Annotated in this window: 37 protein-coding genes, 2 tRNA genes, 1 pseudogene and 1 riboswitch; of the genes and pseudogenes, 23 read left to right on the forward strand and 17 right to left on the reverse strand. The window is 70.6% G+C overall.

Annotated features, from left to right (window positions below; genetic code table 11):
• Nucleotides 1-356: 356 nt before the first annotated feature.
• The 3 genes from AB0P24_RS41025 to AB0P24_RS41035 all read left to right on the forward strand — a co-directional run bounded on the left by AB0P24_RS41025 (nucleotide 357) and on the right by AB0P24_RS41035 (nucleotide 2267).
• The gene (locus AB0P24_RS41025) at nucleotides 357-818 is read left to right on the forward strand and encodes a molybdenum cofactor biosynthesis protein MoaE (protein ID WP_365803337.1); all 462 of its coding nucleotides are present in this window, start codon (nucleotides 357-359) and stop codon (nucleotides 816-818) included.
• A gap of 98 nt (nucleotides 819-916) precedes the next feature.
• Nucleotides 917-1099 (forward strand): hypothetical protein, encoded by a 183-nt coding sequence (locus tag AB0P24_RS41030; RefSeq protein ID WP_365803401.1) that lies wholly within the window; start codon nucleotides 917-919, stop codon nucleotides 1097-1099.
• Between the two features lie 70 nt (nucleotides 1100-1169).
• The gene (locus tag AB0P24_RS41035; RefSeq protein WP_365803339.1) at nucleotides 1170-2267 is read left to right on the forward strand and encodes a PDZ domain-containing protein; all 1098 of its coding nucleotides are present in this window, start codon (nucleotides 1170-1172) and stop codon (nucleotides 2265-2267) included.
• Between the two features lie 104 nt (nucleotides 2268-2371).
• On the opposite strand, the gene AB0P24_RS41040 is transcribed toward AB0P24_RS41035, so the two are convergent.
• The gene (locus AB0P24_RS41040; protein WP_365803341.1) at nucleotides 2372-2914 is read right to left on the reverse strand and encodes a PPA1309 family protein; all 543 of its coding nucleotides are present in this window, start codon (nucleotides 2912-2914) and stop codon (nucleotides 2372-2374) included.
• Nucleotides 2915-3101: 187 nt separating this feature from the next.
• Here AB0P24_RS41040 and AB0P24_RS41045 point away from each other — a divergent pair, with 187 nt between their 5' ends.
• From AB0P24_RS41045 to AB0P24_RS41060, 4 genes are all read left to right on the forward strand, one after another.
• A complete protein-coding gene (locus AB0P24_RS41045) occupies nucleotides 3102-6077 on the forward strand; it encodes a UPF0182 family protein (protein ID WP_365803391.1) in 2976 nt (991 codons plus the stop codon).
• Nucleotides 6078-6229: 152 nt separating this feature from the next.
• Nucleotides 6230-6303, forward strand: a tRNA-Met gene (locus AB0P24_RS41050).
• A 223-nt stretch (nucleotides 6304-6526) separates the two neighbouring features.
• A complete protein-coding gene (locus AB0P24_RS41055; protein ID WP_365803343.1) occupies nucleotides 6527-8380 on the forward strand; it encodes a tetratricopeptide repeat protein in 1854 nt (617 codons plus the stop codon).
• An 83-nt stretch (nucleotides 8381-8463) separates the two neighbouring features.
• Nucleotides 8464-8537, forward strand: a tRNA-Met gene (locus AB0P24_RS41060).
• A 189-nt stretch (nucleotides 8538-8726) separates the two neighbouring features.
• Here AB0P24_RS41060 and AB0P24_RS41065 read toward each other — a convergent pair.
• The 3 genes from AB0P24_RS41065 to hisN form a co-directional block, all read right to left on the reverse strand.
• The gene (locus AB0P24_RS41065; RefSeq protein WP_365803345.1) at nucleotides 8727-9146 is read right to left on the reverse strand and encodes a Fur family transcriptional regulator; all 420 of its coding nucleotides are present in this window, start codon (nucleotides 9144-9146) and stop codon (nucleotides 8727-8729) included.
• Between the two features lie 280 nt (nucleotides 9147-9426).
• Entirely contained in the window at nucleotides 9427-9819 is a 393-nt protein-coding gene (locus AB0P24_RS41070) for a CBS domain-containing protein (protein WP_189267621.1), read from the reverse strand.
• Nucleotides 9820-10011: 192 nt separating this feature from the next.
• Nucleotides 10012-10812, reverse strand: coding sequence for a histidinol-phosphatase (gene hisN, locus AB0P24_RS41075; protein ID WP_365803347.1), 801 nt, complete (start codon nucleotides 10810-10812; stop codon nucleotides 10012-10014).
• A gap of 231 nt (nucleotides 10813-11043) precedes the next feature.
• Between hisN and AB0P24_RS41080 the strand changes: the two genes are divergently transcribed.
• Nucleotides 11044-11652: a TetR/AcrR family transcriptional regulator gene (locus tag AB0P24_RS41080; RefSeq protein WP_365803349.1), complete on the forward strand. Its 609-nt coding sequence runs from the start codon at nucleotides 11044-11046 to the stop codon at nucleotides 11650-11652.
• Nucleotides 11653-11759: 107 nt separating this feature from the next.
• Here AB0P24_RS41080 and AB0P24_RS41085 read toward each other — a convergent pair whose 3' ends face one another.
• The 4 genes from AB0P24_RS41085 to AB0P24_RS41100 form a co-directional block, all read right to left on the reverse strand.
• The gene (locus AB0P24_RS41085) at nucleotides 11760-12083 is read right to left on the reverse strand and encodes a multidrug efflux SMR transporter (protein WP_181806464.1); all 324 of its coding nucleotides are present in this window, start codon (nucleotides 12081-12083) and stop codon (nucleotides 11760-11762) included.
• A gap of 76 nt (nucleotides 12084-12159) precedes the next feature.
• The gene (rsgA, locus tag AB0P24_RS41090; RefSeq protein ID WP_365803351.1) at nucleotides 12160-13170 is read right to left on the reverse strand and encodes a ribosome small subunit-dependent GTPase A; all 1011 of its coding nucleotides are present in this window, start codon (nucleotides 13168-13170) and stop codon (nucleotides 12160-12162) included.
• Between the two features lie 12 nt (nucleotides 13171-13182).
• The gene (aroA, locus tag AB0P24_RS41095) at nucleotides 13183-14535 is read right to left on the reverse strand and encodes a 3-phosphoshikimate 1-carboxyvinyltransferase (RefSeq protein ID WP_365803353.1); all 1353 of its coding nucleotides are present in this window, start codon (nucleotides 14533-14535) and stop codon (nucleotides 13183-13185) included.
• A gap of 280 nt (nucleotides 14536-14815) precedes the next feature.
• Entirely contained in the window at nucleotides 14816-15538 is a 723-nt protein-coding gene (locus AB0P24_RS41100; RefSeq protein WP_365803355.1) for a M50 family metallopeptidase, read from the reverse strand.
• 105 nt (nucleotides 15539-15643) lie between these two features.
• Between AB0P24_RS41100 and AB0P24_RS41105 the strand changes: the two genes are divergently transcribed.
• The 10 genes from AB0P24_RS41105 to AB0P24_RS41150 all read left to right on the forward strand — a co-directional run bounded on the left by AB0P24_RS41105 (nucleotide 15644) and on the right by AB0P24_RS41150 (nucleotide 25912).
• Nucleotides 15644-16459, forward strand: coding sequence for an SOS response-associated peptidase (locus AB0P24_RS41105; RefSeq protein ID WP_365803357.1), 816 nt, complete (start codon nucleotides 15644-15646; stop codon nucleotides 16457-16459).
• Nucleotides 16460-16474: 15 nt separating this feature from the next.
• Nucleotides 16475-17101, forward strand: a complete 627-nt coding sequence (locus AB0P24_RS41110) for an alpha/beta family hydrolase (protein WP_365803393.1) — start codon at nucleotides 16475-16477, stop codon at nucleotides 17099-17101.
• Between the two features lie 256 nt (nucleotides 17102-17357).
• Nucleotides 17358-18041: an RNA polymerase sigma factor SigR gene (sigR, locus tag AB0P24_RS41115; protein ID WP_365803395.1), complete on the forward strand. Its 684-nt coding sequence runs from the start codon at nucleotides 17358-17360 to the stop codon at nucleotides 18039-18041.
• The gene (gene rsrA, locus AB0P24_RS41120; protein ID WP_365803359.1) at nucleotides 18038-18355 is read left to right on the forward strand and encodes a mycothiol system anti-sigma-R factor; all 318 of its coding nucleotides are present in this window, start codon (nucleotides 18038-18040) and stop codon (nucleotides 18353-18355) included. The genes sigR and rsrA overlap by 4 nt, the downstream gene beginning before the upstream one ends.
• A gap of 151 nt (nucleotides 18356-18506) precedes the next feature.
• Nucleotides 18507-19826 (forward strand): HD-GYP domain-containing protein, encoded by a 1320-nt coding sequence (locus tag AB0P24_RS41125; protein WP_365803361.1) that lies wholly within the window; start codon nucleotides 18507-18509, stop codon nucleotides 19824-19826.
• 230 nt (nucleotides 19827-20056) lie between these two features.
• Nucleotides 20057-21253, forward strand: coding sequence for an HD domain-containing protein (locus AB0P24_RS41130; protein ID WP_365803397.1), 1197 nt, complete (start codon nucleotides 20057-20059; stop codon nucleotides 21251-21253).
• Nucleotides 21254-21367: 114 nt separating this feature from the next.
• Nucleotides 21368-22348 carry a hypothetical protein gene (locus AB0P24_RS41135; RefSeq protein WP_365803399.1) on the forward strand — a complete coding sequence of 327 codons (981 nt, stop codon included), beginning with the start codon at nucleotides 21368-21370 and terminating at the stop codon, nucleotides 22346-22348.
• 154 nt (nucleotides 22349-22502) lie between these two features.
• Nucleotides 22503-23153, forward strand: coding sequence for a peptide deformylase (gene def / locus AB0P24_RS41140; RefSeq protein ID WP_365712045.1), 651 nt, complete (start codon nucleotides 22503-22505; stop codon nucleotides 23151-23153).
• A gap of 297 nt (nucleotides 23154-23450) precedes the next feature.
• The gene (gene cyc1, locus AB0P24_RS41145) at nucleotides 23451-24536 is read left to right on the forward strand and encodes an epi-isozizaene synthase (RefSeq protein ID WP_365803363.1); all 1086 of its coding nucleotides are present in this window, start codon (nucleotides 23451-23453) and stop codon (nucleotides 24534-24536) included.
• On the forward strand, nucleotides 24533-25912 hold the full coding sequence (locus AB0P24_RS41150) for a cytochrome P450 (protein WP_365803365.1): 1380 nt from the start codon (nucleotides 24533-24535) through the stop codon (nucleotides 25910-25912). Before cyc1 ends, AB0P24_RS41150 begins: the two co-directional genes overlap by 4 nt.
• A gap of 39 nt (nucleotides 25913-25951) precedes the next feature.
• Here the strand turns inward: AB0P24_RS41150 and AB0P24_RS41155 are convergent, their stop codons facing one another.
• Nucleotides 25952-26917: a helix-turn-helix domain-containing protein gene (locus tag AB0P24_RS41155; RefSeq protein ID WP_365803367.1), complete on the reverse strand. Its 966-nt coding sequence runs from the start codon at nucleotides 26915-26917 to the stop codon at nucleotides 25952-25954.
• A 93-nt stretch (nucleotides 26918-27010) separates the two neighbouring features.
• Here AB0P24_RS41155 and AB0P24_RS41160 point away from each other — a divergent pair, with 93 nt between their 5' ends.
• Entirely contained in the window at nucleotides 27011-27253 is a 243-nt protein-coding gene (locus tag AB0P24_RS41160; RefSeq protein ID WP_181805583.1) for a hypothetical protein, read from the forward strand.
• Here AB0P24_RS41160 and AB0P24_RS41165 read toward each other — a convergent pair.
• From AB0P24_RS41165 to AB0P24_RS41190, 6 genes are all read right to left on the reverse strand, one after another.
• The gene (locus AB0P24_RS41165) at nucleotides 27166-28179 is read right to left on the reverse strand and encodes a ribonucleotide-diphosphate reductase subunit beta (RefSeq protein ID WP_365803369.1); all 1014 of its coding nucleotides are present in this window, start codon (nucleotides 28177-28179) and stop codon (nucleotides 27166-27168) included. The two genes, AB0P24_RS41160 and AB0P24_RS41165, sit on opposite strands and share 88 nt — an antisense overlap.
• The gene (locus AB0P24_RS41170) at nucleotides 28179-30533 is read right to left on the reverse strand and encodes a ribonucleoside-diphosphate reductase subunit alpha (RefSeq protein WP_365803371.1); all 2355 of its coding nucleotides are present in this window, start codon (nucleotides 30531-30533) and stop codon (nucleotides 28179-28181) included. Before AB0P24_RS41170 ends, AB0P24_RS41165 begins: the two co-directional genes overlap by 1 nt.
• A gap of 146 nt (nucleotides 30534-30679) precedes the next feature.
• Nucleotides 30680-30758: riboswitch (cobalamin riboswitch) on the reverse strand.
• Nucleotides 30759-30835: 77 nt separating this feature from the next.
• The gene (locus AB0P24_RS41175) at nucleotides 30836-31342 is read right to left on the reverse strand and encodes a GNAT family N-acetyltransferase (protein WP_365803373.1); all 507 of its coding nucleotides are present in this window, start codon (nucleotides 31340-31342) and stop codon (nucleotides 30836-30838) included.
• Nucleotides 31343-31760: 418 nt separating this feature from the next.
• Nucleotides 31761-33389: a monocarboxylate uptake permease MctP gene (gene mctP, locus AB0P24_RS41180; protein ID WP_365803375.1), complete on the reverse strand. Its 1629-nt coding sequence runs from the start codon at nucleotides 33387-33389 to the stop codon at nucleotides 31761-31763.
• Entirely contained in the window at nucleotides 33386-33661 is a 276-nt protein-coding gene (locus AB0P24_RS41185) for a DUF3311 domain-containing protein (RefSeq protein ID WP_365803377.1), read from the reverse strand. The genes mctP and AB0P24_RS41185 overlap by 4 nt, the downstream gene beginning before the upstream one ends.
• 316 nt (nucleotides 33662-33977) lie before the next feature.
• Entirely contained in the window at nucleotides 33978-34742 is a 765-nt protein-coding gene (locus tag AB0P24_RS41190; protein ID WP_365803379.1) for a GntR family transcriptional regulator, read from the reverse strand.
• A 359-nt stretch (nucleotides 34743-35101) separates the two neighbouring features.
• On the opposite strand from AB0P24_RS41190, the gene AB0P24_RS41195 reads away from it, so the two are divergent.
• From AB0P24_RS41195 to AB0P24_RS41210, 4 genes are all read left to right on the forward strand, one after another.
• Nucleotides 35102-36391, forward strand: coding sequence for an extracellular solute-binding protein (locus AB0P24_RS41195; protein ID WP_365803381.1), 1290 nt, complete (start codon nucleotides 35102-35104; stop codon nucleotides 36389-36391).
• A 204-nt stretch (nucleotides 36392-36595) separates the two neighbouring features.
• Nucleotides 36596-37570: a sugar ABC transporter permease gene (locus AB0P24_RS41200; protein WP_365803383.1), complete on the forward strand. Its 975-nt coding sequence runs from the start codon at nucleotides 36596-36598 to the stop codon at nucleotides 37568-37570.
• Nucleotides 37567-38409 (forward strand): carbohydrate ABC transporter permease, encoded by an 843-nt coding sequence (locus AB0P24_RS41205; protein WP_365803385.1) that lies wholly within the window; start codon nucleotides 37567-37569, stop codon nucleotides 38407-38409. Before AB0P24_RS41200 ends, AB0P24_RS41205 begins: the two co-directional genes overlap by 4 nt.
• Nucleotides 38410-38418: 9 nt before the next feature.
• Entirely contained in the window at nucleotides 38419-39927 is a 1509-nt protein-coding gene (locus AB0P24_RS41210; RefSeq protein WP_365803387.1) for a glycoside hydrolase family 3 N-terminal domain-containing protein, read from the forward strand.
• 42 nt (nucleotides 39928-39969) lie between these two features.
• On the opposite strand, the gene AB0P24_RS41215 is transcribed toward AB0P24_RS41210, so the two are convergent.
• Nucleotides 39970-40506, reverse strand: a complete 537-nt coding sequence (locus AB0P24_RS41215; RefSeq protein ID WP_365803389.1) for a GNAT family N-acetyltransferase — start codon at nucleotides 40504-40506, stop codon at nucleotides 39970-39972.
• Between the two features lie 131 nt (nucleotides 40507-40637).
• Nucleotides 40638-40797: pseudogene (locus AB0P24_RS41220) on the reverse strand (glucosamine-6-phosphate deaminase); the annotation flags it as partial.

A 40797-nucleotide genomic window follows, 5' to 3' on the forward strand; every position in this document is an offset into this window, starting at 1 on the left:
GCCCCCGGACCCCCGCTTCGGCCTGAACGGCCTCGTCCTCAAACGCCGGACGGGCTGGTAGCGGAGGGCGCGGACCGGCTTTCGTCCTCAAGCGGTGGGCGGGCCGGTGCGTGGGGGTGCGGGCTGGCTTTCGTCCTCAGACGCCGGACGGGCTGGTGGGTGGGGGTGCCGACCGGCTTTCGTCCTCAGACGCCGGGTGGGCTGGTGGTGGGGGTGCGGGGCGGGGTTTGTCCTCATGTGTCGGGTGGGCTGAGTTGTGGGTTCGGCGTTGCTGTAGGGGGCTTCGGACCCGCACGCGTGTGTGTCTGGTGTTGGTCGTATTTCGTGTGGTCGTGGGGGTGCGGCACGATGGGGGTATGGCTGCTGTGAGTGATCACCCTGGGGAGCGGGGCGCTGCCGATCCCGTGAAGCTGATCGGGATTCGGGAGAGTGCGCTCTCCGTGGACGAGGTCTTCGCGGCCGTGGGGGACGACGCGGCCGGTGGGATCGCGCTGTTCGTGGGGACGGTGCGGAATCACGACGGGGGCGCCGATGTGGACGCGCTCGGGTATTCGTGTCATCCCAGCGCGGAGCGCGAGATGCGGCGGATCGCCGAGAAGGTCGTCGCCGAGTACCCGGTGCGGGCGCTGGCCGCCGTGCATCGGGTGGGGGACCTGCGGGTGGGTGATCTCGCCGTGGTCGTCGGCGTGTCGTGTCCGCATCGAGGTGACGCCTTTGAAGCCTGTCGGAAGCTGATCGACGACCTCAAGCACGAGGTGCCCATCTGGAAGCACCAGAAGTTCTCGGACGGGACGGAGGAATGGGTCGGAGCCTGCTGAATGGGCCCTGTCCCACCTCCGCTTGCGTAACCGTACCCCTCGCGTGAGCGTTGTCAGTGCGGGGGACTAATCTGCTGATCAGTCAGTCGCGGACGCTCATGGGGTTGGAGGTCGGCATGGCGGCGCTCGTCTGGTTGGTGATTCCGCTTGTGGCGGCGGTCGGTGCCGGTCTCTGGGGCAGCTGGGCCAACCGGACCAGGAGAGCGCGCAGTGACGGGCCGGAACTCGACGGGTACGCGCGCTTCCGCGAGGCCATGGAGAAGTCCCGCTCCGGCGGCTGAGGGCGGCCGAGGCGCGTGTGACGGGTGGCCCTGACGGTGCGCTGACAGACCCGTCCCGTACTGTCTTCGCATGCCACGCCGCACCGCGACGATGCTCGCCTCCACCCTGATGCTGATCGCGCTCCTGTGCGCCGGAGTGCTCATCAACGTGCCGTACTCGGAGATGTCTCCCGGCCCGACCGTGAACACGCTCGGGGACCACGACGGCGAGCCGGTGCTGCAGATCTCCGGGCACAAGACCTACGCGGCCGCCGGGCATCTGAACATGACCACGGTGAGGGTCACCAGCGCCGACTACAAGATGAACCTCCTCGAGGCCGTCTACGGGTGGCTCTCCCACGACAGCAAGGTCGTCCCGCACGACACGCTGTACCCGGACGGCAAGACGGAGCAGCAGTCCACCCAGGAGAACGCCGAGGAGTTCAGCCAGTCCCAGGAGAGCGCGAAGGTCGCCGCTCTGAAGGAGCTGGGCGTCCCGGTGAAGTCCTGGGTGATCGTCTCCACGGTCCTCAAGGGCTCGCCGTCCGAGGGCAAGCTGCACGCCGGTGACGTGGTCAAGGCCGTCGACGGCACGGCGGTCAAGCAGCCGGCCGACGTCGCCACGCTGGTGACCAAGCACAAGCCCGGCCAGGACGTCGTCTTCACCGTCGTGCCGGCCAAGGAGCAGGCCGCCGCCGAGAAGGCGAACAAGACGGCCACCAGGACCGAGAAGGTCACCGTCACCACGACCACCTCCGACGACAGCGGCGCGAAGCGCGCCATCGTCGGGATCTCCGCCGGGACCGACCACACGTTCCCGTTCTCCATCGACATCAAGCTCGCCGACGTCGGCGGACCGAGCGCGGGACTGATGTTCTCGCTCGGGATCTACGACAAGCTCACCCCGGGCAACCTCACCGGCGGCAAGTTCGTCGCCGGTACCGGCACGATCGACGACGACGGCAAGGTCGGCCCGATCGGCGGCATCTCGATGAAGACCATCGGCGCGCGCAGCAAGGGCGCCCAGTACTTCCTGACCCCGGCCGACAACTGCGCCGAGGCCGCCAAGGACACCCCGAGCGGGCTCACCCTGGTCAAGGTCAAGACCATCGACGACGCCCTTACCGCCCTCAAGGACATCCGCGGCGGGGACACCGGTGCCCTGCCGAAGTGCACCACGGGGGACTGAGACGGCGCGTACGCGGCAGGGGCGCCCCTTCCTGAGACGAGGGGGCGCCCCGGTGCCGTCCGCCGGTGCCGTCAGGGGTCTCCCGGTGCGGTCCGGCGGTGAGCTCAGTCCTCGAACGTCGCCTTCAGCGCGTCCGCCAGGCCCGGCACCAGGTCGGGACCGGTGAGGACCTCCGTCGGCGAGTCCTTCTCGCGCAGGCGCACCGCCGCGTCACGGCTGCCGTCGCGCAGCACGCCGACCGTCATCCGGACCTCCTGACGGTCGGGGTGGCTCGCCACCCACTTGGTCAGCTTGGCCTCGCTCAGCCCCTCGGGGACCTGGGACTCGGCGGACGGCGGCAGCATCAGCCGCTCCACGGTGAGCGCGCAGCCGACCACCGCGTCCGGCCAGGCGATGGTGCCCAGGAACTCGTCCAGCGCCTTGTCCGTTGGCACTTCGTCCTGCTCGATGGGTGTGAGACCGGTGGTCGCGGACTCGTCCTCCAGACCGAGCTGGGCGGCGAGAGCCGGTTCCTGGGTGCGCAGCCGTGCGGTGTCGACGAGGGCGAAGAGGCGAGCGGGCTGGTCCCAGCCGAGGCCGGAGGCGTACTCGTCGATTTCGAGCACGGCCCGGGTGAGCGGGTTCGCTGCCATGGGAGTGTTGGACATGGTCACAATCCTGCCTCGTTCCTGGCCGGAATCGGGAACCGAGTAAGCCGTGAGTAAGTTGCATAGGTGTGGCCCCGCGATCACAGGGGGACACGTCCGGCCCGCGAACAAGAGGGCCTGACGCAACAACGGCGGATCAACAGCGAATCAAACAGCGAACTTCGAGGTGCGCACCTTGGCTTTCCAGATGCCGGACCGCGGCGGAGGCCCGACGGGGCCACGGATCAGAGCGACGGGACGCCCGTCCCGGCGGGTTCGGACCCTGCTCCTGACACTGGGCGTCCTTGCCGTGCTCGGCATGGCGTTCACCATGTTCGCGGGCTTCTGGACGGACTGGCTCTGGTACCGGTCGGTGCACTACTCCTCGGTGTTCACCACCACCCTGTGGACCAAGATCGGGCTGTTCTCCGTCTTCGGTCTGCTGATGGCCGCCGCGGTGGGGTTCAACATCTGGCTGGCCCACCGGCTGCGGCCCCCGCTGAGCGCCATGTCCATGGAGCAGCAGAGCCTCGACCGCTACCGGATGGGCATCGCGCCGTACAAGAAGTGGCTCCTGCTCGCGGTCACCGCGCTGGTCGGGCTGATCGCCGGCGCGTCCGCGGCGGGCCAGTGGCGCACCTGGCTGATGTGGGTCAACGGCGTGCCCTTCCACCAGAAGGACCCGCAGTTCCACCTCGACGTCTCCTTCTACGCCTTCGACCTGCCCTGGTACCGCTTCCTGCTGGGCTTCGGCTTCGCCACCGCGATCCTGTCCCTGATCTCCGCCGCGCTCACCCACTACCTGTACGGCGGGTTGCGCGTCACCAGCCCCGGCGCGCGCGCCACCGGTGCCGCGACCGGACACCTCTCGGTGCTGCTCGGCATCTTCGTCGCCCTCAAGGCGGTCGCCTACTGGCTCGACCGCTACGGACTGGCCGTCAAGTCCAGCGACTTCAAGGCCACCGACAACTGGACCGGCCTCAGGTACGTCGACGCGAACGCGTATCTGCCGGCCAAGACGATCCTGTTCTGCATCGCGGTGATCTGCGCGCTGCTGTTCTTCGCCACCCTGTGGCGGCGCACCTGGCAGCTGCCCGTCATCGGCTTCGGCCTGATGGTCCTGTCCGCGATCCTCATCGGCGGCCTCTATCCGGCGATTGTCCAGAAGTTCCAGGTCCAGCCCAACGAGCAGGCCAAGGAAGCCCCGTACGTCCAGAAGAACCTCAAGGCGACCCGCGAGGCGTACGGCATCGACGACACCCAGGTCACCGAGTACACGGGCAAGAGCACCACCACGGACAAGACCAAACTCCGGAACGACGTCGGCACCACGGCGAGCATCCGGATCATGGACCCGAACATCGTGTCGCCGACGTTCCAGCAGCTCCAGCAGATGCGGAACTACTACGCGTTCCCGACCAATCTGGACGTGGACCGCTACACCAAGGACGGCAAGGTCCAGGACACCGTCATCGGGCTGCGCGAGCTGAACCTGGCCGGCATCCCGAAGAACAACTGGATCAACGACCACTTCCGGTACACCCACGGCTACGGCGTGGTCGCCGCCAAGGGCACCGAGGCCGACGACCAGGGCCAGCCGGTCTTCACCGAGTCCGACCTGCCGTCCACGGGCGCCCTGGGCACGTACCAGCAGCGCGTCTACTACGGTGAGAAGACGACCACGTACTCGATCGTCGGCGGTCCCCAGAAGGAGATCGACTACTCCGACGACAACGGCGAGAAGACCACCAGCTACGCGGGCAAGAGCGGGGTCAGCCTCTCCAGCGCGATCAACCGGGCCGCGTACGCGGTGGCGTTCAACGAGCCGCAGATCCTGTACTCCGGCGCGATCGGCGAGGGCTCGCGGATCCTGTACAACCGCACGCCCAAGGAGCGCGTCGAGGCGGTCGCCCCCTGGCTGACCATCGACGGCGACGCCTACCCGGCCGTGGTGAAGGGCCGTATCCAGTGGATCGTCGACGCGTACACGACGTCGAACGGATATCCCTACGCCTCCCGTACCACCCTCGGTGACACGACCGCCGACTCGCTGACCGCGACCAACAACTCCCGTGCGGTGGTGGCCCAGCAGAACCAGGTCAACTACATCCGCAACTCGGTGAAGGCGACCGTCGACGCGTACACCGGCGAGGTCAAGCTCTACCAGTGGGACACGAAGGACCCGGTGCTGAAGACCTGGATGAAGGCCTTCCCCGGCACGGTGCAGCCCAAGAGCGCCATCTCGCAGGACCTGATGGACCATCTCCGCTACCCGCAGGACCTGTTCAAGGTGCAGCGCGAGCTGCTCACCCGCTACCACGTGACGGACGCCCAGACGTTCCTGACCGGCAGCGAGGTGTGGCAGGTGCCGGACGACCCGAGCAACAACTCGGGCGACGCCGTGCCGCCGTACTACCTGAGCATGAAGATGCCCGACCAGAGCGCGCAGGCGTTCTCGTTGTCGACGACGTTCACGCCCAACGGCCGGGACAACCTCAGCGCGTTCATGTCGGTCGACTCCGAGGCCGGTTCGAAGGACTACGGCAAGATCAGAATCCTGAAACTGCCGACCAGTACGACCGTCGACGGACCCAAGCAGGTCCAGAGCAAGTTCAACTCCGAACAGGACATCGCCGCCGCCATCAAACTCCTCAAGGGCGGCGACTCCGAGGTGGAGTACGGCAATCTGCTCACCGTGCCGCTGGACGGCGGCCTGCTGTACGCGGAGCCGGTCTACGTACGCGGTGCCGGGGTCAAGTACCCGCTGCTGCGCAAGGTTCTGGTGACCTACGAGGGCAGGACCGCCTTCGAGAACACCCTCGACGAGGCGCTCGACAAGGTCTTCGGCTCGGCCGGCTCGGACACGGGATCCCCGGACACCGGCACGACGACACCGCCGACGTCCGCCAACCCCACCGTCCAACAGGCGCTGAACGATGCCCAGAAGGCCTTCGACGCGGGTCAGGAGGCCCTGAAGAAGGGCGACTGGACGGCGTACGGCAAGGCGCAGGAACAGCTCCAGGAGGCTCTGAAGCGGGCCGAGGACGCACAGTCCAAGGCGGGCAGGGCCAGCGGCGGCGGCACGACGGCGAGCAGCAGCCCGAGTCCCGAAGCCGGCGGCAGTCCGAGTCCCGCGGCGAGTACCAGCCCCAGTCCGAGCGGAAGTTCCAGCCCAAGCGGATGATCCCAAGCGGACGGTCCGAAGCGGTTGGTCCCAAGCGGATGGTCTCAAGCGGATGGTCCCGGGCGACTGACTGCGAGTCGGTGATCCGAGTGGGGTGATCCCGAGCTGGTGATCAAGCAGCCCCGCGCCGTGGTACGGTTTGACTGCAACGGCGCGGGGTGGAGCAGCTCGGTAGCTCGCTGGGCTCATAACCCAGAGGTCGCAGGTTCAAATCCTGTCCCCGCTACTGAAGTCGAAGGCCCGGATCCTCTTGGGATCCGGGCCTTCGTGCGTTCCGGTGTCCGGACGGGCGGCGAACGCATGTACCGGTGGACCGGATCGCCGCGCCGCTGTGGGGAGTTGGCTGAGATGTGTTTGACTTGTCGTTCTGTGGGCATGTCGACAAAACGCTGAAGTGACCTCACGGTCTGCGGTATACGTGGTGTACCCAGGTTGCAGGTGGTGCGACGATGAACGTTATGGGGGACAAGGCAACTCTGTTCGAGACAGGGCGTTTTGTGCAGTCTTCGGGCGAGGAGCCGACCCGCGACGAGGCCGCCGAGGCCGCTGAGGAGGCACGTCACCGGCTCCAGGCCGAGGCCGGTGACGTGGAGTCGATGAGTGTGCTCGGCGCCATGCTGCTGCGCCGTGGCGACCTCGACGGCGCCGAACCCCGGCTGCGCGCGGCCACCGCCGCCGGTGACCGGGCCGCCGCCAACAACCTCGGTGTCCTGCTGCACCAGCGCGGCTACCCCGAGGAGGCCGCCGGCTGGTGGCGGATCGCCGCCGTCGCCGGATCCGCGGCCGCCGCCCACGCGCTGGGCCGCCACCACCGCGAACGCGGCGACGAACCCGCCGCCGAGTACTGGCTGCGCCAGTCCGCCGAGCAGGGACACGCGCTCGGCGCCTACGCGCTGGCCGACCTGCTGGAGCACCGGGGGGACACGGACGCCGGACAGTGGATGCGGGCCGCCGCCGAGCAGGGGCACCGCGAGGCGGCGTACCGGCTGGCGCGCGCGCTCGACCGCAGGGCGGCCGCAAGCGAGGGTGAGACCGGGCGTGGCGACGGTTTCGGCACGCAGACTCCGGCGGGGGCCGCGGCCGGTACCCCGGACGCCGACGAGGCCGAGCAGTGGTACCGGCAGGCCGCCGCACGCGGGCACCGGCGGGCCGCACTGCACCTCGGCGCGATCCTGGAGCGGCGCGGCGAGCTCAAGGAGGCCGGGCGCTGGTACCTGACCTCCGCCAAGGACGGCGAGGCCAGGGCCGCCTGCGCGCTCGGTTTCCTGCTGCGTGACGCCGGGGACACCGAGAGCGCCGCCGTCTGGTGGCTGCGAGCCGCCCAGGACGGCGACGGCAACGCGGCGAACGCGCTCGGCGCGCTGCACGCCGAGCGCGGCGAGACCCAGACCGCCGAGCGCTGGTACCGGGCCGCGATGGACGCCGGCGACGACAACGGGGCGTACAACCTCGGGCTGCTCTGCGCCGAGCAGGGGCGGACCGCGCAGGCCGAGCAGTGGTACCGGCGGGCCGCGTACGCCGGGCACCGCGAGGCCGCGAACGCGCTCGCCGTCCTGCTGCTCCAGGTCGGCGACACGAGCGGCGCCGAACCGTGGTTCTCCAAGGCGGCGGAGGCGGGCAGCGTGGACGCCGCGTTCAACCTCGGCATCCTGTACGCCGGTCGGGGCGAGGACCGGGTCGCGCTGCGCTGCTACGAGCAGGCGGCCGCCGCCGGGCACACGGAGGCGGCCTTGCAGGTCGGCATCGCCCGGCTGCGCGAGGGCGACGAGGCCGCCGCCGAGCGCCACCTGCGGTGTGCGGCGGGCGGGGGCAGCGCCGAGGCCGCCTACCGGCTCGCCGCCGTCCTCGACGCGCGCCGGCCGCCGGTGCCCGAGCACGAGCTCGGCGAGTCGTCCCTGAACGTGAAGACCGAGTGCGAGGAGTGGTACGAGCGGGCCGCCACGCAGGGGCACCGGCGGGCCCAGGTGCGGGTCGGGATGCTGGCCGCGGCGCGCGGGGACGTGGTGGAGGCGGCGCGTTGGTACCGGGCGGCGGCCGAGGCCGGGTCGCGCAACGGCGCGTTCAATCTCGGGCTGCTGCTGGCGCGGGAGGGGAGCGAGCCGGAGGCGGCCGTGTGGTGGGAGCGGGCCGCCGACGCGGGGCACGGGCGGGCGGCGTTGCGGCTCGCTCTGGTCTACGCGCGTCGTGGCGAGCTGGCCGAGGGACAGCGTTGGGCCGACCGGGCGGTGGCGCTGGGCCCGGCGGAGGTGACCGAGCGGGCGGGACGGCTCCGGGACGCGCTGCGGGAGGAGCTGTCGGCGTAGGCCGGCGTTCTCGCAGGTCAGGAGGGTCGACCGGTATTGATTTGCCTCCGTCCGTGTCCCTCACGTAGTGTTGCGTTCATCGACGCGGGGTGGAGCAGCTCGGTAGCTCGCTGGGCTCATAACCCAGAGGTCGCAGGTTCAAATCCTGTCCCCGCTACTGAAGGTCGAGGGCCGGAGTCCGGAAACGGATTCCGGCCCTCGGTGTTTGTGCCCCGTGCGCCCTCATGCTCATGCGCCCGCATGCGTCCTCATGCATGCGTCCTCAGGCATGCGTCCTCATGGAGCATGACGAAGACCCCGGCGCTCACCGCGAGCGAGTGCCGGGGCCTTCGGGAACGCATCTACGTCAGACGAGTGCCGCGCAGTCCGGGCACAGGCCGCGGTACGTCACCTCGACGTCGGAGACCGTGAAGCCGAAGCGCTCCGAGGCGGGGAGGTCGGCCAGCGGGTTGCCGGTCGGGTGGACGTCGCGGATCGCCCCGCAGCGGGCGCAGACCAGGTGATGGTGCGGCTGGTGCGCGTTCGGGTCGTACCGCTTGGCGCGCTTGTCCGTCGAGACCTCGACGACCTCACCGAGCGAGACCAGCTCGCCCAGCGTGTTGTAGACGGTCGCCCGGGAGATCTCGGGCAGCTTGGCGGCCGCTCTGGCGTGGACCTCGTCGGCCGTCAGATGGACGTGTTCGCCGTCGAGCACCTCGGCTACGACGCGTCGCTGCGCGGTCATCCGCCATCCGCGTCCACGCAGCCGTTCCAGAAGGTCACTCATGGCATTCAGCCTAACAGCAGGGGCTCCTTTTTCCGAACAGGTGTGACTTTGGAGTTAGACTTGAATTGGACTAAGTCCAATGCGTACGGTCGATGTCCGCCGACGAGCAGGAGCGGCCGGGCCGACGAAGACTTCGGCAGGCGGCTGGAAGCCGCGGTCCAGGCCCTTCGTGGCTGGCCATCCAGTACTGGACCGCTTGCCGTGGGCGGGCGGGCCGGATCCCCGGGAGGTCGGGGTCCGGCCCGTTCGGCATGGCGAGGGCGCTTTCGCAACAGGCCCTCTAGGCGGGTTGCGGTGCGCGGGCCGGGGCCCAGCAGCGGATGATGTCGCGGACCGAGACGATGCCGGCCGGTTCGCCGCCGTCCAGGACGATCAGGTGGCGGAAGCCGCCGTGGGCCATCGCCCGGGCCGCCTCCTCCAGCGTCCAGGTCGGGGTGGCGAACACGACGTCGTTGGTGGTGTGGGCGTGGATGGGCTCCGTGTCCGGGTTCTGGCCGAGGCCCACGGAGTTGAGGATGTCGCGTTCGGTGAGGATCCCGATGCCGCCGGCGTCCGGGTCGTGGACGATCGCCGCGCCCACGCGGCGCGCGGACATCAGGGCGGCTGCCTGGCGGAGGGTGTGGGCGGGGCCGACGGTGAGAACCACCGTACTCATGGCGTCGCGGACGAGCATGAAAGGTGCCACCTCCTAAGGAATCGCCGCGATAGTTCAGCGATTCACAAATGCACAAGTGGGGGTTCTCACAGGGTGGCAGGTAAAGCAGGAGTCAACAAGGGGGTGCGCGTGGCCAATTGAGGGCGCACGCGCTCATATGTGCTGAGCTCGGTGAGCCCGAATGGGCTCGTTGTGCCTCAGAAGTCGGTTTCAGTAACGCCGGGTGAGGTACGACAGCAGCTCGTCGTGGAGCAGGCCGTTGGACGCGGCCGCGTTACCGCTGTGCGGACCGGGACGGCCGTCGAGGCCGGTGAAGGTGCCGCCGGCCTCCGTCACCACGATCGCGTTGGCGGCCATGTCCCACAGGGACAGCTCCGGTTCGGCGCAGATGTCCACGGACCCCTCGGCGACCATCATGTACGGCCAGAAGTCGCCGTACGCGCGCGTGCGCCACACGTCGCGGGTGAGGTCCAGGAAGCCGTTCAGCTGCCCTCGCTCCTCCCAGCCGCTCAGCGAGGAGTACGCGAAGGACGCGTCGGACAGCTTCGAGACCTTGGAGACGCGCAGGCGGCTCGCCGAGGACAGGCTGCGGCCGGTGAAGGCGCCGTGGCCCTTCGCGGCCCACCATCGGCGGCCCAGCGCGGGCGCGGAGACCACGCCGACGACCGGCCGGTAGCCGCCCTCGGCCGCCTCCATCAGGGAGATCAGGGTCGCCCAGACCGGGACACCGCGGACGTAGTTCTTGGTGCCGTCGATCGGGTCGATCACCCAGCGGCGCGGGCCGGTGCCCTCGATGCCGTACTCCTCGCCGAGGATCGCGTCCCGGGGGCGGGCGCGCTGCAACTGGCCGCGGATCAGTTCCTCGGCGGCCTTGTCCGCCTCGCTCACCGGGGTCATGTCCGGCTTCGTCTCGACCTTGAGGTCGAGGGCCTTGAAGCGGTCCATGGTCGCGGCGTCGGCCGCGTCCGCGAGCACGTGGGCGAGACGCAGGTCATCGAGGTAGTCCGGCATGTGACGAACGGTATCTGCCGGGGTGGGCGCGGGGCTACAAGGGAGGGCCTGGTGATACCGGCAAGTGATCGGGACGGGACCTCGGCACACTGCGGCACGCCCCTGGCACCCCCTGGCACGCCCGCGCGTGTTGGCCGAAAGGGCGCCCCCTGGCGCCTTCGCGAACCCTTGACAGTGGATCCGTGCGCGTCAAATCTGGGCGCAGGGTCGCTCGCCCACAGGGAGGCGATGATGCCTGCAGCCCGGGAATCCCTACTGGACGCCGCCTACGCTGCGCTCGCGCGCCGGCCGTGGGCCGCCGTGCGGATGGTCGACGTGGCGGCGGCGGCCGGGGTGTCCCGGCAGACGCTGTACAACGAGTTCGGCAGCAAGGAGGGCCTGGCGAGGGCGTTGGTGCGCAGAGAGGCCGACGGGTATCTCGCGGGGGTCGAGCGGGCGTTGGGGAGTCATACCGAGGTACGGGAACGCCTTACGGCGACGGCCGAGTGGATGGCGGTGGCGGCTCGGGACAACGTGCTGGTACGGGCGATGCTCACGGGGTGCTGGAGCGAGCGGCTGCCGTCGCCGGCGCTGTCCGCGGTGCCGTCCTCCTCGGCGGTGCCGGCGCAGCGGAGGGCGGACGGGCCGTTGCCCTCTCCCGGGGACTTCGTGCAGATCGTGCGGGATCGGGCGGTGACGGTGCTGTCCGGGGCGGGAGCCGGGAGGGGGAACGGTGAGCTGGCCCGCTCGTGCGAACTGGTGGTGCGGCTCGCGTTGTCGTGTGTCACGGCGCCGCCGACGCCGGGGGAGGGCGGGGTCGCTGAGTTGGTGCGCGGGGCGCTTTGCCGGCAACCGGTGTGAGAGGGGGAGGGTATGCGGGTTGTGTGTCGGCTGCGGGTGGGGGGCTTGTCGCGCCCGCGCGGCGGAGCCGCATGTCGGACACAGCCCCGCGCCCCTTACGGAGCGCTTCAGTGGGCGGAGCCCGACAGCTGCAAGCCGATCACTCCCGCGATGACCAGGCTGATGGAGACGATTTTCAGGGCCGAGACCAGGTCGCCGAGGAAGACCATGCCGTAGATGGCGGTGCCGGCCGCGCCGATGCCGGTCCAGACCGCGTAGGCCGGGCCCACGTCCAGTTTCCTCAGGGAGAGGGTCAGGAGGCCGAAGCTGCCCAGGGCGAAGGAGGCGAAGGCTATCGTCGGCCATAGTCGGGTGAAGCCGTGGGAGAGCTTGAGACACACGGCGAAGCCGGTCTCCAGGATCCCGGCCACGATCACCAGCAGCCACGCCATGTGCTGTCCTCCCGTATGTCCAGCTCGGTGCGATTATGCACTTACCGAACTCGGGGGGTGACAAACACCCCGGTGGTCAGTCGCCCTCCTTGCGCTCCCGCGTCGCCAGCAGCCGGCGCAGCGAGTAGAGGCGGGCCGGGTCCGCGTGCCCCTCGGCGACCCACTCGTCCAGCGCGCAGTCCGGCTCGTCGTGGCTGCACGCGCGCGGGCAGTTCACCGTGCCGGGCTCCAGCTCGGGGAACGCGTGGATCACGCGGGACGGGTCGATGTGGGCCAGGCCGAAGGAGCGGACGCCCGGGGTGTCGACGACCCAGCCCTTGTCGTCGGCGAGGGGGAGGGCCAGGGCCGAGGTCGTGGTGTGGCGGCCGCGGCCGGTCACCGCGTTGACGTGGCCGGTCGAACGGCGCCGGTCCATGGCAACCAGCGTGTTCACCAGCGTGGTCTTGCCGACGCCCGAGTGGCCGACGAACGCCGTGATCTTGCCGTCGAGGTGGTCCTGGACCAGGCGGGCCGCTTCCCCGGCCACCAGTTCCTCGCGGCTCGTGACCACGTACGGGATGTCCAGGTCGCCGTACAGCTCCAGGAGCTTGTCCGGCGGGGCCAGGTCCGACTTGGTCATGACCAGCAGGGGGGTGAGGCCGCCGTCGTAGGCCGCGACCAGGCAGCGGTCGATCAGGCGGGGGCGGGGTTCCGGGTCGGCCAGGGCGGTGACGATCGCCAGCTGGTCCGCGTTGGCCACGACCACCCGCTCGAACGGGTCGTCGTCGTCGGCGGTGCGGCGGAGCACGGACGCGCGCTCCTCGATGCGCACGATACGGGCGAGGGTGTCCTTCTTGCCGGACAGATCACCGACCAGGGCCACCCGGTCGCCGACCACCGCCGCCTTGCGGCCCAGCTCGCGGGCCTTCATCGCCAGAATCGTGCGGTCCCCGACCAGGCAGGTCAGGCGGCCGCGGTCGACGGTGAGGACCATGCCCTCGGCCGCGTCCTCGTGCTTCGGGCGGATGTTCGTCCGCGGCCGGTTGCCCTTGCGGTTCGGGCGGGCGCGGATGTCGTCCTCGTCGGTGTGCTTGCCGTAGCGGCGCATGGTCGTACGCCCCTAGGCCCCGTCGCTCCCGAGCATCCCGGTCCACAGGTCGGGGAAGTCCGGCAGGGTCTTCGCCGTCGTCGCCACGTTCTCGATCTGTACGCCGGCCACGGCCAGGCCGATGATCGCACCGGCCGTCGCCATGCGGTGGTCGTCGTAGGTGTGGAAGACGCCGCCGTGCAGCGGGCGCGGGCGGATGCGCAGGCCGTCGGCGGTCTCGGTGACGTCACCGCCGAGCTCGTTGATCTCCTTGGTGAGCGCGGCGAGCCGGTCCGTCTCGTGCATCCGCAGGTGGGCGACCCCGCGCAGGGTGGAGGGGGTGTCCGCGAGGGCGGCGACCGCCGCGACGCCCGGGGTCAGCTCGCCGACGTCACCCAGGTCGACATCGATGCCGTGGATGCGGCCCGAGCCGGTGAACTCAAGGCCGTACTCGGTCAGTTCGCAGGAACCACCCATCTCGGTGAAGATCTCGCGCAGCCGGTCACCCGGCTGGGTCGTCCGGTGCGGCCAGTCGGGGACCACGACCCTGCCGCCCGTGACCAGGGCGGCGGCGAGGAAGGGCTGGGCGTTCGACAGGTCCGGCTCGATGGTCAGGTCGCGGCCCAGCAGGGCGCCGGGCGTGACCCGCCAGACGTTCGGTTCGCCGCCCGACTCGGGGGTGTCCACCTGGGCACCGACCGCGCGCAGCATGTCGACGGTCATCCGGATGTGCGGGAGCGAGGGGAGGGACGCGCCGACGTGACGGACCTCCACGCCCTGGTTGAAGCGCGGGCCGGAGAGGAGGAGGGCCGACACGAACTGGGAGGAGGACGAGGCGTCGACCGAGACCGGGCCGCCGTCCAGGGCGCCGCTGCCGTGGACGGTGAGGGGGAGCGCGCCGCGGCCGCCGTCGTCGATGCGGGCGCCGAGGGCGCGCAGGGCGTCGATCACGCCGTGCAGGGGGCGTTCGTACGAACGGGGATCCCCGTCGAAGCGGATGTCGCCCGCGGCGAGGGTGGCGACCGGAGGGAGGAAGCGCATCACCGTGCCGGCGTTGCCGACGTCGACGGTGGCGGGGCCGCGGAGGCCTGCGGGGAGCACCCGCCAGGCCTCACCGGAGCCGTCGGGGCCGCCCGCGACGGAGGAGCTGGAAGACACCGTCTCGTCGATGCCGACGCCCATCGCGCGCAGGGCGTCGGCCATCAGCAGGGTGTCGCGGGAGCGGAGGGGGCGGCGCAGCCAGCCGGGTTCGGAGGCGAGGGCGGCGAGGACGAGGGCGCGGTTGGTGACCGACTTGGACCCGGGCACGTGAACCGTCGCGTCGACGGCTCCGCGCGCGTGGGGGGCGGGCCAGAGGGCGGTTGGTGCGGTGGGGTTTGCGGCCATGGGGTCACTTTAGTGCGCGGCCGGGGTCGGGGTGCGGTGGCGGTGCGCGGGGGCAGCCGGTCGGCTGCGGGTGGGTGGGGGCTTGTCGCGCAGTTCCCCGCGCCCCTGAGGTCGGCTGTGCTGGTCGCGCCCGCGCGGCGGAGGGCCGCATGTTGGTACGGTCCCGCGCCCTGAGGTCGGCTGTGCTGGTGTCGGCTGCGATGTGCTGGTCGCGCCCGCGCGGCGGAGGGCCGCATGTTGGTACGGTCCCGTGCCCCTGAGGTCGGCTGTGGTGTGCCGTTCACATCCCCAGCAGCCAGCGTCCCCCGCCGATCAGCGAGCACAGCGACACCGTGTGGAACAGGAACAGCCATACGCCCGCCGGGAGATGGGTCAGCCGGGCCAGCTGGTCCGCGTCCGAGTCGCCGGCGCCGCCTCGGGAGCGCTTGGCCTGCAGTTCGAACGCCGGGCGGACTCCGCCGAGGAGGAGGAACCACACCACCGCGTACGCGAACGCCGCCTGCACCTGGGGTCCGGCCAGCCAGGACACCAGCAGGAAGGTGCCGCCCGTCAGGAACACGGTCAGGACGCCGTAGGCGTTGCGGATCATCACCAGCATCACGAGGAGCAGGGCGGTGGCGAGCCAGAGCAGAAGGGTGATGCGGCCGGCGCCGAGCAGGGCCGCGCCGCCGAGGCCGAGCAGCGGGGGAGCCGTGTAGCCCGCCGCGGCCGTGAGGATCATGCCGATGCCGTGCGGCTTGCCCCGGCTGAGGGTGAGGCCGCTGGTGTCGGAGTGCAGCCGGATGCCGGTGAGCTGCCGGCCGGAGAGCAGGGCGATCAGGCCGTGGCCGCCCTCGTGGGCGATCGTGACGGCGTTGCGGGATATCCGCCACAGGTTGTGCGGGACGACCACGGCGAGCGCGGCCACCAGGGTCGCGAGCACCACCCACAGATCGGGATCGGACTGGGTGCCCGTCAGACGGTCCCAGAGGTCGGGCAGCGCGAGAGCGGCGGTGCTGTCCATGGTGCGGCGGTTACTCCCTCTGGTGAATCGGCAGATGTCGGCGCGTGGCGCCGTCGTCGGGGGGTTGGTGGTCGGGCGGCGGGTGGGCCTGGCAGTGTTGCACGTATGTGCGGACGGTATGCATCCAGTCGTGGGCCCGAGGATCTCGCAGGAATCTTTGAAGTAGAGAAGTGGGAGCCCCAGGAGACTCTGGAGCCCGACTACAACGTGGCTCCGACCAAGGAGGTCTACGCCGTCCTCGACCGTCCGTTGAAAGACGCCGACGACCGCCGTCCGGTTCGCCAGCTGCGCAGGCTGAAGTGGGGGCTGGTGCCGTCGTGGGCCAAGTCGCCCGAGGGCGGCGCCCGGATGATCAACGCGCGGGCCGAGACCGTGCACGAGAAGCCGTCGTACCGCCGCGCCTTCGCCGCCCGCCGCTGCATCGTGCCCGCCGACGGCTACTACGAGTGGGTCACGGCGAAGGAGGAGCGGGACCTGGAGGTCGAGGGGAAGAAGAAGCGGCCGCGCAAGCAGCCGTACTTCGTGCTGCCCGCCGACGGCTCGGTGTTCGCGATGGCCGGGCTGTACGAGTTCTGGCGGGACCGCACGCTGCCCGACGAGCACCCGCTGGCCTGGTGGGCGACGTGCTCGGTGATCACGACCGAGGCGGAGACCTCACCGCTGGCGGTGGCGCCCGCCGACGGGCCGTACACGCTCGCGGACATCCATCCCCGGATGCCGCTGATGCTGACGCCCGACCGCTGGGACGCCTGGCTCGACCCGGCCCGGACGGACGTCGAGGAGCTGCGCTCGCTGCTCGCGCCGCCGCCGCAGGGCCTGATGCGGGCCTACCCGGTCTCCACGGCGGTCAGCAACGTCCGCAACAACGGCCCGGAGCTGCTGAAGGAGCTGGAGGGGCCCGAGGAGGGCACGCTCTTCTAGCCTTCTGGCGTGACTATGTCGAAGATCGTCGGTACGGAGGCGGGGGACGCCCGCATCACCTGGTACGAGTCGGAGCGGGCGCGGCTGGTGCTGGCCGTCGGCCACGGGGCGGGCGGGGGCATCGAGGCGCGGGATCTGCAGGCGGTCGCCGCGGTCCTGCCCGGCCACGGCGTGACCGTCGCGCTCGTCGAGCAGCCCTGGCGGGTCGCCGGAAAGAAGATGGCGCCCGCGCCGAAGACGCTCGACGCCGGTTGGCGTGGGGTGTGGCCCGCGCTCGCCGCGCCGGGGCTGCCGGTGGTGTCGGGCGGACGCAGCGCCGGCGCCCGGGTCGCCTGCCGTACGGCGACGGAGCTGGGCGCGGCCGCCGTCCTCGCCCTGAGCTTCCCGCTGCACCCGCCGGGGCGGCCGGAGAAGTCGCGGGCCGGGGAACTGCTCGGCGCCGGGGTGCCCACGCTCGTCGTACAGGGCGGGAACGACCCGTTCGGGAAGCCGGACGAGTTCCCGGACGGGGCGTACGAACTCGTCGAGGTGCCGGGCGCCGATCATGGTTTCGGGGTGTCCAAACGGGCGGGGACCGGACCGGAACAGGCAGTGACCATCATCACGAACGCGGTCGTCGCGTGGACCGCGTCACTCGGGTGACGCCCGGGAATGTTGCGCGACGGACCACTGTTGAGGCGGACAGAAGCGCTGGGGAACCAGCGCCGAGGCCGAAGGAGAGGAAGTCCGCCGCATGGGTTCGACCATCTGCCCGAGCCGTGAGCGCAGCCCTGAGCTGGACTGGACGGTGCTTCAGGCGGCCAAGACCGCTCCTATTCGAGCGGCGGCAGGCACGGGTCGTGTTCTATCCTCCGAGACGAGTGGGATCGGTTTTGGTCCTGCCCGGGATCTTGAGGAGGTGGGTCCGGTCACCGGTACCGACGCAGGGACCGACAACGGCCAGGCGGAGCTGCCCGAGGGCCAGGGCGTCAGCGCGGAGTCGACCGCGGAGCGCACCGCGCGCTTCGAACGCGACGCGCTCGAATTCCTCGACCAGATGTATTCGGCCGCACTGCGCATGACGCGGAACCCGGCCGACGCCGAGGACCTGGTGCAGGAGACCTACGCCAAGGCGTACGCGTCCTTCCACCAGTTCCGTGAGGGCACCAACCTCAAGGCGTGGCTGTACCGCATTCTCACGAACACCTTCATCAACTCGTACCGCAAGAAGCAGCGCGAACCCCAGCGCTCCGCGGCCGAGGAGATCGAGGACTGGCAGCTCGCCCGTGCCGAGTCGCACATGTCGACGGGCTTGCGCTCCGCGGAGTCGCAGGCGCTCGACCACCTGCCCGACTCGGACGTCAAGGAAGCGCTGCAAGCGATCCCCGAGGAATTCCGCATCGCCGTCTACCTCGCAGACGTAGAGGGCTTTGCGTACAAGGAGATCGCGGACATCATGGGGACACCCATCGGTACGGTCATGTCCCGGCTGCACCGGGGCCGCCGTCAACTGCGCGGCATGCTGGAGGACTACGCGCGTGAGCGCGGGCTCGTCCCGGCCGGTGCCGGAGAGTCGAACGAAGCGAAAGGCTCGGGCTCATGAGCTGCGGAGAGCCGCACGAGACGGACTGCAGTGAGGTACTCGATCATCTGTACGAGTTCCTCGACAGTGAGATGCCGGACGTCGATCGCGTCAAGTTCAGGCAGCACTTCGACGAGTGCTCCCCCTGCCTGGAGAAGTACGGGCTGGAGCAGGCCGTGAAGAAGCTGGTCAAGCGGTGCTGCGGGCATGACGACGTGCCCACCGACCTGCGGGCCAAGGTGCTGGGGCGGCTGGACCTGATCCGCTCCGGCCAGGCCGTCCCGGACCACGATGTCACGGCCACCCAGGCCGCCCAGGTCACGCCGGAGGGCTGACCGCGGCAGCACCGCCGAGCGCCGCCGAGCCGTTCCCGCCGCGGTGTCCCATCACCCGAACGTGCTAATCCTCCGGTCATGAGCTCCCGGACCAGCCGGCTCCCGCCCTAGGCTCCGGAGCCTGGACGGCCATGGTCGGGGGAGGGGCGAGATGGAGGCGGTTCCGGCACGGGTACGCGCGTACGTGACCTGCGTCGCCCTCGCCGCGCTGCTCTGCCTGCTGCCCCTGCCCGACGTACGCGCACCCTGGTGGGCGGTCGCCCTGCTCGCCGCGCTGTACGCGGCCTGCGAGCACGCCGTACGGCGCCGCCTGGGCGGCACCTTCTACCCGGTGCTGCTCGCCGGTGCCTTCCTGCTGCCGCCCCCGGCCGCGGCGCTCGTACCGCTGCCGGGCGCGCTGCTCGCGCCCGCCGGGCAACGGCCGCAGGCGCTGCGCCGGACCTGGCGGGCCGCCGAGCTGGCGCTCGCCGTGTGGAGCGCGGGGCGGGTGCACTGGGCGCTGGGCGGCCGGGAGGCGGTGGTGGACTCCGACTTCCCGTACGCGCTGCTGCCCTGCGCCGCGGCCGTGCTGGCCTTCTCCGCCGTTCTCGCGCTGCTGGACGGCGGGATCCTCGCGGTGGCGGAGAGGGTGCCGGCCCGCCGCGCCTGGCGCGGTCTGCTGTCCCGCTCCCTCGCACCCGTCGGGGTGCACGGGCTGGCCGGACTGATGATGGCCGTGCTCTGGCGCAGCCCCTACGGTCCCGTCGCCGCGCTGCTCGTCCTGCTGCCGATGTGCGTGTCGTGGTGGATGTTCGCCCAGTACCACCGGGAGCGCGCCGCCCACCAGGCCACCATCCGCGCGCTCGTCCAGGCCGTCGACATCAAGGACGGATACACCCGCGGGCACAGCGAACGGGTCGGACAGGCCTCCGTGATGATCGCGCGCGAGCTGGGCATGGACGACGACCGGGTGGAGGTGCTCCGCTTCGCCGGCATCCTCCACGACGTGGGGAAGCTGGGCGTCCCGACGCGGCTGCTCCGCAAGAACGGGCCGCTGACGCCGGAGGAGCGGCGCATCATCGAACTCCACCCCGAGTACGGCCATGAGATGGTGCGCGGGATCTCCTTCCTCGGGGAGGCCCGCGCGGCGATCCTCCACCACCACGAGCGCATCGACGGCAGCGGCTACCCCTACGGTCTGGTGGGCAGCCAGATCCCGGAATCCGCCCGCGTGGTGGCCGTCGCCGACGCGTTCGACGCGATGACGTCGACGCGCTCCTACAGCCGGGCCCGCCCGGTGGCCGCCGCGGTGGCGGAGCTACGACGGTGCGCGGGACGGCACTTCGACGCGGGGATCGTCGACGCCCTGGCGCGAGCGCTGGCCAGGCACGGCTGGCACCCCGCGGTCACCGCCGACGTCCCGTCGGCCGGCGCTCCGGTCACCGGTCGGCCGCAAGGTGACCGGGCAGGCGCCGGACGAGGCACCCCGTGACTCCCGGCGACCCGGCGCGCCCGCCCGGACCACGGGCGGGCGCCGGCACCGGCGGGCCGTCGGGCAGCGCCGGGCCGTCGGGCAGCGCCGGGCCGGCGCAGGACACCGGGGGTGCGTCGTCCGGGACAGGTCCGGCGGCGGGGTTCCGCGCGGGCCCCGATGCCGGCGGTCCGGGTCCGGGATCCCGCCCCCGCCGTCCCGCCGCGCTCTGGTGCGTCCGGCTCGCCGCGCTGCTCCTCACCCTCGGCTGCTTCGCCGGCACCCTCTGGGAAGGCCTCGACAACCGCGGTGCCGCCCTCGCCTTCGGTGTCCTCGTCGCCGTCGGGGAGCGGGCCCGGTGGACCGGCGCCGAGGTACGCGAGGCCGCACCGCTCGGCGCCGCCGGCGCTCTCGCCTACGCCCTGCTCGGCGCCGATGCCGGAGCCGCCACGCACGACGGCGTCCTCCAGGTCGTCACCGTCGTCTGCGCGGCCGCGCTGCTCGGGAACGTCCCGCACATAGCCGGCGGGCGGCGGCCCACCCTGGACCACCTCGCCCGCCGCGTCCTCACCGTCGCCTTCGCCGCCGTCTGTTTCCAACCCCTCTACAGCAGGGGCGTGTTGGAGCAGTGGGGCGGACCGGCGTACGCGCTGCTGCTCGTCGCGCTGCTCGTGCTCACCGCGCTGTGCGACGCCGTGCTCGCCGCCGCGCAGGCCCATTCCCGCACCCGGTGGCCGTTCGGGCCGCTGCTGCGGGACGAACTGCGCGGGCTGCTCGGCATCGGGTCCGCCGTCTGCGCCACCGGCGCGGTGATGGCGCTGGCCGTCGCCGTCGCGGGCCTGTGGGCGCTGCCCGTCTTCTGCCTGCCCCTGCTCCTGACCCAGCTGTCCCTGCGCCGGTACGCGGCCGTCCGGGCCACCTACCGGCAGACCATCGCCTCCCTGGCCCGTGCCACCGAGACAGCGGGGTACACCCCGGCCGGGCACGCCCGCCGGGTGGCCACGCTCAGCCAGGCCGTCGGGCGGGACCTGGGGCTGTCCCAGGCCGAGCTCACGGTGCTGGAGTACGCGGCGCTGATGCACGACATCGGCCAGCTCAGTCTCGTCGACCCGGTGCCCGCCGGAGCCACCGCCGCACTGCCGGCGGCCGAGCAGCGGCGGATCGCGCTGCTCGGCGGGGCCGTCGTACGGCAGACCGGCGTGGACGCGGCGGTCGCCGTGGTCGTGGAGCGGCAGGCCGACCCGTACCGGGAGCAGCCGGTCGCCGCGCGGATCGTGCGGGCCGTCAACGCGTACGAGGAGAAGGCCCGGGATTCCGGGCCCGGCGGGCCGCTGACGGCGCTGGAGGAGTTACGCCTGGCCACCGCCGGGGACTACGCTCCCGAGGTCGTGGAGTCACTGGCCCGCGTACTCTCCAGAGACTGTCTGACCTTGCGCGCGGCTGGGTAACCCATGGGTAATGAGCGGCCCTCACGTCGTACGTGGTTGGATGCGAGGGAGAGGGTGATGTCCGGGGGCACAAGCCAGCCCACTGTGCGGAACTGGAACTGGCAGGCGGGAATCGTGAGGATCTTCGGCAAGGGACGGCACCGGCCCTCCGCCTCCTGGCGGCAGGCCACCGACCGCGCGTTCACGTTGATCGGCGACGGCCGGTACGAGGACGCGGGCGAGCTGCTGACGCGCGCCGCCGACCTGGAACCCTGGCTGTCGGAGTCCTGGTTCAACCTCGCCCTGCTGCACAAGTTCCGGCACGACTGGGAGCAGGCCCGTGCGGCCGGGCTGCGGGCGGTGGCCCTGCTGGACCGCGAGGCCGGGGCGCCCGACTGGTGGAACGTGGGCATCGCCGCGACCGCGCTCCAGGACTGGCCGCTGGCCCGGCGGGCCTGGCAGGCGTACGGGCTGCGGGTGCCTGGAGGCGCCACCGCGTCCGGCGAGCCGGACGGCATGGACCTCGGCAGTGCCGCCGTACGGCTGTCCCCGGAGGGGGAGGCCGAGGTGGTGTGGGGGCGGCGGCTGGACCCCGCCCGTATCGAGGTGCAGTCCATTCCGCTTCCCTCGTCCGGGCGGCGCTGGGGTGAGGTCGTCCTCCACGACGGGGTGCCGCACGGCGAGCGGACGACGGCGACCGGGCACGCGTACCCCGTCTTCGACGAGATCGAGCTGTGGGCGCCGTCGCCGGTGCCGACCTGGGTGGTGCTGCTGGAGGCGGCGACGGAGGCGGACCGGGACGCGCTGGAGCAGTTGGCGGGGGATGCCGGGTTCGCGGCGGAGGACTGGTCCTCTTCGGTGCGGTTGCTGTGCCGGATGTGCTCCGAGTCGCGGATGCCGTCGGACGAGGGGGACGGGGTGCATCTCGATCCCCACGACCACAGTGAGCCGGGGCATCCGGGGCCGCTGGGGCACCGGACCGACGGGCAGTTGTGGGTGCCGGAGCGGGAGTGCGGGGTGGCTGCGCCGGCCTCGCTGGTGAGGGGGCTGTTGGACGGGTGGGTCGCGGACAGCCCTGATTCTCGGGACTGGCGGGATTTGGAAGAGGTTTGCTGAGGTCGTGTCTCGGGTGCGGCTGTGCGGGGGCCGGTCGCGCCCACGCGGCGGTAGCCGCATACCGGATACGGTCCCGCGCCCCTGACGGGGCGCGTCCACGTACCCTGTATCAGCAACATCACCCCCGTTTTACCTAGGAAGGCTTACCGCGGTCATGGCCCAGCAGGACACCGATCAGCAGCACGTGGGCGTGCTCCCCGTGGACGACGAGGGATTCGTCGTCGACACCGAGGGGACCGAGGAGCGCGAGAACGCCTGGCGTGAGCGGGGGACCTCGCGGCCCATCACCGTCGTCGGGAACCCGGTGCTCCACAAGGAGTGCAAGGACGTCACCGAGTTCGGGGCGGAGCTGGACCAGCTCGTGGCGGACATGTTCGCCAGCCAGCGGACCGCCGAGGGCGTCGGGCTGGCCGCCAACCAGATCGGCGTCGACCTGAAGGTCTTCGTCTACGACTGCCAGGACGACGCGGGCGTTAGGCACGTGGGCGTGGTGTGCAACCCGAAGCTCGTCGATCTGCCTGCCGACAAGCGGCGGCTGGACGACAGCAACGAGGGGTGCCTGTCGGTGCCCACCGCCTACGCTCCGCTCGCCCGGCCCGACTACGCCGAGGTCACTGGGCAGGACGAGAAGGGCAACCCGATCAAGGTGCGCGGCACCGGCTACTTCGCTCGGTGTTTGCAGCACGAGACCGACCACCTGTACGGCTACCTGTACATCGACCGGCTCTCCAAGCGCGAGCGCAAGGACGCGCTGCGGCAGATGGCCGAGAACGAGCCACGCTACCCCGTGGTCGCCAACGACTGAGATGCAGAGGGACAGGTGTGACGCCTGGTCGGGCCCCGTTCCGACCAGGCGTTCGTCATGTTCGGGTCGTATTCGCTCGTCTGTGCGTCGCACATTCGATCCTTTGTGCATCACCAGCGATCCCTGATCAGTCACACAAGGGGAAATTCTCGGCGCTGGGGGGTAGTGAGTGAAGCAAATCCGTTCCCAGACCGGTCAGTTGTGGTGCTGAATGGGGGCTGCGGGGATACGCAACGGCGCACGCCCGGCACAGCGGAAGGGGTGTGCGCACCTGGCTCGGCTGAGAGGGGTTTGTTCGTGCACGCTTTCTCACACAGCACCGCATCGGCGCCGTCGGCGGTCGCGGTTCCACCGCAACTCGCCCTCCCGGTGATCGAGGCCGAGTTTCCCCGGCAACTGCACCCGTATTGGCCGCAGCTACAGGAGAAGACCCGCCTCTGGCTGCTGGAAAAGCGGCTGATGCCGGCGGACAAGGTGCAGGAATATGCCGATGGCCTGTGCTACACCGACCTCATGGCGGGGTACTACCTGGGCGCGTCCGACGAGGTCATCCAGGCGATCTGCGACTACAGCGCCTGGTTCTTCGTCTGGGACGACCGCCATGACCGGGACGTCGTGCACCGCAGGCCGGCCGACTGGCGGCGGCTGCGGTTCCGGCTGCACGCGGCCCTCGACGCACCCCTGCACCATCTGCACCACCCGGACACTCTGGTCGCGGGGTTCGCGGACAGTGTCGCCCGGCTGTACTCGTTCCTGCCGCCGACCTGGAACCAGCGCTTCGCCCGGCACTTCCACGCGGTGATCGAGGCGTACGACCGCGAGTTCCGCAACCGCACCTCGGGATACGTCCCCGGGGTGGAGGAGTACCTGGCCCTGCGGCGCCTCACCTTCGCCCACTGGATATGGACGGACCTGCTGGAGCCGAGCGCCGGGACCGAACTCCCGGACGCCGTACGGGAAAACCCGGCGTATCGTCGGACGGCGCTGCTCAGCCAGGAATTCGCCGCCTGGTACAACGACCTCTGCTCGCTCCCGAAGGAATTAGCGGGCGACGAGGTGCACAATCTCGGAATCAGTCTTGTCACCCATGAGGGAATGAGCCTGGAGCAGGCGGTCGAGGAAGTCAGGCGACGCGTCGAGGAATGCATTCGGGAATTCCTGGTGGCCGAGCGGGCCGCGCTGCGCTTCGCGGACCGGCTCGACGACGGCACCGTGCGCGGAAAGGAAATCGGCACCGCCGTCACGGCCTGCGTCGGCAATATGCGGCACTGGTTCAGTTCCGTCTACTGGTTCCACCACGAATCCGGCCGTTACAGGGTCGACAGCTGGGACGACCGGTCCACGCCCCCGTACGTCAACAACGAAGCGGCAGGTGAGAAATGACCGTCGAGTCCGTGAAGCCCGCGACCGCCGAGGCTTCCGAACGCGGTGAACTGCGCGAACCGCCCCTGGCCGGGGGCAGGGTGCCGATACTCGGGCACGGCTGGCGGCTGGCCCGCGACCCGCTGGCCTTCATGTCCGGGCTGCGCGCCCACGGCGACATGGTGCGCCTCAGGATCGGCCCCAAGGAGGTGTACGCCGTCACCACCCCGGAACTCACCGGCGCCCTCGCCCTGAACCCGGACTTCATCATCGCCGGCCCGCTGTGGGAGTCCCTGGAGGGTCTGCTCGGCAAGGAGGGCGTCGCCACCGCCAACGGCCCCCGCCACCGGCGCCAACGCCGCACCATCCAGCCCGCGTTCAGCCTCTCCGCGATCCCCGGTTACGGGCCGGTCATGGAGGAGGAGGCGCATGCGCTGACCGAGCGCTGGCAGCCCGGCTCCACCATCGACTGCACCTCGGAGTCCTTCCGGGTCGCGGTCCGCATCGCCGCCCGCTGCCTGCTGCGCGGCGCGTACATGGACGAGCGCGCGGAGCGGCTCAGCGTCGACCTCTCAAGTGTCTTCCGCGGTATGTACCGGCGGATGGTCGTACCACTCGGCCCGCTGTACCGGCTGCCGTTGCCGGCCAACCGCGAATTCAACCGGGCGCTGGCCGATCTGCATCTCCTCGTCGACGAGATCGTCGCCGAGCGCCGGGCATCTGGTCAAAAGCCGGACGATTTGCTGACGGCATTGCTCGCGGCGACGGACGAGAATGGCGACCCCATCGGGGAACAGGAGATCCACGACCAGGTGGTCGCGATACTCACCCCGGGCAGCGAAACGGTCGCCTCCACGATCATGTGGCTGCTCCAGGTCCTCGCCGAACACCCGGAGCACGCCGAGAAGGTACGGACCGAGGTCGAATCCGTGACGGGCGGTCATCCGGTTGGTTTTGAGCACGTTCGGCGGCTCACCCACACCAACAATGTCGTCGTCGAGGCGATGCGTTTGCGGCCGGCCGTATGGATATTGACGCGGCGGGCCACGGCCGACACCGCGCTCGGCGGCTATCGCATTCCGGCCGGGGCCGACATCGTCTACAGCCCCTACGCCATCCAGCGCGACCCGCACTCGTACGCCGGGCACCTCGACTTCGACCCCGGCCGCTGGCTGCCGGAGCGGGCGGGGGACGTGCCCAAGTACGCCATGAGCCCCTTCAGCGTCGGCAACCGCAAGTGCCCCAGCGACCACTTCTCCATGGCCCAGCTCAGCCTGATCACGGCGGCCCTGTGCGCCAGGTACCGCTTCGAACAGGTCGCCGGGTCGGACGACACCACCCGGGTGGGCATCACGCTGCGCCCGCACCGGCTGCTGCTCGCCCCCGTGCCCTGGTGACCTGCCGGCCGGCGGGGCACGCCTGATACCGGCGCGCGCTCAGGCGGCCTGAGGGCCCCGGAACGCGCGCCGGTAGGCGTGCGGCGTGGTACCCAGCGACCTCACGAACTGGTGCCGCAGCGCGGCCGCCGTCCCGAAGCCGGTGCGGCCCGCGATGGCGTCCATCGTCTCGTCTGTCCCCTCCAGCAACTCCTGCGCCAGCAGCACCCGTTGCCGCAGGATCCAGCGGTACGGCGTGGTGCCGGTCTCCTGCTGGAAGCGGCGGGCGAAGGTGCGCGGGGCCATCAGGGCGCGGGCGGCCAGCTGCTCGACGGTGACCTCCTCGTCGAGATGCTCCGTCATCCAGGCCAGCACCTCGCCGACCGTGTCGCAGGGGCCCTCGGGCAACGGGCGCTCGATGTACTGGGCCTGGCCGCCGTCCCGGTGCGGGGGCACCACCATCCGCCGGGCGATCTTCCTGGCGACCTCCGGGCCCTGCTCCTTGCGCACGATGTGCAGACAGGCGTCGATGCCGGCCGAGGTGCCCGCCGAGGTGATCACCGGGTCCTCGTCGACGTACAGCACGTCCGGCTCGACCCGGGTGCGCGGGTAGCGGCGGGCCAGCAGCTCCGCGTGCCGCCAGTGCACGGCGCACCGGCGCCCGTCCAGCAGCCCGGCCGCGCCGAGCACGAAGACACCGGAGCAGACGCTGAGCACCCTGGCCCCCCGGTCCACCGCCCGGCGCAGCGCGTCGAGCAGCTCGGGCGGGTGGTCCCGGGTGGCATTGGCCTCCGAGGCCGGCACCGCGATCAGATCGGCCTCCTCGAGCCGGTCGAGACCGTAGGGCGTGGACACGGTGAGGCCGGGCACGTGGGTGCCGAGCGCCGGCCCCTCCGCCGAGACCACCGCGAAGTCGTACACCGGCAGCCCCTCGTCGGAGCGGTCGAGGCCGAAGACCTCGCAGACCACCCCCAGCTCGAAGGGGTGCACGCCGTCGAGAAGCACTGTCGCCACGTTCCTCAGCATGCTGCCAGTGTGCCTCGCGGCTGGCAGTAATTCGAGGGTGTGTGGCAGTGCTGCCACTCACGGTAAGGAGCATGGAGCGTCACAGTGGTGTCCATGAACGCACACCAGATCGAAGGTCTCATCGGAATGGTCCTGGTCCTCGGCATCCTGGTCCTCATGGCCCTGCCGTCCGTGCTCGGCATCCTGCGCGACCGCCGCATCGACCGGCAGATCAGGCAGGCCCATGAGGGCCGCGGGAAGCGGGAGGCTCAGAAGTCCTCGTCCAGGTCGACGGTGCCCTCCACCGCCACCTGGTACGCGGACGGACGCCGCTCGAAGAAGTTCGTCAGCTCCTGAACGCCCTGAAGCTCCATGAAGGAGAACGGGTTCTCCGAGCCGTACACCGGGGCGAAGCCCAGGCGGCCGAGCCGCTGGTCGGCGACGCACTCCAGGTACTGGCGCATCGAGTCCGTGTTCATGCCCGGCAGGCCGTCCCCGCACAGGTCCCGGGCGAACTGCAGCTCCGCCTCGACGGCCTCCCGCAGCATGTCGGTGACCTGCTGCCGGAGCTCGTCGTCGAAGAGCTCCGGCTCCTCCTTGCGGACGGTGTCCACGACCTCGAACGCGAAGCTCATGTGCATCGTCTCGTCCCGGAACACCCAGTTGGTGCCGGTGGCGAGACCGTGCAGCAGACCCCGGCTGCGGAACCAGTAGACGTACGCGAAGGCGCCGTAGAAGAACAGGCCCTCGATGCACGCGGCGAAGCAGATCAGGTTGAGCAGGAAGCGCCGCCGGTCGGCCCGGGACTCCAGGCGGTCCAGGTTCTCCACCGAGTCCATCCACCGGAAGCAGAACTCCGCCTTCTCGCGGATGGACGGGATGTTCTCGACGGCGGCGAACGCGGCCGTGCGGTCCTCCGGGTCGGGGAGGTAGGTGTCCAGGAGGGTCAGGTAGAACTGGACGTGGACGGCCTCCTCGAACAGCTGCCTGGAGAGGTACAGCCGGGCCTCGGGGGAGTTGAGGTGCTTGTACAGCGTCAGCACCAGGTTGTTCGCGACGATCGAGTCACCGGTCGCGAAGAACGCGACCAGCCGGCCGATCAGGTGCTGCTCGGCGGGGCTGAGCCTGGCGAGGTCGGCGACGTCCGAGTGGAGGTCGACCTCCTCCACGGTCCAGGTGTTCTTGATGGCGTCCCGGTAGCGCTCGTAGAAGTCCGGGTAGCGCATGGGGCGCAGGGTCAGCTCGAAGCCCGGATCGAGAAGGTTCTGGTTACGGCTGGTCATTACTGGCAGGCCTCGCAGGACTCGGGGTTTTCCAGGGAGCAGGCGACGGCCTCGGGGTCCGGGGTGGCCTGCACGGGGACGGTGGCTCGGGCGGCGCGGGCGATCCGGGTCGCCGGGCGCGAGCGCAGGTAGTACGTCGTCTTCAGGCCCGACTTCCAGGCGTACGCGTACATCGAGGAGAGCTTGCCGATGGTCGGCGTCTCCAGGAACAGGTTCAGGGACTGGGCCTGGTCCAGGTACGGCGTGCGGGCCGCGGCCATGTCGATCAGGCCGCGCTGCGGGATCTCCCACGCCGTGCGGTAGAGGCGCCGTACGTCCTCGGGGATCCACGTGAAGTCCTGCACCGAGCCGCCCGCGTCGCGCAGCGCCTCGCGGGTGCGGGCGTCCCAGACGCCGAGGTCCTTGAGGTCCTGCACCAGGTAGGAGTTGACCTGGAGGAACTCACCGGACAGCGTCTCGCGCTTGAAGAGGTTCGAGACCTGCGGCTCGATGCACTCGTAGACGCCCGCGATCGAGGCGATGGTGGCGGTGGGCGCGATGGCGAGAAGGAGGCTGTTGCGCAGGCCCGTGGCCGCGATCCGGGCGCGCAGCGCCGCCCAGCGCTCCGGCCAGGTGAACTCGACGCCGTAGTGGTCGGGGTGCAGTACGCCCTGCGCGGTACGGGTCTTCTCCCAGGCCGGCAGCGGGCCGCCGCGCTCGGCGAGGCCGGCGGACGCCTCGTACGCGGCGAGCATGATCCGCTCGGCGATCCGGGTCGAAAGGGCCCTGGCCTCGGGGGAGTCGAACGGCAGGCGCAGCTGGAAGAAGACGTCCTGGAGCCCCATCGCGCCCAGGCCGACCGGCCGCCACCTGGCGTTGGACCGGCCCGCCTGCTCGGTCGGGTAGAAGTTGATGTCGACGACCCGGTCGAGGAAGGTGACGGCGGTGCGGACGGTGTCGTCGAGCCGTTCCCAGTCGATGTCCCCGTTGCTCACGAACGCGCCGAGGTTCACGGACCCCAGGTTGCAGACCGCCGTCTCGCCGTCGTCCGTGACCTCCAGGATCTCCGTGCAGAGGTTGGAGGAGTGGATGACGTGCCCGGGCAGGGCGGTCTGGTTCGCGGTGCGGTTGGCCGCGTCCTTGAAGGTCATCCAGCCGTTGCCGGTCTGCGCGAGGGTGCGCATCATCCGGCCGTACAGGTCACGGGCCGGGATGGTCTTGCGGGCCAGGCCCTTCTCCTCCGCCGCCCGGTAGGCCGCGTCGAACTCCGCGCCCCACAGGTCCACCAGCTCCGGCACGTCGGCGGGGGAGAACAGCGACCACCGCTGGTCGGCGTCGACCCGGCGCATGAACTCGTCCGGGACCCAGTGCGCGAGGTTGAGGTTGTGGGTACGGCGGGCGTCCTCACCGGTGTTGTCGCGCAGTTCCAGGAACTCCTCGATGTCGGAGTGCCAGGTCTCCAGGTAGACCGCGGCCGCGCCCTTGCGCCGGCCGCCCTGGTTCACCGCGGCGACCGAGGCGTCCAGGGTCTTCAGGAACGGCACGATGCCGTTGGAGTGCCCGTTGGTGCCACGGATCAGGGAGCCGCGGGAGCGGATGCGGCTGTACGAGAGGCCGATGCCGCCGGCGTGCTTCGAGAGCCGGGCCACCTGGTGGTAGCGGTCGTAGATCGAGTCCAGCTCGTCCTTCGGCGAGTCGAGGAGGTAGCAGGACGACATCTGGGGGTGCCGGGTGCCGGAGTTGAAGAGGGTGGGGGAGGACGGGAGGTAGTCGAGGCGGCTCATGAGCCCGTAGAGCGCGGCGACTTCGTCGACCGACCTGGCGCTGTCGTCCTCGGCGAGGCCGGCGGCGACGCGGAGCATGAAGTGCTGGGGGGTTTCGATGACCTTGCGGGTGATCGGGTGCCGCAGCAGGTAACGGCTGTGCAGCGTGCGCAGGCCGAAGTAGCCGAAGCGGTCGTCGGCGGCGGGGTCGACGAGCGTGTCCAGACGCCGGGCGTGCAGCCGTACGAAGTCGGCGGTCCGGTCGGCGATGAGCCCCTCCCGATGCCCCACCGCGACGGACCCGGTGAAGGACGTCACGCCCTGCGAGGCGGCCTCGGCGCGGATGGAGACGGTGAGCAGGCGCGCGGCCAGCCGTGAGTAGGCGGGGTCCTCCGAGATCAGACCGGCGGCGGCCTCGGTGGCCAGCTCGCGCAACTCCGCGTCGTCGGCCCGGGCGGACCGGCCACGCAACGCGGCGGCGGCGACCCGGCCGGGGTCGGCGTCGGGGAGGTCGGCGGTCAGCTCGGCCAGGGTCCGCAGCAGCGCGGTACCGGGACCGTCCTCTTCCGCAGAGGTGGTCGCTGAAGCCGGGTCGGCTGGCGCGATGGTCACGTGGGGCTCTCCCTCGCTCGGCACGGGGCCTGGCGGAGGGCAGGGGGCAGCACGAACGCGCGCGGGCACGTGTCGGGACCCTGGCCCACTCCACGAGGCCCGGACGTCACAACGCCCTGACCGGGTGGCCGGGCGTGCTGTCGACAGGTCCTCGGACTGACTCCTGTGCACAGACGTGCACAAGTACACCGTTGCGGGACAGTTCCGGATTCGCACCGGATTCCCCTGCGGCGACAGCGAGCATGAGCATACATCTGGTGCCGGGTCGTCATGTCACCCCCAGATGTTGTGTCGCGCTGGTGTCAGAGCGTCAACTGGTAGGTGAGGAGAGTGATGTCGTCCAGGTGCGGCAGGGGATTCCAGTCCCGCTCCGGTGTCCGGACGAAGCCGAGACGTTCGTAGATCCGGTGCGCGGTGTGCATGCCGCGCTGGCTCGACAGGACGACGGCCGTGCAGCCCTCGGTGGCCCGTGCGCGGTCGACGCAGGCGCGCGCGAGGGCCTCACCGGCGCCCCGGCCGCGGGCCTCGTGCGCGACCGCGAGCGCCCTGATCTCGGCCTCGCCGGGGCGTGCGATGTCGGCGATCGGGCCGGGGCCGGAGACGAACGTGACTCCGCCGAGGAGCCGTTCGCCGTCCACGGCGACGAGCACCTCGGCGGCGGCCGCCCGGCGCGCCACGTCCTTCAGCACGGGCAGGTACGCGTCGCCCTCGCCGTAGTCGAGGAGGCCGTCCTGGAGGTAGGCCTGGGCGGTTATCTCGCCCAGAGCGGCGTACTCGGTGGGGTCCGCGGACCGGATCGTGATGTCCATGGTGCGAGTCTGCCGGAGGCCACTGACACCAGGACGGGAACCGTCCGGCACCCGCCGGCGAGGAGGCCGCCCAGGTCGTCGCCCGGCGGCCGCGGCATGGCGCACCCGCAGGCCCCACCCGCTCGTCTCCGGGAACGCCGAGCGCCCGGGGACGCCGAGCGCCCGGGGACGCCGAGGGCCCGGGGACGCCGAGGGCCCGGGGACGCCGAGGGCCCGGGGACGCCGCTCCCGCCCTGCACCGCACGGGCCCAGAGACGCTGCGGCCGGAGCTCGGCGGTGCCGGAGCTCGGCGCGGTACCTCGGCACCACCCGCCCCCGGCACCCGGGTGAGCACACGCGTCCGCGAACCGGACCGCTTCCGGGACGCGAAGGCCGGGCGCCCCCGCGAACAGCCGCGGGTGCGCCCGGCCGGGTCTCGTCAGTGCGCGGATCCCGCGACGGCCGGCGGCAGCTCGACCTCCACGCCCGCGTCGCCCGCGTCCGCCGTGTAGTCCGACGGGCTGGTCTCGTCGATGCCCTCGGGGGCCTTGAAAGCCTTCAGGGCGAAGGTCAGGACCACGGTGACGGCGATGTTGAGGACGAACGCGGTGAGACCGATGTAGCCGATCTCGCCGATGCCGGGGATCTCCTTGGAGGAGCCGCCGAAGTGCTTCTGGGTGGGGGAGGCCACCCCGTACGCGGCGACCGTGCCGTAGACCATGCCGACCGCCCAGCCCGCCAGCAGGGCCCAGCGGTGGAACCAGCGGGTGAACAGGCCGCCGACCAGGGCCGGGAAGGTCTGCAGGATCCAGATGCCGCCGAGGAGCTGGAAGTTGATGGCGACCGTCTTGTCCATGGTGAGGACGAAGACCAGCGCGCCGACCTTCACCAGCAGGGACACCAGCTTGGAGACCTGGGCCTCCTGCTTCGGCGTGGCGTCCGGCTTGATGAAGTCCCGGTAGATGTTGCGGGTGAAGAGGTTCGCGGCCGCGATGGACATGATGGCCGCCGGGACCAGGGCGCCGATGCCGATCGCGGCGAAGGCGACCCCGGCGAACCAGTCCGGGAACATGTTCTCGAACAGCTGGGGGATGGCCAGCTGGCCGTTGGTGACCTTGACGCCGGCCGCGATGGCCATGAAGCCCAGCAGGGCGAGCAGGCCCAGCATCAGGGAGTACAGCGGCAGGATCGTGGTGTTGCGGCGGATCACCTCACGGCTCTTGGAGGAGAGCGTCGCGGTGATCGAGTGCGGGTACATGAACAGGGCCAGCGCGGAGCCCAGCGCCAGGGTGGCGTACGTCCACTGGCCGGCCTGCGCCGGGACCAGTGCGCCGCGCGGCTTGCCGGTGGCCGGGTTGGTCTGGGCGAACGCGGCGCCCGCCTTGGCGAAGATGTCGTCGAAGCCGCCCAGCTTGATCGGGATGTAGATGATCGCCACCGCGATGACGATGTAGATCAGCGTGTCCTTCACGAAGGCGATCAGGGCGGGGGCACGCAGGCCGGAGGAGTAGGTGTAGGCCGCCAGCACGCCGAAGGCGATGAGGAGCGGGAGGTCCTTCACGAACCAGTTGGTGCCGTCGCCGCCGCCGACGCCCATCACGTCGAGCACCGCCTGGATGCCCACGAGTTGCAGCGCGATGTACGGCATCGTCGCCAGGATGCCGGTCAGCGCGACGGCCAGCGAGAGGCCCTTGGAGCCGAAGCGGCCGCGCACGAAGTCCGAGGTCGTCACATAGCCGTGCTTGTGCGAGACCGACCACAGGCGCGGCAGGAACGTGAAGATCAGCGGGTAGACCAGGATCGTGTACGGCACCGCGAAGAACCCGGCCGCGCCCGCCGCGTAGATCGCCGCCGGCACGGCGACGAAGGTGTACGCGGTGTACAGGTCGCCGCCGAGCAGGAACCAGGTGATCCAGGTTCCGAACGACCGGCCGCCGAGGCCCCACTCGTCGAGGGAGTGCTCGTTCTCGGCCTTGCGCCAGCGCGCGGCCCAGAAACCTATGGCCGTGACGGCCAGGAAGAGGAAGACGAAGACGCCGAGCGCGACGCCGTTCACACCGTCCTTCACTTGGCCGCACCCCCGTTCGCGCGCGCGGTGGCCTTGCGGGCGCGCTGGTCACGCTGCCACAGCTGGTAGGCGATCATCGTGAGCGTGGTGGAGAGCAGCACCCACAGCATCTGGTACCAGTAGAAGAACGGGATCCCGATGAACACCGGGTCCGTCTTGGAGTACGAGCCCACCCACAGCATCGCCACGAAGGGCGCTATCAGGCACAGGGCGATGGCGACGCGCAGAGGCGTCACCACCGCCGCCTTGGTCACATCGGACGCATCTGACATCTCGCGGCTCCGTCCCCTCACTGACCGCACGGCGATCACCGTTGTTCACCTGCGTAATGCGCAGGCAATCATGGCGAACGCGTGAGGTCAGCGGAAGACCTCATCCGCATATCGGCATGTCGATTTGGTGGAGAAGGGTGACGCGTCGTCAGGAGAGACCGGGTACGACGCGGGTGCGAACGCCTCGCTCTTGCGGCCGCTTGAGCCGACCCGGCCCCGGCCGGGCCTCATTCCACCGGCCGCTTGAGCCGGGCCACGCTGTGTTCTCCCGGGGGGTAACCCCCGGACCCCCAGCCGACCCGGCCCCGGCCAGGCCTTACTCCACCGGCCGCTTGAGCCGGGCCACGAACTTGTAGCGGTCGCCGCGGTACACCGAGCGCACCCATTCCACCGGCTGGCCCTCGTGGTCCAGGGAGTGCCGGGAGAGCATCAGCATCGGCAGGCCCACGTCGGTGCCGAGCAGGCCGGCCTCGCGCGGAGTCGCCAGCGACGTCTCGATGGTCTCCTCGGCCTCGGCGAGATGGACGTCGTACACCTCGGCGAGGGCGGTGTACAGGGACGTGTACTTGACGAGCGAGCGGCGCAGGGCCGGGAAGCGCTTCGCGCTCAGGTGGGTGGTCTCGATCGCCATCGGCTCGCCGTTGGCCATCCGCAGCCGCTCGATGCGCAGCACCCGGCCGCCGGCGCTTATGTCGAGCAGGCCGGCGAGCCGGTCGTCGGCGGTGATGTAGCCGATGTCCAGCAGCTGCGAGGTCGGCTCCAGTCCCTGGGCCCGCATGTCCTCGGTGTACGAGGTGAGCTGGAGCGCCTGGGAGACCTTGGGCTTGGCGACGAAGGTGCCCTTGCCCTGGATGCGCTCAAGGCGGCCCTCGACCACCAGTTCCTGGAGGGCCTGGCGGACGGTGGTGCGGGAGGTGTCGAACTCGGCGGCCAGGGTGCGCTCGGGCGGGACCGGGGTGCCGGGGGCCTGTGTCTCGGTCATCTCGAGCAGGTGCTTCTTCAGGCGGTAGTACTTGGGCACGCGCGCGGTACGGACGGCTGTCCCGCTCTCGTTCTCCGCACTGCTGACGTCGGTGCTCATGCTCCGCCTTCCCGGCTCCGGTGCTGCTCGCCTCGCTGGCACGGCAGCGTACCGGGATTCGCCCTGCACGCTGCGTGATCCCCTCTGTATACCGTCGCGGACTGTTCTGGTCTAGTCCATCACTCGAGTGGTCTACCGGAATTGTCTCGTCCGCGCCTCGGGTTTTCGAGGGGTTCTTACTTAAAGGTTCCTGCATATGTAGGTCGCATAACGGCTGGTCGGAGCCTATTCGACCGCCCTTGACAGGCCTGGTGGTCTGGGCCAAGCTTCCCGCACTGGTCTACACCATTGGTCCAGGTCCCGGCCCAACGCTCGTGCGGGGAGGCAGGGGGGTTTGTGGCATCCCTGAGGAGGGTGGCGTGAAGCGCAAGCTGATAGCCGCGATTGGTATCGCGGGCATGGTCGTCTCCATCGCGGCGTGTGGCAACGACAGCAAGGACGACAACAAGGCGCAGGGCTCGGACGCCAAGGAGCTGACCGTCTGGCTCACGGTGGACGCGCAGAACAACTGGCCGAACCTGGTGAAGGCCGCCGACGCCGCCGTACAGAAGAAGCACCCCGGCATCAAGATCAAGCACGAGTACTACGGCTGGCCGGACAAGAACACCAAGCTGGACGCCGTCCTCGCCACGGACAAGGCCCCCGACGTGGTCGAGATGGGCAACACCGAGATGCTCAGCTACATGGTCAAGGGCGCCTTCGCCCCCGTCGACGCAGCCCAGTTCACCAACTCCGGCCAGTGGCTCGACGGCCTCAAGGCCTCCGTCACCTACCAGGGCAAGACCTACGGCGTGCCGTACTACGCCGGTGGCCGCGTCGCCAACTGGCGCAAGGACATCGCCGCCTCGGCCGGCATCAAGACCACGCCGACGACCTACGCCGAGCTGACCGCCGACCTGGACAAGATCCAGAAGAAGGAAGGCGGCAAGTTCAGCGCCTGGTACCAGCCCACCCGCGACTGGTACGCGGCCATGTCCTTCGTCTACGACGCCGGCGGGTCCATCGCGGTGGAGAACGGCGGCAAGTGGCAGGGCAACCTCTCCTCGGCCGAGTCCGTCAAGGGCCTCACCGAGTTCAAGAACGTCATCGACAAGTACATGCACGGTGACAAGACCAAGGACGAGTCCGACCGGTACATCGTCTACGGCCAGGGCAAGTCGGCCATGATCTTCGGTGCCGCCTGGGAGGGCGCGACGGCGGCCGACCCGAAGAACGACAAGACCGGCGGCAAGCTGAAGGACAACCTCGTCAACTTCGTGATGCCCGGTCCGTCCGGCAAGAGCATGCCGGTCTTCCTGGGCGGCTCCGACCTCGCCGTCCCGGTGAAGTCCAAGGCGCAGGCCGTCGCCGCCGAGTGGATCAACGCGTTCACCGGTCCCTCCGGCCAGAAGGGCCTGATGGCCAAGGGCAACCTGCCCAACAACAAGACCGACCTCGCGACGCTGAAGAGCGACCCGGCGACCGCGGTGCCGGCCGAGGCGGCCGAGTCCAACTGGTTCGTGCCGATGGCGCCGGGCTGGGGCCAGGTCGAGAAGGCGCAGGTGTTGCAGAACATGCTGCAGAACATCGGCACCGGCAAGGAGACGGTCGAGGCGGCGGCCAAGGAGGCCGACGCGGCCATCGACAAGGTCATCAACAGCACCAACTAGCGGCCTGCGGCCGGGCCTGGCCGACGGGGGGTCAGGTCCGGCCGGTGGTGATGTCGGAAAGTGCCGCGTCGGGCCGGTGGGCTGGTCCCGGTTCGTTGTGGCTGGTTGCGCGCACGCGGCGGTAGCCGCATATGGATACCGTCCCGCGCCCCCTGAAAGGGCGCGCCGCTGTGGGCCTGACTCGATCTGTCTGAGGAGCGCACGATGAGTGCCGTTGATACGACCACACCCGCCAAGGTGCCGGCACCGCCACCGGACGCCCCGCAGAGACCGCGCGTGAACCGGCGCCCCGGCGGGCCCGCCGTGCCCTGGCTGCTGCTCGCGCCCTGCCTGGCGATCCTCGGGCTCGTCCTCGGCTACCCCCTCTACCGGCTGGTCGCCCTCTCCTTCCAGGAGTTCGGGCAGTCCCAGCTGTGGGGGTTCAAGCCGGCCGAGTGGGTCGGGTTCGGCAACTTCTCCGAGGTGCTGGGCGACAGCGAGTTCTGGCAGGTGGTGCTGCGCACGATCGTCTTCGCCGTCGGCTGCGTGGTCTTCACCATGGTGATCGGCATGCTCGTCGCCCTGCTGTTGCAGCGCGTCTCCGGCTGGGTGAAGACGCTGGTCAACATCGTGCTGGTGGCCAGCTGGGGCATGCCCGTCATCGTCGCCACCACGCTCTTCAAGTGGCTCTTCGACTCCGACTACGGCATCCTCAACGCCCTGCTCAGCAAGCTCCCGGGCGTGCAGATGATCGGCCACAACTGGTTCGCCAGCGGACCACAGGGCCTGGCCGTGATCATGCTCCTGGTGGTGTGGGGGGCCGTGCCCTTCGTGGTCATCACGCTGGGCGCCGGCCTGACCCAGGTCCCCAGGGAACTGGAGGAGGCGGCCCGGCTCGACGGAGCGGGCGCCTGGGGCGTGTTCCGCTACGTCACGCTCCCCATCCTCAAGCCGATCATCGTGATGCTCACGACGCTGTCGGTCATCTGGGACATGGGCGTCTTCCCGCAGGTCTTCGTGATGCGCGGCGGCCACCCCGAACCCGAGTTCCAGTTGCTGACCACCTACTCCTACGACCGCGCCTTCGTGGTCAACGACTACGGACAGGGCTCCGCGATCGCCCTGCTCACCGTGCTCCTCCTGCTCGGTGTCGTCGCCGTGTACATGCGCCAGATGCTGAAGATCGGAGAGGTCGAATGAGCACCGTCGCCACCCCCGGCCGCAGGAAGTCGAAGGCCGGCTGGAACCTCCTCGGCCTCCTCGTCTTCGTGGTCGCCGGCTTCCCCGTCTACTGGATGGTCAACACGGCCTTCAAGCCGGCGAAGGACGCCATCGACCCGGACCCGAGCCTGCTGCCCACCGGCATCACCCTGTCCAACTTCCGCCGCGCGCTGGACATCGCCGACTTCTGGGGCCCGGTCGGCCGCAGCCTGATCGTCTCCCTCTCGGTCGTCGTGATCGGCATGGTCATCGGCCTGCTGGCCGCCCTCGCCATCTCCCGGTTCGCCTTCCGCGGCCGGAAGGTCGTGATCGTCGGCATCCTCGCCGTCCAGATGGTCCCGCTGGTTGCCATGATCATCCCGGTCTTCCTGCTCCTCAACGCCCTGGACCAGTACGACAAGCTCAGCGGCCTGATCATCACCTACCTGACCTTCATCCTGCCGTTCACGGTGTGGACCCTGCGGGGCTTCATCGTCAACATCCCGAAGGAGCTGGAGGAGGCCGCGATGGTCGACGGCTGCTCCCGCACCGGCGCCTTCATCCGCGTGGTCTTCCCGCTGCTCGCCCCCGGCATGGTCGCCACCTCGGTCTACGCCTTCATCCAGGCCTGGAACGAATACCTCTACGCCCTGATGCTGCTCAGCCAGGAGCACCAGACCGCGACCGTCTGGCTCGCCAACTTCTCCACCAAGCACGGCACCGAATACGCCCCGATGATGGCCGGCGCCACGATGATGGCCGTGCCGATCGTCGTCCTCTTCCTCCTCGTTCAGCGCAAGATGGCCGCGGGCCTCACCGCGGGCGCCGTGAAGGGATAACCGCGTCCGATGACGACATTCGCCAGCGGTACGGCTGCGTTCAATTCAAAAGACAGACTCACGCGCGACGCGCTGACCGTCCTCCAGCCGGGCTTCACCGGCACCACCGCCCCCGACTGGCTGCTGCGCCGGCTCGGCGAAGGCCTGGCCGCCGTGGGCGTGTTCGGCCGCAACATCGTCTCGGCCGAGCAACTCGCGGCTCTCACCGCCCAGTTGCGCGCCGAGCGGGACGACGTCCTGGTGGCGATCGACGAGGAGGGCGGCGACGTCACCCGCCTCGAGGTGCGCACCGGCTCCTCCTTCCCCGGCAACCACGCCCTCGGAGCCGTCGACGACCCGGAGCTGACCCGGCAGGTCGCCCTCGAACTGGGCCGCCGCCTCGCCGCCTGCGGGGTGAACTTCAACTGGGCCCCGTCCGCCGACGTGAACTCCAACTCCGCCAACCCGGTCATCGGCGTCCGCTCCTTCGGCGCCGACCAGGACCTGGTCGCCCGTCACACGGCCGCCTACGTCACCGGCCTCCAGGCGGCCGGGGTGGCGGCCTGCACCAAGCACTTCCCGGGCCACGGCGACACCGCCGTCGACTCCCACCTCGCCGTGCCCCGCATCGACGCGACCGCCGAGGTCCTGCGCGCCCGCGAGCTGGTCCCCTTCCGCGCCGCCGTCGCCGCCGGCACCCGCGCGGTGATGAGCGCGCACATCCTGGTCCCCGCCCTGGACCCGTCCCGGCCCGGGACGCTGTCCCACCGCGTCCTGACCGACCTGCTCCGCGGCGAACTCGGCTACGACGGCCTGATCGTCACCGACGGCATAGAGATGCGGGCCATCGCCGGGACCTACGGCATCGAACACGGCAGCGTGCTGGCGATCGCCGCCGGAGCCGACGCGATCTGCGTGGGCGGCGGCCTCTCGGACGACGAGACGGTACGACGGCTGCGCGACGCCCTGGTCGCGGCGGTCCGCTCCGGCGAACTCCCCGAGGAGCGCCTGGCGGACGCGGCGCAGCGGGTACGGGCACTGGCGAACTGGACGGCCACCGCCCCGGCGGCGCACCCGGACCCCGCCCTGACGGACATCGGCCTCGTCGCCGCCCGGCGAGCGCTTCATGTGACGCGCGTCGACCCTTCCGCACCGCCGACCGGGCCCTTCTTCGTCGCCGCCCTCACCCCCGAGACCAACATCGCCGTGGGCACGGAGACACCCTGGGGCGTGGCCGTCGAGCTGACCCGCCTCCTGCCCGGCACCGAGACCGGCAGCTTCGCGGGCGCGGACGCGGGCCACGCGGCGATCACGGCGGCGGGGGAGCGCCGTGTCGTCGCGGTGGTACGCGACGAACACCGTCACCCCTGGATGGGCAGGGCCCTGGACACCCTGCTCAAGGCCCGCCCCGACACGATCGTGGTGGAGATGGGCCTGCCCCAGGCCGCGCCCCGGGGCGCCCTGCACATCGCGACACACGGCGCGGCACGGGTGTGCGGCGTGGCGGCGGCCGAGGTCATCGCGGGTGTCAGCGCGTAGCGCGTCCCATCCGGGTGGTCCCCGGCACCGGCACCGGTACCGTCACCGGGCCGGGGACCGCACGCCGAACCACTGCTCGGCACCCCACGCCTGGAAACGCTCCAGTCCGGTGAACCCGAGCTTCGCCGCGAGGCGCATCGAGCGGACGTTGGCGGTCTGGGTGTAGAGCACCACCGGCTCACCGGGAAGCACGCCGGCAAACCAGTCGAGCGCCGCCGCGCAGGCCTCGGTGGCATACCCGTGTCCCCACGCCTGCGGCAGGAACAGGTAGCCGAGCTCGGTCTCCCCGGCCGCCCGGCGGTCGGGCGAACGCTCGGGGGCGTGCGGCTTGAGCTCGACGGTGGCGATCGCCGCCCCGTCGAGCTCCACCACGAAGAAACCGGGGCGCCGCCCGGGCACCTCGGGCACCGTGCGTTCGAGCTCGTCACGCGGTCGGGGCCCACCGAGGTAGGCACTCACCTCGGGCGACGCGTTCAGCTCGATGACCACCGCGCGATCCCGGGCCTCGGACTCGCGAAGCACCAGCCGCTCGGTCTTGATCGGATCAGGCGGCCAGGCGCCGGTTCCTAACACAGTCATGGCGCGCAACCTACCCCACCGCGCCCCGACGGGGCGCGGTGCTGTATCGACGTGCGGCTCCGCCGCGTGGGCGCGAGCAACCCACCCCTCACGGTCAGCCCGCTGCGCACCGAACCCGGCAGACGAATCCGCTAAATCCCCTGCCAGTCCGGCTTGTTGGCAAAGGTGTACCGGAAATACTCCGCGAACTTCAGCTTGGACGCCGCGGCCTCGTCGACGACCACCGTGGCGTGCGGATGCAGTTGCAGCGCCGACGCCGGGCACACCGCGGCGACCGGCCCCTCCACCGTC

Origin of the sequence: Streptomyces sp. NPDC086519 (assembly GCF_040686075.1) — a bacterium.
Classification (GTDB): Bacteria; Actinomycetota; Actinomycetes; order Streptomycetales; family Streptomycetaceae; genus Streptomyces; species Streptomyces shenzhenensis.

Coding starts and splice junctions, on each gene's coding strand:
- AB0P24_RS41045 (WP_365803391.1), top strand. CDS start 3,102: ATGCCGGACCGCGGCGGAGGCCCGACGGGGCCACGGATCAGAGCGACG.
- aroA (WP_365803353.1), bottom strand. CDS start 14,535: ATGGCCGCAAACCCCACCGCACCAACCGCCCTCTGGCCCGCCCCCCAC.
- AB0P24_RS41155 (WP_365803367.1), bottom strand. CDS start 26,917: ATGCTGAGGAACGTGGCGACAGTGCTTCTCGACGGCGTGCACCCCTTC.
- hisN (WP_365803347.1), bottom strand. CDS start 10,812: ATGCCGGACTACCTCGATGACCTGCGTCTCGCCCACGTGCTCGCGGAC.
- AB0P24_RS41080 (WP_365803349.1), top strand. CDS start 11,044: ATGCCTGCAGCCCGGGAATCCCTACTGGACGCCGCCTACGCTGCGCTC.
- def (WP_365712045.1), top strand. CDS start 22,503: ATGGCCCAGCAGGACACCGATCAGCAGCACGTGGGCGTGCTCCCCGTG.
- AB0P24_RS41215 (WP_365803389.1), bottom strand. CDS start 40,506: ATGACTGTGTTAGGAACCGGCGCCTGGCCGCCTGATCCGATCAAGACC.
- AB0P24_RS41105 (WP_365803357.1), top strand. CDS start 15,644: ATGTGCGGACGGTATGCATCCAGTCGTGGGCCCGAGGATCTCGCAGGA.
- rsgA (WP_365803351.1), bottom strand. CDS start 13,170: ATGCGCCGCTACGGCAAGCACACCGACGAGGACGACATCCGCGCCCGC.
- AB0P24_RS41070 (WP_189267621.1), bottom strand. CDS start 9,819: ATGCTCGTCCGCGACGCCATGAGTACGGTGGTTCTCACCGTCGGCCCC.
- AB0P24_RS41190 (WP_365803379.1), bottom strand. CDS start 34,742: ATGAGCACCGACGTCAGCAGTGCGGAGAACGAGAGCGGGACAGCCGTC.
- AB0P24_RS41165 (WP_365803369.1), bottom strand. CDS start 28,179: ATGACCAGCCGTAACCAGAACCTTCTCGATCCGGGCTTCGAGCTGACC.
- AB0P24_RS41085 (WP_181806464.1), bottom strand. CDS start 12,083: ATGGCGTGGCTGCTGGTGATCGTGGCCGGGATCCTGGAGACCGGCTTC.
- rsrA (WP_365803359.1), top strand. CDS start 18,038: ATGAGCTGCGGAGAGCCGCACGAGACGGACTGCAGTGAGGTACTCGAT.
- AB0P24_RS41160 (WP_181805583.1), top strand. CDS start 27,011: ATGAACGCACACCAGATCGAAGGTCTCATCGGAATGGTCCTGGTCCTC.
- AB0P24_RS41185 (WP_365803377.1), bottom strand. CDS start 33,661: ATGTCAGATGCGTCCGATGTGACCAAGGCGGCGGTGGTGACGCCTCTG.
- AB0P24_RS41150 (WP_365803365.1), top strand. CDS start 24,533: ATGACCGTCGAGTCCGTGAAGCCCGCGACCGCCGAGGCTTCCGAACGC.
- AB0P24_RS41100 (WP_365803355.1), bottom strand. CDS start 15,538: ATGGACAGCACCGCCGCTCTCGCGCTGCCCGACCTCTGGGACCGTCTG.
- AB0P24_RS41035 (WP_365803339.1), top strand. CDS start 1,170: ATGCCACGCCGCACCGCGACGATGCTCGCCTCCACCCTGATGCTGATC.
- AB0P24_RS41175 (WP_365803373.1), bottom strand. CDS start 31,342: ATGGACATCACGATCCGGTCCGCGGACCCCACCGAGTACGCCGCTCTG.
- AB0P24_RS41040 (WP_365803341.1), bottom strand. CDS start 2,914: ATGTCCAACACTCCCATGGCAGCGAACCCGCTCACCCGGGCCGTGCTC.
- AB0P24_RS41065 (WP_365803345.1), bottom strand. CDS start 9,146: ATGAGTGACCTTCTGGAACGGCTGCGTGGACGCGGATGGCGGATGACC.
- AB0P24_RS41110 (WP_365803393.1), top strand. CDS start 16,475: ATGTCGAAGATCGTCGGTACGGAGGCGGGGGACGCCCGCATCACCTGG.
- AB0P24_RS41205 (WP_365803385.1), top strand. CDS start 37,567: ATGAGCACCGTCGCCACCCCCGGCCGCAGGAAGTCGAAGGCCGGCTGG.
- AB0P24_RS41200 (WP_365803383.1), top strand. CDS start 36,596: ATGAGTGCCGTTGATACGACCACACCCGCCAAGGTGCCGGCACCGCCA.
- AB0P24_RS41210 (WP_365803387.1), top strand. CDS start 38,419: ATGACGACATTCGCCAGCGGTACGGCTGCGTTCAATTCAAAAGACAGA.
- AB0P24_RS41030 (WP_365803401.1), top strand. CDS start 917: ATGGGGTTGGAGGTCGGCATGGCGGCGCTCGTCTGGTTGGTGATTCCG.
- AB0P24_RS41125 (WP_365803361.1), top strand. CDS start 18,507: ATGGAGGCGGTTCCGGCACGGGTACGCGCGTACGTGACCTGCGTCGCC.
- AB0P24_RS41025 (WP_365803337.1), top strand. CDS start 357: ATGGCTGCTGTGAGTGATCACCCTGGGGAGCGGGGCGCTGCCGATCCC.
- AB0P24_RS41055 (WP_365803343.1), top strand. CDS start 6,527: ATGAACGTTATGGGGGACAAGGCAACTCTGTTCGAGACAGGGCGTTTT.